General features: G+C 34.1%; 57 protein-coding genes. 41 read left to right on the plus strand and 16 right to left on the minus strand.

Translation table 11 applies throughout. The annotated features are described in order from the left end of the window. Positions 1 to 16: 16 nt before the first annotated feature. Positions 17 to 427, plus strand: coding sequence for a hypothetical protein (locus tag BD847_RS03275; protein ID WP_115886821.1), 411 nt, complete (start codon positions 17 to 19; stop codon positions 425 to 427). A gap of 109 nt (positions 428 to 536) precedes the next feature. Here BD847_RS03275 and BD847_RS03280 read toward each other — a convergent pair whose 3' ends face one another. Then, positions 537 to 731 carry a hypothetical protein gene (locus tag BD847_RS03280; RefSeq protein ID WP_115886822.1) on the minus strand — a complete coding sequence of 65 codons (195 nt, stop codon included), beginning with the start codon at positions 729 to 731 and terminating at the stop codon, positions 537 to 539. Positions 732 to 884: 153 nt separating this feature from the next. On the opposite strand from BD847_RS03280, the gene BD847_RS03285 reads away from it, so the two are divergent. From BD847_RS03285 to BD847_RS03300, 4 genes are all read left to right on the plus strand, one after another. Continuing rightward, positions 885 to 1,295: a hypothetical protein gene (locus tag BD847_RS03285; protein ID WP_115886823.1), complete on the plus strand. Its 411-nt coding sequence runs from the start codon at positions 885 to 887 to the stop codon at positions 1,293 to 1,295. Positions 1,296 to 1,429: 134 nt separating this feature from the next. After that, a complete protein-coding gene (locus BD847_RS03290; protein ID WP_147298492.1) occupies positions 1,430 to 1,675 on the plus strand; it encodes a hypothetical protein in 246 nt (81 codons plus the stop codon). Further along, the gene (locus BD847_RS03295; RefSeq protein WP_115886825.1) at positions 1,675 to 1,965 is read left to right on the plus strand and encodes a type II toxin-antitoxin system RelE/ParE family toxin; all 291 of its coding nucleotides are present in this window, start codon (positions 1,675 to 1,677) and stop codon (positions 1,963 to 1,965) included. Before BD847_RS03290 ends, BD847_RS03295 begins: the two co-directional genes overlap by 1 nt. Before the next feature lie 103 nt (positions 1,966 to 2,068). Beyond that, positions 2,069 to 2,959 (plus strand): carbon-nitrogen hydrolase, encoded by an 891-nt coding sequence (locus tag BD847_RS03300; protein WP_115886826.1) that lies wholly within the window; start codon positions 2,069 to 2,071, stop codon positions 2,957 to 2,959. Positions 2,960 to 3,276: 317 nt separating this feature from the next. Here BD847_RS03300 and BD847_RS03305 read toward each other — a convergent pair whose 3' ends face one another. Then, positions 3,277 to 4,539, minus strand: a complete 1,263-nt coding sequence (locus tag BD847_RS03305) for an OmpA family protein (protein WP_115886827.1) — start codon at positions 4,537 to 4,539, stop codon at positions 3,277 to 3,279. Between the two features lie 202 nt (positions 4,540 to 4,741). Then, positions 4,742 to 6,259 carry a choice-of-anchor I family protein gene (locus BD847_RS03310; protein WP_115886828.1) on the minus strand — a complete coding sequence of 506 codons (1,518 nt, stop codon included), beginning with the start codon at positions 6,257 to 6,259 and terminating at the stop codon, positions 4,742 to 4,744. A 187-nt stretch (positions 6,260 to 6,446) separates the two neighbouring features. Between BD847_RS03310 and BD847_RS03315 the strand changes: the two genes are divergently transcribed. After that, positions 6,447 to 7,487, plus strand: a complete 1,041-nt coding sequence (locus BD847_RS03315) for an agmatine deiminase family protein (RefSeq protein WP_115886829.1) — start codon at positions 6,447 to 6,449, stop codon at positions 7,485 to 7,487. Between the two features lie 312 nt (positions 7,488 to 7,799). Here BD847_RS03315 and fahA read toward each other — a convergent pair whose 3' ends face one another. After that, entirely contained in the window at positions 7,800 to 9,083 is a 1,284-nt protein-coding gene (gene fahA, locus BD847_RS03320) for a fumarylacetoacetase (protein ID WP_115886830.1), read from the minus strand. A gap of 108 nt (positions 9,084 to 9,191) precedes the next feature. Between fahA and glyA the strand changes: the two genes are divergently transcribed. The 4 genes from glyA to BD847_RS03340 all read left to right on the plus strand — a co-directional run bounded on the left by glyA (position 9,192) and on the right by BD847_RS03340 (position 12,974). Further along, a complete protein-coding gene (gene glyA / locus BD847_RS03325) occupies positions 9,192 to 10,466 on the plus strand; it encodes a serine hydroxymethyltransferase (protein ID WP_115887332.1) in 1,275 nt (424 codons plus the stop codon). Positions 10,467 to 10,604: 138 nt separating this feature from the next. Continuing rightward, a complete protein-coding gene (gene miaE / locus BD847_RS03330; protein ID WP_113678404.1) occupies positions 10,605 to 11,198 on the plus strand; it encodes a tRNA-(ms[2]io[6]A)-hydroxylase in 594 nt (197 codons plus the stop codon). Between the two features lie 232 nt (positions 11,199 to 11,430). After that, positions 11,431 to 12,471, plus strand: a complete 1,041-nt coding sequence (locus BD847_RS03335) for a GMP reductase (RefSeq protein WP_115886831.1) — start codon at positions 11,431 to 11,433, stop codon at positions 12,469 to 12,471. A gap of 2 nt (positions 12,472 to 12,473) precedes the next feature. Next, positions 12,474 to 12,974 (plus strand): GNAT family N-acetyltransferase, encoded by a 501-nt coding sequence (locus BD847_RS03340; protein WP_115886832.1) that lies wholly within the window; start codon positions 12,474 to 12,476, stop codon positions 12,972 to 12,974. On the opposite strand, the gene BD847_RS03345 is transcribed toward BD847_RS03340, so the two are convergent. Then, a complete protein-coding gene (locus BD847_RS03345) occupies positions 12,971 to 13,444 on the minus strand; it encodes a hypothetical protein (RefSeq protein ID WP_115886833.1) in 474 nt (157 codons plus the stop codon). The genes BD847_RS03340 and BD847_RS03345 overlap by 4 nt on opposite strands. A gap of 34 nt (positions 13,445 to 13,478) precedes the next feature. Then, the gene (locus BD847_RS03350) at positions 13,479 to 14,057 is read right to left on the minus strand and encodes a pentapeptide repeat-containing protein (RefSeq protein ID WP_115886834.1); all 579 of its coding nucleotides are present in this window, start codon (positions 14,055 to 14,057) and stop codon (positions 13,479 to 13,481) included. A gap of 217 nt (positions 14,058 to 14,274) precedes the next feature. Between BD847_RS03350 and BD847_RS03355 the strand changes: the two genes are divergently transcribed. From BD847_RS03355 to BD847_RS03375, 5 genes are all read left to right on the plus strand, one after another. Next, a complete protein-coding gene (locus BD847_RS03355) occupies positions 14,275 to 15,546 on the plus strand; it encodes a BamA/TamA family outer membrane protein (protein ID WP_115886835.1) in 1,272 nt (423 codons plus the stop codon). 144 nt (positions 15,547 to 15,690) lie between these two features. Further along, complete coding sequence (locus BD847_RS03360) at positions 15,691 to 16,365, plus strand: response regulator transcription factor (RefSeq protein ID WP_115886836.1); 675 nt, start codon at positions 15,691 to 15,693, stop codon at positions 16,363 to 16,365. A gap of 1 nt (position 16,366) precedes the next feature. Then, positions 16,367 to 17,770, plus strand: coding sequence for a HAMP domain-containing sensor histidine kinase (locus tag BD847_RS03365; RefSeq protein ID WP_115886838.1), 1,404 nt, complete (start codon positions 16,367 to 16,369; stop codon positions 17,768 to 17,770). A gap of 77 nt (positions 17,771 to 17,847) precedes the next feature. Further along, positions 17,848 to 18,570 carry an adenine nucleotide alpha hydrolase family protein gene (locus BD847_RS03370; protein ID WP_115886839.1) on the plus strand — a complete coding sequence of 241 codons (723 nt, stop codon included), beginning with the start codon at positions 17,848 to 17,850 and terminating at the stop codon, positions 18,568 to 18,570. A gap of 39 nt (positions 18,571 to 18,609) precedes the next feature. Then, positions 18,610 to 19,557, plus strand: coding sequence for a bestrophin family protein (locus BD847_RS03375; protein ID WP_115886841.1), 948 nt, complete (start codon positions 18,610 to 18,612; stop codon positions 19,555 to 19,557). Between the two features lie 276 nt (positions 19,558 to 19,833). On the opposite strand, the gene BD847_RS03380 is transcribed toward BD847_RS03375, so the two are convergent. Further along, positions 19,834 to 21,252, minus strand: coding sequence for an aminotransferase-like domain-containing protein (locus BD847_RS03380; RefSeq protein WP_115886843.1), 1,419 nt, complete (start codon positions 21,250 to 21,252; stop codon positions 19,834 to 19,836). Positions 21,253 to 21,352: 100 nt separating this feature from the next. On the opposite strand from BD847_RS03380, the gene BD847_RS03385 reads away from it, so the two are divergent. The 6 genes from BD847_RS03385 (at position 21,353) to BD847_RS03410 (ending at position 31,015) form a co-directional block, all read left to right on the plus strand. Next, positions 21,353 to 22,270 (plus strand): EamA family transporter, encoded by a 918-nt coding sequence (locus tag BD847_RS03385; protein WP_115886844.1) that lies wholly within the window; start codon positions 21,353 to 21,355, stop codon positions 22,268 to 22,270. Positions 22,271 to 22,599: 329 nt separating this feature from the next. Further along, entirely contained in the window at positions 22,600 to 24,861 is a 2,262-nt protein-coding gene (locus tag BD847_RS03390; protein ID WP_115886846.1) for an acyl-CoA dehydrogenase family protein, read from the plus strand. Between the two features lie 67 nt (positions 24,862 to 24,928). Then, positions 24,929 to 26,572, plus strand: coding sequence for a DUF6377 domain-containing protein (locus tag BD847_RS03395; RefSeq protein WP_115886848.1), 1,644 nt, complete (start codon positions 24,929 to 24,931; stop codon positions 26,570 to 26,572). Between the two features lie 207 nt (positions 26,573 to 26,779). Further along, positions 26,780 to 28,996, plus strand: coding sequence for a glycoside hydrolase family 3 C-terminal domain-containing protein (locus BD847_RS03400; RefSeq protein ID WP_115886850.1), 2,217 nt, complete (start codon positions 26,780 to 26,782; stop codon positions 28,994 to 28,996). Between the two features lie 129 nt (positions 28,997 to 29,125). Further along, on the plus strand, positions 29,126 to 29,770 hold the full coding sequence (locus BD847_RS03405) for a DUF1349 domain-containing protein (RefSeq protein WP_115886852.1): 645 nt from the start codon (positions 29,126 to 29,128) through the stop codon (positions 29,768 to 29,770). A gap of 105 nt (positions 29,771 to 29,875) precedes the next feature. Further along, positions 29,876 to 31,015, plus strand: coding sequence for an acyltransferase family protein (locus tag BD847_RS03410; protein ID WP_115886854.1), 1,140 nt, complete (start codon positions 29,876 to 29,878; stop codon positions 31,013 to 31,015). A gap of 194 nt (positions 31,016 to 31,209) precedes the next feature. On the opposite strand, the gene BD847_RS03415 is transcribed toward BD847_RS03410, so the two are convergent. Both BD847_RS03415 and BD847_RS03420 read right to left on the minus strand, forming a co-directional pair. Then, a complete protein-coding gene (locus tag BD847_RS03415) occupies positions 31,210 to 32,316 on the minus strand; it encodes an NADH:flavin oxidoreductase (protein WP_115886855.1) in 1,107 nt (368 codons plus the stop codon). A 7-nt stretch (positions 32,317 to 32,323) separates the two neighbouring features. Then, on the minus strand, positions 32,324 to 32,626 hold the full coding sequence (locus BD847_RS03420) for an ArsR/SmtB family transcription factor (RefSeq protein ID WP_115886857.1): 303 nt from the start codon (positions 32,624 to 32,626) through the stop codon (positions 32,324 to 32,326). A 159-nt stretch (positions 32,627 to 32,785) separates the two neighbouring features. On the opposite strand from BD847_RS03420, the gene BD847_RS03425 reads away from it, so the two are divergent. Then, a complete protein-coding gene (locus BD847_RS03425; RefSeq protein WP_115886859.1) occupies positions 32,786 to 33,280 on the plus strand; it encodes a TlpA family protein disulfide reductase in 495 nt (164 codons plus the stop codon). 30 nt (positions 33,281 to 33,310) lie between these two features. Continuing rightward, positions 33,311 to 33,784: a hypothetical protein gene (locus BD847_RS03430; protein WP_115886861.1), complete on the plus strand. Its 474-nt coding sequence runs from the start codon at positions 33,311 to 33,313 to the stop codon at positions 33,782 to 33,784. Between the two features lie 88 nt (positions 33,785 to 33,872). Here the strand turns inward: BD847_RS03430 and BD847_RS03435 are convergent, their stop codons facing one another. Next, complete coding sequence (locus BD847_RS03435) at positions 33,873 to 34,256, minus strand: hypothetical protein (RefSeq protein ID WP_115886863.1); 384 nt, start codon at positions 34,254 to 34,256, stop codon at positions 33,873 to 33,875. A 218-nt stretch (positions 34,257 to 34,474) separates the two neighbouring features. Here BD847_RS03435 and galA point away from each other — a divergent pair, with 218 nt between their 5' ends. The 5 genes from galA (at position 34,475) to BD847_RS03460 (ending at position 41,483) form a co-directional block, all read left to right on the plus strand. Next, entirely contained in the window at positions 34,475 to 37,297 is a 2,823-nt protein-coding gene (gene galA / locus BD847_RS03440; RefSeq protein WP_115886865.1) for a beta-galactosidase GalA, read from the plus strand. 223 nt (positions 37,298 to 37,520) lie between these two features. Further along, the gene (locus tag BD847_RS03445) at positions 37,521 to 38,390 is read left to right on the plus strand and encodes a helix-turn-helix domain-containing protein (protein WP_115886866.1); all 870 of its coding nucleotides are present in this window, start codon (positions 37,521 to 37,523) and stop codon (positions 38,388 to 38,390) included. 396 nt (positions 38,391 to 38,786) lie between these two features. Beyond that, a complete protein-coding gene (locus tag BD847_RS03450; protein ID WP_115886868.1) occupies positions 38,787 to 39,191 on the plus strand; it encodes a cupin domain-containing protein in 405 nt (134 codons plus the stop codon). Between the two features lie 127 nt (positions 39,192 to 39,318). Then, positions 39,319 to 40,371 (plus strand): NAD(P)-dependent alcohol dehydrogenase, encoded by a 1,053-nt coding sequence (locus tag BD847_RS03455; protein ID WP_115887333.1) that lies wholly within the window; start codon positions 39,319 to 39,321, stop codon positions 40,369 to 40,371. Positions 40,372 to 40,502: 131 nt separating this feature from the next. Beyond that, on the plus strand, positions 40,503 to 41,483 hold the full coding sequence (locus tag BD847_RS03460; protein ID WP_115886870.1) for an aldo/keto reductase: 981 nt from the start codon (positions 40,503 to 40,505) through the stop codon (positions 41,481 to 41,483). Positions 41,484 to 41,705: 222 nt separating this feature from the next. Here the strand turns inward: BD847_RS03460 and BD847_RS03465 are convergent, their stop codons facing one another. After that, the gene (locus BD847_RS03465) at positions 41,706 to 42,293 is read right to left on the minus strand and encodes a DUF4142 domain-containing protein (RefSeq protein ID WP_115886871.1); all 588 of its coding nucleotides are present in this window, start codon (positions 42,291 to 42,293) and stop codon (positions 41,706 to 41,708) included. Between the two features lie 211 nt (positions 42,294 to 42,504). Between BD847_RS03465 and BD847_RS03470 the strand changes: the two genes are divergently transcribed. From BD847_RS03470 to BD847_RS03495, 6 genes are all read left to right on the plus strand, one after another. Continuing rightward, complete coding sequence (locus BD847_RS03470; protein WP_115886873.1) at positions 42,505 to 42,780, plus strand: cbb3-type cytochrome c oxidase subunit 3; 276 nt, start codon at positions 42,505 to 42,507, stop codon at positions 42,778 to 42,780. A 50-nt stretch (positions 42,781 to 42,830) separates the two neighbouring features. Continuing rightward, positions 42,831 to 43,490 (plus strand): hypothetical protein, encoded by a 660-nt coding sequence (locus BD847_RS03475; protein ID WP_115886875.1) that lies wholly within the window; start codon positions 42,831 to 42,833, stop codon positions 43,488 to 43,490. 204 nt (positions 43,491 to 43,694) lie between these two features. Beyond that, positions 43,695 to 43,934: a DUF7218 family protein gene (locus BD847_RS03480; RefSeq protein ID WP_115886876.1), complete on the plus strand. Its 240-nt coding sequence runs from the start codon at positions 43,695 to 43,697 to the stop codon at positions 43,932 to 43,934. Between the two features lie 11 nt (positions 43,935 to 43,945). Then, positions 43,946 to 45,031: a DNA topoisomerase IB gene (locus BD847_RS03485; RefSeq protein ID WP_115886878.1), complete on the plus strand. Its 1,086-nt coding sequence runs from the start codon at positions 43,946 to 43,948 to the stop codon at positions 45,029 to 45,031. Positions 45,032 to 45,140: 109 nt separating this feature from the next. Next, positions 45,141 to 45,302, plus strand: coding sequence for a DUF1328 domain-containing protein (locus BD847_RS03490; protein WP_115886879.1), 162 nt, complete (start codon positions 45,141 to 45,143; stop codon positions 45,300 to 45,302). Between the two features lie 85 nt (positions 45,303 to 45,387). Continuing rightward, the gene (locus BD847_RS03495; protein WP_115886881.1) at positions 45,388 to 46,035 is read left to right on the plus strand and encodes a DUF5661 family protein; all 648 of its coding nucleotides are present in this window, start codon (positions 45,388 to 45,390) and stop codon (positions 46,033 to 46,035) included. A gap of 68 nt (positions 46,036 to 46,103) precedes the next feature. On the opposite strand, the gene BD847_RS20785 is transcribed toward BD847_RS03495, so the two are convergent. Further along, a complete protein-coding gene (locus BD847_RS20785; protein WP_167443813.1) occupies positions 46,104 to 46,643 on the minus strand; it encodes a hypothetical protein in 540 nt (179 codons plus the stop codon). Positions 46,644 to 46,832: 189 nt separating this feature from the next. On the opposite strand from BD847_RS20785, the gene BD847_RS03505 reads away from it, so the two are divergent. The 3 genes from BD847_RS03505 to BD847_RS03515 all read left to right on the plus strand — a co-directional run bounded on the left by BD847_RS03505 (position 46,833) and on the right by BD847_RS03515 (position 48,911). Then, positions 46,833 to 47,402 (plus strand): YciE/YciF ferroxidase family protein, encoded by a 570-nt coding sequence (locus tag BD847_RS03505; protein ID WP_115886883.1) that lies wholly within the window; start codon positions 46,833 to 46,835, stop codon positions 47,400 to 47,402. 67 nt (positions 47,403 to 47,469) lie between these two features. Next, on the plus strand, positions 47,470 to 48,201 hold the full coding sequence (locus BD847_RS03510) for a DNA-formamidopyrimidine glycosylase family protein (RefSeq protein WP_115886884.1): 732 nt from the start codon (positions 47,470 to 47,472) through the stop codon (positions 48,199 to 48,201). Further along, entirely contained in the window at positions 48,198 to 48,911 is a 714-nt protein-coding gene (locus BD847_RS03515) for a DUF72 domain-containing protein (protein ID WP_115886885.1), read from the plus strand. Before BD847_RS03510 ends, BD847_RS03515 begins: the two co-directional genes overlap by 4 nt. A 93-nt stretch (positions 48,912 to 49,004) precedes the next feature. Here BD847_RS03515 and BD847_RS03520 read toward each other — a convergent pair whose 3' ends face one another. Continuing rightward, complete coding sequence (locus tag BD847_RS03520; protein WP_115886886.1) at positions 49,005 to 49,508, minus strand: pyridoxamine 5'-phosphate oxidase family protein; 504 nt, start codon at positions 49,506 to 49,508, stop codon at positions 49,005 to 49,007. 200 nt (positions 49,509 to 49,708) lie between these two features. Here BD847_RS03520 and BD847_RS03525 point away from each other — a divergent pair, with 200 nt between their 5' ends. Further along, the gene (locus BD847_RS03525) at positions 49,709 to 50,152 is read left to right on the plus strand and encodes a response regulator (RefSeq protein ID WP_115886887.1); all 444 of its coding nucleotides are present in this window, start codon (positions 49,709 to 49,711) and stop codon (positions 50,150 to 50,152) included. Positions 50,153 to 50,199: 47 nt separating this feature from the next. Here BD847_RS03525 and BD847_RS03530 read toward each other — a convergent pair whose 3' ends face one another. Next, a complete protein-coding gene (locus tag BD847_RS03530) occupies positions 50,200 to 53,016 on the minus strand; it encodes a PAS domain S-box protein (protein WP_115886888.1) in 2,817 nt (938 codons plus the stop codon). Positions 53,017 to 53,241: 225 nt separating this feature from the next. Between BD847_RS03530 and BD847_RS03535 the strand changes: the two genes are divergently transcribed. The 3 genes from BD847_RS03535 to BD847_RS03545 all read left to right on the plus strand — a co-directional run bounded on the left by BD847_RS03535 (position 53,242) and on the right by BD847_RS03545 (position 56,238). Next, positions 53,242 to 53,580: a hypothetical protein gene (locus tag BD847_RS03535; RefSeq protein WP_115886889.1), complete on the plus strand. Its 339-nt coding sequence runs from the start codon at positions 53,242 to 53,244 to the stop codon at positions 53,578 to 53,580. Between the two features lie 442 nt (positions 53,581 to 54,022). Next, positions 54,023 to 54,850, plus strand: coding sequence for a hypothetical protein (locus BD847_RS03540; protein ID WP_115886890.1), 828 nt, complete (start codon positions 54,023 to 54,025; stop codon positions 54,848 to 54,850). Positions 54,851 to 55,011: 161 nt separating this feature from the next. After that, positions 55,012 to 56,238: a PQQ-dependent sugar dehydrogenase gene (locus BD847_RS03545; protein WP_115886891.1), complete on the plus strand. Its 1,227-nt coding sequence runs from the start codon at positions 55,012 to 55,014 to the stop codon at positions 56,236 to 56,238. Between the two features lie 62 nt (positions 56,239 to 56,300). Here the strand turns inward: BD847_RS03545 and BD847_RS03550 are convergent, their stop codons facing one another. Then, positions 56,301 to 56,549: a hypothetical protein gene (locus BD847_RS03550; protein ID WP_115886892.1), complete on the minus strand. Its 249-nt coding sequence runs from the start codon at positions 56,547 to 56,549 to the stop codon at positions 56,301 to 56,303. 333 nt (positions 56,550 to 56,882) lie between these two features. Further along, positions 56,883 to 57,476: a hypothetical protein gene (locus BD847_RS03555; protein WP_115886893.1), complete on the minus strand. Its 594-nt coding sequence runs from the start codon at positions 57,474 to 57,476 to the stop codon at positions 56,883 to 56,885. Positions 57,477 to 57,671: the final 195 nt, after the last annotated feature.

Consider the following 57,671-nt stretch of genomic DNA (forward strand, 5'->3'; position numbering starts at 1 on the left):
ACAAATAATTATTTTTATGAAAAAATTTAAATTGCAATCTCTTGCCGCTCTACTATTTATTGTAACCGTGTTAACTTCTTGCAGCAGCGATACCGATACTCCAAAAGACGACAACATCTATAAAAGCTCATTTGTAACAGAGGTTGTTGGACCAGTAACGGGAAATGTAAATCAGGAATTAAGTTATAGTGTTTCTTATCAGGTTGAAAATGGTTGCGGCCAGTTTCACCAAATGACAGATGTTAACTTTAATAAAGTAGATGGATATCAGGTAGAAGTAAAATATCCTCCTACATGTTCAATTAATGCTCCGGAAATTAAAAGAACAGTATATAAATTAACGGCTCCGGCAGCACCTGGAACTTATTATTTAAGATTTGCTAAATCTGACAGCGAATTTATCACAACAACTGTGGTTATCAAATAATTTGAAATAAAGTACTCTCTAACATTTGTTAGATAGAAAACACCAGTCATTTTTTGGCTGGTTTTTTTTTTTTTTTTTTTTTTTTTTTTTTAAAAAAAAAAAATTTTTTTTAAAAATTTTTTCTTTTTTTTTCTTTTTTTTTTTTTTTTTTTTTTTTTTTTTTTTTTTTTTTTTGAAGCAGAAAAATCATTTTCATAAGAACAGTTGTCCCGCTATCCACTATATCTTTTTTCTGTCTGTTTCCAGCCAGAAAAAAGGATGCCGTTCCTATCGGGGCTAAACCAGAAATTTTAGTTCTTTTCAAGAAAAATCAGCTGAAAATGTGATTTTTTTTGAGCTTATAAGTTTTTGGCTAATAGTTGGTTATGATTTATTGAGACAATTTAACATTTTGTAAAAGCAACCTTTGTCGTTATGCAGCATCTTCATAGTAATTAACAATTAATTATTATTTTATATGAAAAGTTTTAGATTAAAATCAGTTTTAGTAGTATTATTTTTATCAATAGGATTAGTATCATGTAGTAACGATGATGATGAGAAACCAGTTGAACCGACTTCAAACGTTGCTTTCGTTACCGAAATTAAAGGACCAGCAACAGGAAAGGTAAATGACGAATTAAGCTACGAAGTGACATTTTTAGTAAAGAATGCTTGCGGTGAATTCGACAAAATTTCTGAAACAAAAATTGGTGACGTAAGTGGTTTGCAGGTAGAAGCAAAATACCCTTCTGAAGTTTGTACAACTCAAGTTCCGGATCCTAAGAAAACAGTTTACAAATTCAAAGCTACAGCAAAAGGAACTTTCGAAATTAAATTCAAAAAATCAGAAACTGAATTCTTAATTCAGAAAGTTGTTATCGACTAATTAGCTGAGATATTTATTTAGGTTGAAAGCCATTTTGCAGAGGTTTATTTTTAAGCTGATGTAAAATGGTTTTCTTTTCTAACCAGAAATATGAACGAAATTTTCTATCTTTGAGAGGTCAAAATTATATGATTATGGGAGCTTTAGAGTTGAGAGAAAGTGTGCTAGAATATATTAATACAGCTGATGAACGTCTTTTAAAAGTTGTAAAAGCAGTTATTGAAAGTTATCAAGAAGAAGAAATAGTTGCATTTTCAGTAGAGGGAAAACCAATAACAAGAAGTGAATATAAAACTCAATTGGCAGATACTAAATTAGAAATTGAAAGAGGAGAATATACTTCACAAGAAGATTTAGAAATAGAATCTGAGAATTGGTAATGGATAAATCATTAAAAGTAGTATGGACGAATACTGCAAAGAATGAGCTAAAAACAATTTTTAGTTATTATAAAGAGAAATCGCTTCAAGGTGCTAATAATTTAAAAAATGAAATTCTAAAAGTCACTAAAGAAATACATTTTAGCGAACAATATCAAAGTGACGAAATTGAACCCGAATATAGAAGAATTATTGTAAGAGATTATAAAATATTATATTTGGTAAAGGACGAAATTTTATATATCTCTAAAATATTTTCGACAAAACGAGATTTTACAAAACAATTATAAAGAGAGCCTAAAGCTCTTTTTTTTATATCATATAGTTAAGTAAAATAAACTCGCTTTGCCATTCCTTTAAAAAATGTTATTTTTGCACTCTAAATTTTATGTCATGCCGAAAAGAAAATATAAAATATCGGTTATTCAGTTAAACCTGAATGATGTTGCCGAAAACAATCTGAAAAAATGTATTAGCTGGGTAAGAGATGCTGCAAGTCAGGGAGCGGAAGTAATCTTATTGCCTGAATTATATAGCAGTCATTATTTTTGCCAAAGCGAAGATGTAGATAATTTTGCATTAGCAGAACCACTTTATAGTACTTCATTTATTGCTTTCAGCGAATTGGCAAAAGAATTAGGAGTAGTGATTATCGTTCCTTTCTTCGAAAAGAGAATGGCAGGAATCTACCACAATAGTGCTTACATCATTGATACAGATGGTACAGAAGCTGGTTTATACCGTAAAATGCACATTCCGGACGATCCACATTTCTATGAAAAATTCTATTTTACCCCTGGAGATTTAGGTTTTCAGGCAATCGAAACTAAAAAAGGAACCGTAGGAACTTTAATCTGTTGGGATCAATGGTATCCGGAAGCAGCTCGTATTACAGCTTTAAAAGGTGCTGAAGTTGTGTTTTATCCAACAGCTATTGGATGGCATCCAAAAGAGAAAGAACAATACGGAGAAAATCAATATGGTGCATGGATGAACGTAATGAAAGGTCATGCGGTAGCAAATGGCGTTTTTGTTGCGGCTGCAAACCGAATTGGTCTTGAAAAATACCTTGAAGGAACGGAAGGAATTCAATTCTGGGGAGCTTCATTTATTGCTGGACCACAAGGTGAAATTTTAGCTCAGGCTTCGCACGATAAAGAAGAAATCTTAATCGCAGAAGTAGATTTAGATTTACAGGAAAATGTTCGTCAAAACTGGCCATTCTTTAGAGATAGAAGAATTGATGCTTTTGGAGATATCACAAAAAGAGCAATTGATAAATAATCCGATTGAAATTATATAAGAAAAGAGCTGTCTAAAAAAGACAGCTCTTTTTTTTCTAAGCTTCGGAGAAGCGAAATATTTATAGAAAAAGAATAATGTTTACAGTAGAAAGCTCCAGCGGAGCGATATGTTTTTTACAATCTAAGACATTTCGCTCCGCTGGAGCTTTTTAGTTGTTGTCTCAAATTTCTATAAATATTTTGCTCCGCTGGAGCTTTAAAATAAATATCCATTACTTAAAAAAAAATAGCAATAGCATAACAAAAAAGGCAGTTTCGATTTCGAAACTGCCTTTTTAAAATATATAGAACTAAGATTTATTTCACTTGGAAAGTAACTCTTCTCACGATTTGACGTGCTTCTTTAGAATTTTTGTTAACTGAAGTATCTTCTCCGTTAGCAATTACATTCAATCTCGAAGCGTCAATTCCGGCGTTTACTGCTACTTTTTTCACAGCTTCCGCTCTTTTTCTTGATAATTCAGTATTGTAGCTTGTTTTTCCAATTTCGTCAGCATAACCAATAATATCAGCTGATTTTCCTGGATTGTTTTTCAAGTATTTCACTAAGAAATCAACTCCGGATAAAGAAGCATTTGTAGGTTTAGCCGAATTAAAGTCAAAATAAACATTTACATAACCACTGTTGATTAGTTCTTCAACAGTATTGTTTGTCATATTTCCACTGCCTTTCTTTTCGTACGTTTTATCTAAGTAGCTTTCTAACTCATCTGGCACACCATTTTGATTCGTATCAATAGATTGACCTTTTGTGTTAACAGCAACTCCTGCAATACTATTTGGTTCTAAATCATATAAATCGGCAACACCGTCTTTATCTGTATCTAAAAGGCCAGATTCAATTAAGTCAACTCTTTGTTCCAATTCGCTGATTCTGTCTTCTTCGCCAACCCAGTCAGCATGTTTCTCATTTTTACCTAAGTAAAACGTTAAACCTACAGAAGCATTTAATAAAACGCCGTCAAATGAACCGGCAGTTGTAGTTCCCATTCCGTCAAAATTCCAGTTTTGTCTTCCGTTTACAATTCCGGTAAGGTCACCTGTCAAAGCAACTCTGTTGCTTAATTTTACTTGTCCGGTTAAACCTGCTATTCCGTGGGCCATATAATCTTGTCCGCCAAATCCAGTTTCAGTACTGATTTGTGCAACTCCAAAACCACCATGCGCCAAAAGACTAAATGTGTTTGTCCATGTTTCAAAATTTAATGCACGTCCAACATTTACAACTCCTTGCAAACTCGCTCTAACATAGCGGCTTTCAAAATCTGGAGTGTCTTTTTTTTCCTTAAATTGGTCGTAACCAACATCTAATTTCAGACCAAATTTTGGGTTAAACATATATCTAACACCTAAATCTCCGTGAAAGAAATTTAAGGATTCTGTTGCATAACCTGGAGTCATAGCTCTTGTTGGTTTGTTAACACCACCATTAAGTTCGATAGACCATTTGTTGTATTCGGCTTGATCAACAGCTGGTTTTGTAGAAGTAGTTGCCATATTTTGTGCGCCTGCGGCAAACGTAAGTAACAATAGGGATACGGAGGCTAGTTTCTTTTTCATGATATCATAAATTTAATTTCGTTATTATTTTAACTGAAGACAAATTTATAGGCTCAATTCTAGAATGTGTTCTATTTGCTCTTACATAATTTCCACGTTTTGGCTTTTTATTATGTAAAATCGTTAATAAAACTAAAATTTAAAGCACAAAAAAAGGACAAAATTTAAGTTTTGTCCTTTTCCCCTTTTACTAAAATAAAATCTATTTTAAGTCCGGCTGATATATTTTTACAGTTCCGTCACCTTCGCTGCTTACAACCAATAAACTTCTTTTGGTTGGGCTTTTAGAAGCAGGAATAAATAATATTCCTTCTGGTGCGTCTCCTGTTTTTACTGTTTGCAAATATTGAGGAGAATTAGGGTTGCTAACATCATATGTCATAAAAGCATCAGATCTTTCAAGACCTACAAACAAAATGTTCTGATTTCCCATTTTGGCTACAACTACTGCTTCAGGTTCAGAGCCTTTATCGTCGCTTCGTTTGTCATCGTAAGTTCCTAATTCATTGGTTTTCTTGTCAACATCATTTTTGCTGTCATAAACAATTTTTCCAGTGTTTCCGTTCCATATAGAAAAAGAACGAGCTCCAAAACTTACCATTTCGTCTAAATCTCCATCACCATCAGTATCTCCCATATCAGAAACAAGATTGAGTCTTCCAAGATTGGTTTCCAGTTTCAAAGTTGCAGCATCAGGAAATACAGTCGCATCAAGTTTCATGTCTTTCATTCGTTTGATGTCTGAATATGCGGCATATTCTCTGGCGTCACCTTCATTTGCAGTAATAAAATAAGGAATATTATTCGCAGAAAAATGGCTGATAGCATCAGGCATATACATACCTTTCACTTTCCACGGATTAAAAGCAATTTTATCATCTTTATCGCTTACATCAATTGCATTTTCTCCAGTATTATAATCTTTTAAACCTAAAGGATAAATAGCAGTAATCGTTTTTGAAGTCAAATCTACTTTTGCAACACCATTATTTTCTTGTAAAGTTACCCATGCAGTTTTCGAATCATCAGAGATAGTAATGTATTCTGGTTCGATATCCTGAGCAAAACTTTTTGCGTATTTCGAAACTCTGAATCCGTCTTTTATCAACGTAGCTGCTTGATTTGCAAATGAACTGAAATCTAAAGTTGTTACGGTATACGTACTTGTTTCAATAATTGAAATTGTTCCGTTTGGATCTTGAGAATAATCCGTATTTGGTTCTCCTTCATTGGCAGTCATGATAAATTTTCCGTCTGGAGAAAAAGTAATCATATCAGGCAAAGCACCAACAGAAACTTGTTTTATTAAGCTGTAATCTGATGTATTGAAAACTACTACTTTTCCGTTTCCTTGCTTGTTAACGGTTGATTCTAAAGCAACAGCCAGTTTTCCATCAAATACTGAAACACTGTTTGCAGCACCCTCGTAAGTTGCTAAATCAATTTTCCCAATTTTAGTTGGCTTTGTAGGATCAGCAATATCAATAATATCAATTTGGTTTACACCGCTGTTATTTACGGTGAAAAGTCTTTTTGTTTTTTCGCAATAAGCAGAGATTTCGGCCGCTGCTTCACCGCCAATGGTTATAGAACCAATTTCTTTAAAGGTTCCCGGGTTTTCGTTTACAGTAACTTCTGCTTCACCATTTGAGTTTTCGTCATTATTACAGCTTGCCATGATGAAAAGGGCTGCTAATAATGAGATTGATAATTTTTTCATTTGTTAGTTTTTAGTTTTGGTAAAAGTAATTAGAGCGTTCAAGTCAAATATTAAGCAGGTATTATTTAATCTTTAACTTAATTTTTGGAAGATAATTTCTGTGAAATACCAGACGATTTTTATTCAGATGTTTTATAATCCTAACGAATGCTTATCTTTGTACACTTTCAAAAAATAGAACCTATTTATGTCAACAAATAATAGAAGATTTCCAGCAGAATGGGAAAAACAACAAGGAATCGTGTTATGTTTTCCACATAATGGCAACGACTGGCCAGGAAAATACGAAGCGGTTCAATGGGCTTTTGTAGAATTTATTAAAAAAGTAGCCACTTTTGAAACTGTTTTTTTGGTCGTAGCCGATGAAAAACTGAAAGAAAAAGTTGCTGATATGCTTGAAAGAGCCCGAGTTAATATTGATAATGTTTCTTATATCGTTCACAAAACCAACAGAAGTTGGATGCGTGATTCTGGACCAATTATCGTCAAAAATGGTTCAAAAAGAGAAGCTTTGAATTTTAACTTCAACGGTTGGGCGAAATATAAAAACTATCAATTAGATAAATTTGTTCCAGGCAAAGTAGCAGATTTTATTGATGTTCCTTTAACACAAGTTATGTATAAAGGAAAGCCGGTAATAGTAGAAGGCGGAGCAATTGACGTAAACGGAAAAGGTACTTTATTGACTTCTGAAGAATGTTTGATGCATCCAACTATTCAGGTTCGTAATCAAGGTTTTACAAAAGAAGATTATGAAGCCGTTTTTAAAGAATATCTTGGTGTCACAAACGTAATTTGGCTTGGAGATGGAATAGAAGGTGATGATACACACGGTCATATAGACGATTTATGCCGATTCGTAAATGAAGATACTATTGTAACCATTGTAGAAACCGATAAAAACGATTCAAATTACAAACCTTTGCAGGATAATTTGAAACGTCTTCAAAATGCAAAATTAGAAAACGGAAATTCGCCTGTTATTGTAGCATTACCAATGCCAAAACGTGTTGATTTTGAAGATTTGAGATTACCAGCAAGTTATGCTAACTTCTTAATCTTGAACAACTGCGTTTTAGTGCCAACATTCAACGACAGTAACGATCGCGTAGCTTTAAATATACTAGCAGAATGTTTTCCAGACAGAGAAGTAATCGGTATAAGCTGTATTGATTTCATCTGGGGATTCGGAACTTTGCATTGCTTAAGCCAGCAAATTCCTGCTTAATTTTTTATTGCCACTAAGTCACAAAGGCACTAAGTTTTTTATGCGTTTGTCAGGCTGAGCGAAGTCGAAGCCCCGCAAAGTGTAGAAAAGTTAAAAGTAATATTTGTTATTTCGACGTAAGGAGAAATCTCCACAAGTTGCTCTGTTCCGAAAAGCAAATCTTTGAGGAGTTTCTCGTGGAGATTTCTCCTTACGTCGAAATGACAAAAAATGAGATAAATCTTTTCGAGATGAATATAAAAACATAAAAAAACCTTGGCTCTCACCAAGGTTTTTTACTTTCTATATCTCTTCAGATGCTACATCTGCTCTTCATTGTCTTACAAATGGCGGTAAAAGTTGACTTGCAACTTCTCCAAATCCGATTCTAACTTCATTGCTTTCGCAGAAACCGCGAATAATTACGGTATCATTATCTTCAATAAACTTACGTTCACTTCCATCTTTTAATGTAAGCGGATTTTTTCCTCCCCAGGTTAATTCCAACATAGAACCAAAACTGTCCGGAGTTGGACCTGAAATAGTTCCTGAACCCATCATGTCACCAGAATTTACACGACATCCATTTGATGTATGATGTGCCAATTGCTGTGCCATTGACCAGTATAAATATTTGAAATTTGATTTTGAAACAACAGTTTCTTCTTGATTTTCAGGTTGAATTGAAACTTCTAAATGAATATCAAAAGCTTTTTTTCCTTTTGTTTGTAAATAAGGAAGCGGTGACGGGTCTTGTTTAGGTCCTTTTGTTCTAAAAGGCTCCAAAGCATCCATAGTTACAATCCACGGAGAAATTGACGTAGCAAAGTTTTTTGCTAAGAATGGTCCAAGAGGCACATATTCCCATTTTTGAATATCGCGCGCACTCCAGTCATTCAATAAAACCATTCCGAAAATATAATCTTCTGCTTCATAAGTTGGGATATTTTCTCCCATAATATTTGCATCAGTAGTAATAAAAGCGGTTTCAAGCTCAAAATCTACTAAACGAGAAGGTCCAAAAACAGGATAATCTCCGCCAGCAGGCATTGTTTGTCCCATTGGTCTGTGAACCGGAATTCCAGACGGAACAATTGTAGAGCTTCTTCCGTGATATCCAACCGGAATATGCAACCAGTTTGGAAGAAGCGCATTTTCTGGGTCGCGGAACATTTTACCTACGTTTGTAGCGTGTTCTTTGCTTGAATAAAAATCAGTATAATCGCCAATTAAAACAGGCAATTGCATCTCGACATCGTCAATGTTAAAAATAACAATATCGCGGTCTTTTGTTGAATCTCTAAGCTGTGGATTAGTTTCGTCGAAGATATCTGCAATGCGATTTCGAACTAAGCGCCATGTTTTTTTTCCGTCGGAAATAAAATCATTTAGCGTGTCCTGCATAAACATATCATCAGTTAAATCTATTCCTTCAAAGTAGTTTAATTGTTGTAAAGCCCCTAAATCTATGGCATAATCGCCAATTCTTGTTCCTACAGTAACGACATTTTCTTTGGTAAGAAATACACCGAAAGGGATATTCTGAATAGGGAAGTCACTATTTTGCGGTACTTCTAACCATGATTTTCTTTTGGTATCGTTGGCGGTTATTGGCATGTGAATGTTAATTATTTGTTGAAAAATTACATGTCAAATATATCATAATCTAACAGGATGACAAACGTTTTTTTGTATTTTTGCATCAAATTAACGAAAAACGAAAAAATGCAACGCGACGAACAAATTTTTGATCTTATCCAAGAGGAAAAAGAAAGACAAATTCACGGATTAGAGCTTATTGCTTCTGAAAACTTTGTAAGTGATGAAGTAATGCAGGCAGCTGGTTCTGTTTTAACGAATAAATATGCTGAAGGTTATCCTGGCAAAAGATATTACGGAGGCTGCGAAGTAGTTGACGTTATTGAGCAAATTGCTATTGACAGAGCTAAAGAATTATTTGGTGCTGAATACGCAAACGTACAGCCACACTCAGGTTCTCAGGCAAATACAGCTGTGTACCACGCATGTTTGAACCCTGGCGATACTATTTTAGGTTTCGATTTATCTCACGGTGGTCACTTGACACACGGTTCTCCTGTAAACTTTTCAGGACGTTTATACCGTCCGGTTTTTTACGGTGTAGATGCTGAAACTGGCCGTTTAGATTATGATAAAATCCAGGAAATCGCAACTAAAGAACAACCAAAATTAATCATCGCTGGAGCTTCGGCTTATTCTCGCGATATGGATTTTGCTCGTTTCAGACAAATTGCTGATAGTGTAGGAGCAATCTTATTTGCTGATATTTCTCACCCAGCTGGTCTTATTGCAAAAGGATTATTAAGTGATCCAATTCCACATTGTCATATTGTTTCTACAACAACTCACAAAACATTAAGAGGACCACGTGGTGGTTTGATTTTAATGGGGAAAGATTTCGAAAACCCACAAGGTTTAAAAACTCCAAAAGGAGAAATCAGAATGATGTCTTCATTATTAGACTTAGCTGTTTTCCCTGGAAATCAAGGTGGACCTTTAATGCACATTATTGCTGCTAAAGCGGTAGCTTTTGGTGAAGCGCTTAAAGATGAGTTCTTTACTTACGCAATGCAATTACAAAAAAATGCAAATGCAATGGCAGATGCTTTCGTAAAAAGAGGTTACAACATCATCTCTGGCGGAACTGATAACCACATGATGCTTATTGACTTAAGAAATAAAAACATTTCTGGTAAAGAGGCTGAAAATGCATTAGTAAAAGCTGAAATCACAGTAAACAAAAACATGGTTCCTTTTGACGATAAATCTCCATTTATCACGTCTGGAATTCGTGTTGGAACAGCTGCAATCACAACTCGTGGTTTAGTTGAAAAAGATATGGAAACTATCGTAGCTTTAATCGATAAAGTTCTTACGGATCATACAAACGAAGACATTATTGAAGAAGTTGCTGAAGAAGTAAACGAATTAATGAGCGAAAGACCGATTTTTGCATATTAATTAGTTTAAAGTTTAAGGTTTCAAGTTTAAAGTTTTGTAATGCGAAAATAAACGTATTACGAAACTTTAAACTTTTTTCGTTTAGAATGGAAAACTTTAAACTTGAAACAAAACAAACCTGAAACAAAAAACAAAACTATGGGCGTACTAAGATTACAATTGCCAACCGACCCAAGATGGGTAAATATTGTTGAGAAAAACATTGAAGAAATCTTGACAGATCATGCTTGGTGCGAGCAGAAAGCGGCAACAAATGCGATTACAATTATTACCAATAACTCAGAGCATCAAGATTTAGTTCAGGATTTATTGGCTTTAGCCAAAGAAGAAATCGATCATTTTGAGCAGGTTCACAATATCATCATTAAACGCGGATTGAAATTAGGACGCGAGCGTAAAGATGATTACGTAAACGAACTATATCAATACATGAAAAGAAGCGGCGACGGAAGCCGTGTTTCTGGTCTTGTAGAAAGATTATTATTCTCGGCAATGATAGAAGCCAGAAGCTGTGAGCGTTTCAAAGTGCTTTCTGAAAATATAAAAGATGAAGAATTGGCTGTTTTCTATAGAGAGTTAATGGAAAGCGAAGCTGGACATTACACGACTTTCATTACTTACGCACGTAAATACGGTAAAGGAATCGACGTTGAAAAACGTTGGAGAGAATGGCTGGAATTTGAAGAATCAATCATTACCAATTACGGAAAAGGAGAAACGATTCACGGGTAGTTTTTTTAGTGTTTAGTTTTTTAGTGATCAGTCGCAGTCGCAGTTTTCAGTTTTTTCTTTGTGAAACTTTGTGAATCTTTGTGAAATTTAAAAAAAATCCGTTTTAATCCGCGTTTTCGCGTTAGTGAATCAGTTTAATCTGCGTCGCAATTTATACGATTAGATTTAATCTAAAATTTTCAATCTAAAGTCTAAAATTCCTTACATTTGAGAGTAACCAAAATCTCGAACGATGAGAATAGAAATGGACCTAAAATTAGGTTTTAAAGATGTAATGTTTAGACCAAAACGATCAACGCTAAAAAGTAGATCTGAAGTTTCATTAGAGCAAAATTTTAAGTTTTTGCATAGCACAGCATCGTGGACAGGAATTCCAATTATGGGAGCCAATATGGACACAGTTGGAACTTTTGAAATGGCTCAGGTTTTGGCAAAAGAAAAGCTTTTTACGGCCATTCATAAACATTATACCTTAGAAGAATGGAATAGCTTTCTTCAAAATGCAACTCCAGATTTCTACGATTATATTGCGGTCAGCACAGGAACGGGAAAAGAAGATTTCGAAAAGATTGAAAAAATAATCACTTCAAATCCTTCACTAAAATTTATCTGCATTGACGTTGCAAATGGTTATTCAGAACATTTTGTTCAGTTTTTAAAGAAAACCCGCAAACAATATCCTGATAAAATAATAATTGCCGGAAACGTAGTTACTGGAGAAATGACCGAAGAGCTTTTATTAGCTGGAGCTGATATCGTAAAAGTCGGGATTGGACCAGGTTCTGTGTGCACAACTCGTGTAAAGACTGGCGTGGGTTATCCGCAACTTTCTGCCATTATAGAATGTGCCGATGCTGCTCATGGTTTGGGAGGACATATCATCAGTGATGGTGGTTGTACAACTCCCGGCGATGTTGCCAAAGCTTTCGGAGCCGGAGCTGATTTTGTAATGTTGGGCGGAATGCTCGCCGGACATACTGAAAGCGGAGGTGAACTAATCGAAGTAAAAGGAGAAAAATTCAAACAATTTTACGGAATGAGTTCCAAAACCGCAATGGATAAACATTCCGGCGGTGTTGCAGAATATCGCGCAAGCGAAGGAAAAACAGTTCAGGTTCCTTTTAAAGGAGATGTAATTCACACTGTTTTAGATATTTTAGGCGGAATTAGAAGTACTTGCACTTATGTGGGAGCCTCAAGATTAAAAGAATTGACTAAACGAACGACTTTCATCCGCGTAAGCGAGCAGGAAAATCAAGTTTTTAAAAAATAAATATGATTAAGATTACCGAAGCATTTGTTGAAGATATTGCTAAAATTCAAGAAATTGCACACATAACTTGGCCAATAACATATGGCGAAATTTTGACTACAGAACAATTAGATTATATGTTGGATCTTATTTATTCTGATGAAGCTTTATCAAAACAAATTCAGGATAAAGAACAATTGTTTTATTTGATTTCAGATTCAGAATCAGTAATTGGTTTTATCGGAATTGAACACAATTATAAAAATGAAGCGATAACTAAAATCCATAAAATCTACCTTTTACCGGAAACGCAAGGGAAAGGTTATGGTAAAATTGTTTTTGAATCTATTGAAAAACTGGCTTTAGAGAATAATTCAGAACAACTTTTGTTAAATGTTAACCGATTTAATACTGCTTTAAATTTCTATAAAAAGCTTGGTTTTGATATTAAAGAAACGGTCGATATTGAAATTGGAAATGGATATTTAATGGAAGATTATGTGATGGGTAAAAAGCTAGTTTAGCCAAGAGTATTTACACGGAAATCAAAGAAAGTCTTATTGGTTAAATTATATTTTATATTCCAATAATAACTGCCGCCATCTGAAATATATTGGCATACAGTTTTCCATTTGTCTTCTTTGTTTTTGTTAAAAAAAGGTTGGTTTTCATTTTCTCTCCATAGAAAATTTATATAAATAATCTTTTCGCCTTTGTCGTTAAAAAAGCCAATATATTGTCTATTATAGTTGTTTAAGTTTTTATGTATTAATGGTTTGAATTTATTAGTGTTTATGATTTCAATATTCTCATTTAATGAAATTTCTAGTTCAGTGACTTCATCTGAAGTCGGAGTAAAACGTTTCAGATTATCGAAAAGATAGCAATCACAATCCTTTGGAAATATTACTCCTTTATCATCAAATAAAATTGTTTTTTGGGAATAAGTTATTAGATGGACAATTAAAAAAAAGAATATAGTTAGTTTTTTCATTTCGCTTTATCTTAAAATCTTAATTAAATTTTACTCAACTCACAAGTACATCATACTTAAACAACAAACCTTTCACTTCCTTCAAAGAAAAAACAGCTTTCTTCAATTTAGTTTTGGATGGATCAATAGTATAATTATAACTCGTTTTAAAATCAGCCTTGTTGGCGATGGCTTTGTCGAATTCTGAACGATACAAATCGCAATTATAAAAAACAACACTAGTGAGATCTGCCGCCATAAAATCTACTGCTATTAAACTACAATTGGTAAAAATTGTTCCTTTAAGTTTTAAAGTATAAAACTTCGAAAAATCCAATATACAATCATTAAATTCTATTTCGAAAATTAATTTGTCGCACATGGCAAAATTAACTTCTTTGATCTCGCATCGGTTAAATCTTGCGGTTCTGAAAGCTACATAATTTATTTTGGCTTCGTTAAAGATACAATCATTAAAAACGCAGTCGATAAAGGTGACAGCAAGAAAAGTGCAGGCAGAGAAATTACAATTATTAAAGACACAGCATTCAAAGTCTTTAAAATTAAGATCTTCTTTTGCGTAAATCGTTTTATTGTATTTTTTGTCAAGAAAATATTCGCTTTCTTTTTTCAATTTAGTAACTCGTTTTTTAAGAGTGAAAAGGTACTAATTTGTGACAAAATAGAAAGTGAAAAATGTTAATCATTTTAAAATGCTATTTATGTGTATGAAAGAAAGTTACGATTTCTTTTCGTCTTATCTTTTTTAGGATATTAAGCTAATATCTTGAAAATTAGCTATATATTTACAATGGAATTGATTATTGTTTCTAAAAAATTAAAGCTTGCAAATGGTAAAATTTTTAAAAAATAATTATTTTCAGAAGAAATATAAAATCTTAGGATTTTTGCTTTTTATTCAATTTAGTCTGACCGCACAAACAGCTATAGATAGCTCGAAGATTTGTCCTCCCAAAACAATATTAGAAATCTTTAAAAAAAGAGATTCAATTTACGTTGTAAAACCCATTAAAAACAGTTTTTTTCTTGTAATTCCGGCCATTGGCTCGCAGCCTGCAACAGGATTTTTCTTTGGTGGTGTGGCACAATATACTTTTAAAGGAAAAGAAAAAGCTGATAAATACTCCATTGCCAATTTAGGAATCACTTATACAACTAAAAAACAGTGGTTGGTAAACGTCAAGAACAATATTTTGCTAAAAAACAATAAGATATTTTTGAGTGGCGATTATCGGTTATATATATTTTCGCAGCCCAATTATGGTTTAGGTACTGATATTATTCCACCTCGTCGAGATCAGGTTCCTGGTTTCAGCATCGATTCGATTGCGCAGCCAATGGATTATAATTATTTTAAATTTCACCAAGCAGCTTCTTTTGAAGTACGAAAGAATTTTTATGTTGGTGGAGGAATAAATATCGATTGGTATTCGAGTATTGTAGATAAAGATCTTGACGTTGCTAACGGGAAATTTACCTATCATTACGACTACAACCAAAAATATGGATTTAATGACAAAGAATATTTTCTGAACGGAATGAGCCTTAATTTGGTTTATGATTCCAGAGATAATCAGGTGAACGCTACGCATGGCTGGTTTGCTAATATAAATTATCGTTTTAATCCAGTTTTGTTTGACAATCAGGAAGTAAGTAATGTTCTTTATGCTGAATACCGAAATTTCATTCCGGTTTCGGCAAAAGATCCCCGATATATTTTGGCGCTTTGGACGTATGGGCAATTTGTAACTAAAGGTAAAGTGCCGTATCTCAATTTGCCAGCCATAGGCTGGGATCAGCGAAGCAGGAGTGGAGAAGGATATACGCAAGGATTGTTCAGAGGAACTAATTTGGTTTATCTCGCAACCGAATTCAGATTTCCTTTAAGCTGTAATCAAATGTTTAGCGGAACGGTTTTTACCAATTTTGTAACAACAAGTAACCCTGATACAAACACAAAATTATTTCATGCCATTCAGCCCGCTGCGGGAGTTGGTTTGCGAATTTTAATAGACAAAGCAACGAGAACCAACCTAATTGTCGATTATGCGTGGGGTAATAATTCAAAAGGATTTTACTTAAATGCAGGAGAAACTTTCTAATTACAGCAGATTCTTTCTGAAAAATAGAAGACTCATTTTTTTCTGCTCATAAAACGTTATTGTTCATAATAAAATCATAATTCTGATGATTTACAACATTATTTCTGAACTCAATCCTTATTTTTGTTGTATAACCACGATTAAATGAAATTACTTATAGTCGAAGATGAACCAAATCTTCTTTCCATTTTGCGTAAAGGATTTGCTGAAAACAATAATGAAGTAAGCGTAGCACTCGATGGCAAAACGGCTCTCGAGATGATTCATAATTATAATTTTGATGTAATTGTATTGGACGTTATGCTTCCGGACATTAACGGAATCGAAATTTGCAGAAGATTGCGCGCGAGCAAAAATTTTGTTCCAATCTTGCTTTTGACTGCTTTGGGAACTTCAGAAAATATTGTAACCGGACTTAATGCCGGTGCCGACGACTATTTGGTTAAGCCTTTTAAATTTGGAGAACTTGATGCAAGGGTAAATGCATTAAACAGAAGAGCAAATCAGGAAACTGAAAAAATTGATACGATACAAATTGGCGATTTAGAAATAAATGGCAAGGCAAAAACAGTAAAAAGAGATAATGAAACTATTGTTTTGACTGCCAAAGAGTTTAAATTACTGTATTATCTGGCTAAGAATACGGGACGTATTGTTTCTAGAGATCAGATTTTGGACAATGTGTGGGACATCAATTTTGATATGAATACCAATGTTGTAGATGTTTATATTACCTATTTAAGAAAAAAAGTAGATAAACCGTTTAAAACTAAACTGATTCATACCATGAAAGGTTTAGGATATGTGATAAAACCTTAAAATGGATATAAGAAAAAGAATAACTTATACATATGTAGCGCTTTCTACTTTTAGTACTTTATTACTGTGCCTTATAGTACTTATTTTATTTAAAGAAAATAACCGCTATCATTTCCTGAAGCGATTAGAAGACCGCGCAAAAATTGTTGCGTCAATTCATTTTCAAAAAGATCCTGAAAAAAGTAAATATTATAGTAATCTTAAAAGAAATGGACTCGAAGAGCTCATCGAAGAAGAAGAATATGTACTTAAAATAAACAGTGCTAATAGTTTTGATTATAATACAAACCTAAATCTTCCTAATTCATTTTATTCTAATATCCTGGAAACAGGAAAAGATTATTTTGAGACAAACAGTAAATATTATTTAGGTCAGGTTTTTACAGAACACAATCAAAAATACATTGTAATTGTTGGTGCGAGAGACCGTAGAGGAAAAACAACTACTATTTATATTGTAAAAATTTTGCTTTTTGGCGGAATCGGATTTGTGATTCTGGCGTTTTTATTGGGACGTTTTTTAGCAAAAAAAGTAATTAATCCTGTAGCAAGAATTACAAAAGAAGTTAATAGAATTAGTGCTTCAAACCTTCATAACAGATTGCCCGAAGTTAAAAACTCAGATGAAATTTCAGATCTTACGGCTACTTTCAATGATATGCTCGATCGTCTGGAAACTTCATTTGAAATACAGGCAAATTTCATCAATAACGCTTCTCATGAATTAAAAACTCCAATTACGACAATTATTGCCGAGTCGGAAATTATGCTTTTGAAGGAACGTGAAGTTGCTGAATATGTGCAATCGTTAGAAAATATTTACAGTCAGGCATCACGATTAGGAAATTTGACCGAAAGTTTATTAAAGCTTACGCAAACAGGTTATGATGGTAATAAACAGGTTTTGGATATTGCCAGAATTGATGAGTTATTATTGGATGTAAAATCAGATTTAGACAAAATATATCCGGATAATCGTGTGAGTATTAAACTTAATTTTGCTCCAAAGGATTCTAATTTGCTTTTAATTCCCTGCAACAAGCCACTTTTAGAATTAGCGATTAATAATATTATTACAAATGGTGTAAAGTATTCTGATAACAATGAGGTTTTTGTAACGCTGTCTGCCAATCAGGACGCTATTAAAATTGCAATAAACGATATCGGAATCGGAATTCCTCCAGAGGATATTCCGCATTTATATGAACCTTTTTTCAGAGGTAAAATTGCAGCCAAATATATTGGTTACGGTTTAGGTCTTCCGTTGGCGTCAAAAATCATTCGTATGCATGATGGTGAAATCCAGGTTCAGTCCGAACAGAATAAAGGGACCATTGTGACTATTATTTTTGCAAAAGCCAAAATTAAGAAGAACAACATTAAAAAATCTAATGTTGAATCTTAGAAAATTCTAATTTAAGATTAAGACCCCTCTAATTTTGGAGGGGTTATTTTGTATGTATAAACTAAAAGATTATACATATGAAAAATTTCCTTATACCGACGACTTTAAAAGATGATACAATTGCAGCAGTAAAATCGGCAATTACACAATCTAAAAATACAGACTGCGAAATCATATTAATGATGGTTTCAGAAACTCCAGATGCTTTTTCATCGTCTAACTTCTTACGTGAAATGCGTACTGGGCTAACCAAAAGTCAGGAAGAAGTTTTAGAAACTTGCAGATATATGATTGATCATACAAAAAACTGCAAAATTACAATTCACAATCAATACGGACTTTCATCTCCAATTTTCAGAAGAATTATCGAACACTTTTCTGTAAAACTAGTCGTTCTGACGTATTCTTATAAACAGGAAACAAAACGTATTCATCAGTATTTGGTTCAATTGGCCGGAAATCAAAAATGTCCAATTCTTCATTTAGGAAACGAGCAGTTAAAAGAAGATTTTTCAAAAGCACTTTATATCGAAAACAGCAACGCAAATATGCATGTTAAAGACGTTCAGCAGTTTTTGAATGATAATTTCTCCTATGAAATCGTCAGCCAAACAGCTAAAACAGATGAAAACTACGATGAGATAGCGCCTTACTTATCTGAAGCAATTTCTAAATACGAAATTGATTTGCTTGTAGAAACAAGAAAAGGGGAGAAAATTAAATTCAAAAAGAATAAAAAAGAAAGCATAAACGAAAAACTGGGACTTCCGGTTCTTTCACTTTATGAAGAAATGGTATAAAGCCATTCGTAGCTAAATTTTAATTTTAAAACCGAAAGTATGTTATTAAAGAAAAGAGTTCCAATGAAGTACGTTCTCGGGAAAGTTAAAGTTGAAATCGTGTTGGTATTGGTTTACACGATTTTATTTGAAATTTTTCACCATTATTTTATCAATTTACCTGTAGATATTCCTATTGCTATTCCAACCATGATTGGTACCATTATATCGCTATTATTGGCCTTCAAATCAAATCAGGCTTATGACAGATGGTGGGAAGCGAGGATTGTTTGGGGTGCGATTGTAAACGATTCGAGAACATTAATTCGTCAGGTATTGACGTTTTATAAAGATCCGGATTTTTCTGTTGAAGCTAGTGAATTCAAAGAAAATTTCGCAAAAAGGCAAATTGCCTGGTGTTATAGTTTAGGTAATGCACTTCGAAATAAAGATGCAATAAAGCCTATTAAAGATTTGGTAAGCGATGAAGAATTGCGTTATATAAAAAATCATCAAAACATTCCAAATGCAATTCTGATGCTGCATGCGCGCGATCTTAGAAATGCAAAAAATGATAAGAAAATCAATATGTACCAACAGGTAGAAATTGATAATACCTTATCAAGATTATGCGACGAAATGGGAAAATGTGAGCGAATTAAAAACACAATATTTCCAACAACATATAGTATGTATATCCGATTAACATTGTGTTTATTCGTTTTACTGCTTCCGTTTGGATTGACAAGTGTTTTAAGTTGGTTTGCGATTCCATTAATTACAGCTATTTCGACTGCTTTTTTCTTAATAGAAAGAATGGCAATTCATTTGCAGGATCCGTTTGAGAATCGCCCAACAGATACGCCAATGACCACTATTGCAAATACAATCGAAAAAAATCTGAAGCAAATGCTGAACGAATATCAAAGCGAATTTGATATTATAAAAGAGTTTGATTTAAAAGATGAACCTAAGAAAGTCGAAAGCGACGCTTATTTCGTTCTATAAATTGATTTTTGGTTTCTTATATTTGTTAATTGACAACGCCTTTACGGGCGTTATTTTTTATTATAAAACCCCGCTGGCTGTAATTCTTGTTTTTATCTAACACATAGAAACATAGTCCCGAAGCTTCGGGATTATGTAAAAAAAGAATACAAAAAGAAACTAGTTTCTAACACATAGCTAACTATGTTTATTTTAAATAAGTGAAACGCCTTTTTCGAATGTCATTTGTCTATGTATCTATGTGTTAAAATAATTTGTACTCAATGGGTTATAAAACTATTTGGTGGCTAATTTTCCTAAAGTTTGAATAGATTGTCTCAATTCATTACTCCACGGAAGTCCGAAACTTAGGCGCATACAATTTGAAAACTGATCTTGAAACGAAAAGATTCGGCCCGGCGCAATACTAATATTGTGCTGCATTGCCAAATGATAAAATGCCGCAGTATCGACGCTTTTGTCTAATTCTACCCAAAGAAAAAAACCGCCTTGTGGCTGACTTACCTTTGTTCCCGCCGGAAATGATTCTAAAACTGTATTGATATAATTATTACAATTATGATTTAGAATCTGACGTATTTTTCTAAGATGATTTTCATAACGTCCATTTTTAAGAAAATCGCCCACGACTTCATGTGTAATCGTAGGTGAGGAGAGCGAATGATAAATTTTATTACGCAAAATTTGTTTTTTAAACTTTCCGGGCGAAACCCAGCCTACGCGATATCCGGGTGAAAGTGTTTTAGAAACCGAGCTACAGCAAAGTACAATGCCGCTTTCATCATAGGTTTTGCAATTTGTTGGTCGGCTGGAGCCAAAGTATAAATCGCCGTGAATATCATCTTCAATCAGCGGAATATTATAAAATTCCATCAATCTTACGACTTCAATTTTGTGTTCAGCCGGCATCATACTTCCGGAAGGATTACTGAAATTGCTCATCAACAGGCAAAGTTTTACTTTTTTAGAAGCAAGTGCTTTTTTCAATGCCTCCAGTTCAATTCCGGTAGTCATATTGGTAGGCAATTCCATTATATACAAACCCAATGATTTGGCAAGTTGCAAGATGCCGAAATAAGCGGGACTTTCTGTAATAATGGTATCTCCGGGTTTTGTAAGCGTCATTAAACAATGCGAAATAGCACTTGTGCAGCCCGGCATTGTAATGATATCTTCTTCCGTAAGAGATCCGCCCCAGGTAAACGACCACCTTGCAATTTCTCTTCTCAGATTCAGATTGCCTTTAACCTGATCGTAACTCGTTCCACTATTGGGCAATGAACGCATCGCCTGAATCATTCCTTTATTTAATTTCGCTATAGGCAGCAACTCATTTGATGGAAAACCCAACGAAAGCATCGTAATATTTTTGTCCGTCATATTGCCGTACACCTGATCAATTAAATCTTCGCGATCTATGTTTGCGCCTTTTAAAATTGGACTGCTCGGAGAAGGTTCCGTAATTATTCGTGCAGAGGTGTTGCTTACATAATAACCTGATTGTGGTCTGGATTCAATAAGCGATCGGCTTTCTACTTCATAATATGCTTTGCTCACGGTGCTCATACTGTAACCCGTTTCAGCGCATACTTCACGAATTGACGGAAGTTTATCTCCAACACTTAAAACACCCGATTTTATTTGTTTTTCGATCCTGTCCGCAAACTGAAGATAGAGGTAATTTGAATTTTTCATAAAAAAAAACTGTTATGGTGCAATTTACAAAAACTGTATCTGTATTGCTATTTTATTTTTTAGAAATTTGTTTCACCAAGAAAATTAAAAACGAAACACTGTGAAAACAACAAAATATTACATCGCTGCAATTACCTGTTTTATTATTTGGGGCTTTTTCAGTTTAGTTCTAAAACCTATCCATGACTACGCTTCTCTGGATATTTTGTTCTATCGTGTTTTCAGTTGCAGTGTTTTAATGTTGCTAATTTCTTTTACTTTCAGAAGAAAAAAAGTCAAAGAAACAATCGAAACTTTTAAGGCTTTACCAAAAGCAGAAAAAAGAAAAAGTACTTTGCTGAATATCGGCGGAAGCGTTTTTCTAATGGCGAACTGGTTTACTTTTATTTATGTAATGAACCATGTAAGCGTAAAAGCGACTTCTTTGGCCTATTTGGTTTGTCCCATCTTAACCACTTTATTGGCTTACTTTATTTTGAGTGAAAAATTAAGCAAAACACAATGGATTGCGGTTGGGCTAAGTATTTCGGGTTGTATTTTATTGTCGTACGCTAATATTATGGATATGTTTTTTAGTATCATTATTGGTTTTACGTATGCATCTTATCTTGTGAGCCAGCGTATTAATAAAGGTTTTGATAAATTTATCATTCTAACCTTTCATATTACTTTGGCAGCTTTGTTTTTACTGCCTTTTTATCCGGCATACAGTGGGGAAGTGCCAACAGAATTTAAGTTCTATTTCTGCATTGAAACAATTGCTATTTTGTTTACCATTTTTCCGTTATTTCTTAATTTATATGCGCTTTCCGGAATTAATTCTTCGACAGTCGGAATGCTTTTAAATATCAACCCAATGATTGCTTTTCTATTGGCTATGTTTTTTTACAAAGAACAATTTGGAATTATACAAATTGTAGCGTACGGAATCGTTTTTCTGGCCGTTTTGGTTTTTAACTCACATCACATATTTGCCATAAAGCAAAAATATATCCTGTCACCTAAAGATTCTCAATAAGTTGGTTTTGCATTTTTTATTGGTTTAAAGGGTAAAATTACGAGAATCTTAACAGGGTTTTAAAACAGGAATGAGTATTTTTCATTCCTGTTTTTTTATGCAGTAAATTGAATCTTTATAGCGACAGATTTCACAGATTAAAAGGATTATATGGTAATGCATAAAAATTAGCCACAAATTACACGAATTTTCACGAATTTGATTTAGTTTAAAAAGAAAGAAATTTGTGAAAATTCGTGTAATTCGTGGCAAGAAAAAATCCTTTTAATCTGTGAATCCCGATAGCTATCGGGAGTGGCAAAAATTAATTAAAAACCGAATCCTTTTATATGAAAAATTCCAAACTCCAAGCCTTTATTCCGTTATTTTATTTAGTGTGGTCTGATGATCTTTTAACTCAAAAAGAATTTACAACGATTCAGGAATTTATCAATAATTTAATTTGGCTTTCGCCCGAAGAAAAACAGCAGCTTCTTTCAAAAGTTGATATTTCAAATCCGCCTTCGCGAAATGAACTCTCACAATGGAAATTAGATATAGAATCGCACATTCAGGATAAAACTACTATCAAATCCATTTTTGATATTGCTGTTGCGTTGTCAGATAAAGATTTGGATATAAAATCACTAGAATCAGATTTTACAAAACTCGAGAACAATCTTGGTTTTTTAGGCGAAGAAGCCATTCAGAATTTTAAAACAAAAACGGGTTCGTTTACTGCAAATTCGCAAACGACAAGCAATTTTGATATCCAAAAAATAACAGAATTCCTTGACGGAAAAGAAGCTCCAATCATCAAAAGAGTCAAATCGATTATTTCCAGACCTGAATTTGCTTACGAAACTTCTACAGATATTAATGTTTTTCGCCAAACGGTTTACAATTGGTGTAAAATTCTGGCCGATGAAAACTTAGGAAATATGGCGTATCCGAAAGAATACGGTGGAGGAGGAAATGTAGAAGATTATTTCGCAATCATGGAAACGCTGAGTTATCACGATTTAAGTTTGGTGATTAAATTTGGTGTACAATTCGGACTTTGGGGAATGAGCGTTCAGTCTTTAGGAACTGAAAAACATTATGCTAAATATCTAAAAGATATTGGTTCTCTAAAACTTCCCGGCTGTTTTGCCATGACCGAAACCCATCACGGATCTAACGTAAAAGGATTGGAAACAACGGCAACATACAATCATAACGAGCAGACTTTTACCATTCATACGCCAAATAAAAATGCTCAAAAAGAATATATAGGAAACGCTGCCGTTCATGGTCAAATGGCAACTGTTTTTGCTAAACTTATTATTAACGACCACGATTATGGCGTAAATGCCTTTGTTGTACCATTGCGTCATCCTGACGGAAATGTTCTAAAAGGCGTTACTATCGGTGATTGTGGACATAAAATGGGATTAAACGGCGTTGACAACGGAACAATAAGTTTCGATAACGTTGTGATTCCGAAAGAAAATATGCTGGATCGTTTCGCCTCTGTAAATGAAAAGGGAGAATTCGAAAGCCCGATTCCGAGTGATAATCGTCGTTTTTTCACGATGTTGGGTACTTTGGTGGGAGGAAGAATCGGGATTCCGCGATCTGCTTTGGCTGCAGCCAAATCTGGATTAACAATTGCCATTCGCTATAGCGATCAAAGAAGACAATTTGGCCCTGAAGGCGGATCAGAAGTTCCAATTTTAAATTACAGAATGCATCAACGTAGATTACTACCGAATCTAGCCAAAACTTACGCGGTACATTTTGGACTTCAATATCTAACCAAAAGATTCCTGAACAGAACCGAAAGTGAAATGCAGGAAATAGAAGCCTTGGCCGCCGGAATGAAATCGTATTCAACCTGGAGCACGAGAGATATTCTTCAGGAATGCCGTGAAGCTTGTGGCGGAAAAGGATATTTGTCTGAAAACAGAATCGATGCTTTAAAAAACGATACCGAAATATATACCACTTTTGAGGGCGATAACACTGTTTTGATGCAGTTAGTAGCCAAAAACCGCTTAGCTGAATTCAGAAAGTCTTTTGGAGAAATGGGTGCCGCGGGAATTATAAATTATGTGTATGAAAATGCTAAAACGGCTCTTGCCGAGAAAAACCCAATAGCAACCCGAAGAACGGATGAAGAACATCTTCTTGATCAGGAATTTCATCTTCAGGCATTTGTTCATCGCGAAAAAACAATTCTGGCATCGGCAGCAAAACGTATCAAAAAACTAATTGATAACGGTTTGGAAGCTTATGACGCTTTTAATGTTGTACAACATCAAATGATCGATGTGGCTCAGGCGTATTTGGAGCGCATTATTTTAGAACAGTTTCAGGAAGCCTTAAAAGCAATTGAAGATGAAAATTCAAAACAAATTTTAACGAAGTTGTATCAGTTATTTGCGCTTTTGCAATTAGAAAAAAACAAAGGCTGGTATCTTGAAGATGGTTATATGGAAGCCGCAAAAACAAAAGCAATTCGAAAAATAGTTAATCAGTTGTGTTGGGATATCAGACCGGATGCAGTTGCGTTGGTCAATGCATTTGATATTCCGGAAAGTTGCCTTTCTGCACCAATCGCAAGACAATAGATAATAGGTCGAGTGTGATTATTTAAACACTTTGTTATATTTGTAATTCCTTTTTATAAAAATCAGCTTGAAAAAGTATTTAATCGCTTTAGTAGTCATTTGTGGAAATTTTTCGGTCTTTGCGACGGAAAGCACAGATGATATTTTGATGAAATTGAATTTAGCTTTACAAAACAAAGCGCATTACGTTTATTTAAAAGAAGAGCGAATTTCAAACTTCAAAAAAATAAAATCTGAGCATTTAACTCCTGAACAAGAATACAATTACAATAAAACATTGTTTGCAGAATATCAGAAATTCAATTCGGATTCGGCTATTTTGTATGTCAAAAAGAACCTGAAAATAGCCAATCAGCTTCAAAACGATGAATTATTGAATTTAGCGCAGATTCAATTAGTAAATTTATATTCTTCTTCAGGAAAATACCGCGAAGCCGAAGCAATTTTAAAAGGGATCGATAAACGAAAACTCTCAACAACGCTTTTATCGGATTATTATGTGGCGTATCGCGAGTTTTTCGAGCATTATGCCGCCAATAGTTATGATGTTAAATACATACAGCAAATCCGAAAATACAGGGATTCACTTTTAGGTGTATTAGATCCGAATACTTTAAGCTTTAAAATCAATAAAATTCAGCAGGGAATTTCGCAAAAAAAATACGACAGCGCCCAAAAAGAGTTGCTCAATCTCCTAAAAGGAATAAAACAGGATAATCCGCAATATGCGATGATTACGTATTTATTGGGAGATATCTTTGAGCATACAAAGCAGCTCGAATTGCGAAAAAAATATTTTGCGCTTTCAGCAACAGCTGACATTCAAAATGCCAATAAAGACAACGCTTCACTGCAAGAACTAGCATTGGTTTTTTATGAAATAGGAAATGTCGACATGGCGTATAAACTCACGCAATCGGCTATTGAGGATGCTATTTATTGTAATGTACAGTTTCGGACTTTATTAATGTCGGAAGTGTATTCTATTATCAATACCGTTTATTTGGAAAAAGAGGCCAAAAGGAAAACCGAGTTACAGCTTTATTTGTTATGTATCAGTTTGTTGTCTGTTTTTTTAATCGCAGCGGTAATTTACGTGTACAAGCAAATGAAAAAAGTTTCCAGAATTCGTGGAGAACTTTATGAAACAAGCCAAAAACTAGCAGAACTGAATCATGATATTACCGAAACCAATTTGCAACTTCAGGAACGAAACGGACAATTATCAGAATCCAACCATATTAAGGAAGAATATATCGCTCATTTTTTCAGTCTTTGTTCAACTTACATCAATAAGCTGGAAAATTATCGTCTCATCTTAAACAAAAAAGCCACTGCAAAGCAATTTGAAGAGATTTCTAAAATACTACGATCTACAACTTTAGTCGATACTGAATTAGAAGAACTTTACAAGAATTTTGACATCATTTTCCTGAACCTCTATCCAACCTTTGTCAAGGATTTTAATGAATTGCTAATTAAAGACGAGCAAATAATTTTGAAACAGGGAGAATTATTGAATACCGAACTTCGAATTTTTGCTTTAATTCGTTTAGGAATTACGGACAGCGTAAAAATCGCAGCCTTTCTGCGATACTCTTTAAGCACAATTTATAATTATCGAACACGAGCTAGAAACAAAGCGGCAGTTTCGAGAAATGATTTTGAAGAAATGGTGATGAAAATTGGAATAATTGCATTGAAAATGTAACAATGTCTTTTAAAATCACTACTTTTTTATGCTTTAAATAAATTGTAATTTATTGATTTTTAATAAATTAAGTTTTTAATTCACTACTTTTTCTACTTTAAAATTCCATCGCAAACTATAACGTTTTAGTTTTACAATATTATTAAAGATGATATTGGTGTGCCATTCAATCTTTAATTAATTTGAATGCTTAAATACTTATTAGTTATGTTTAAAAACGTTAAAACAATTGTTGTTTTAGTATTATTGAGTTCATTTGGACTAAAGGCTCAAAATAAAGTTCCGGTTTATCTGGATGACAAAAAGCCAATTGAAGAGCGTGTCGAAGATGCGCTTTCGCGAATGACAACCTCAGAAAAAATTGCCATGATTCATGCGCAATCCAAATTCAGTTCGCCGGGTGTGCCGCGTTTAGGAATTCCGGAAAACTGGATGACAGACGGACCACACGGAATTCGTACAGAAGTAAAATGGGACGAATGGGATCAGGCCGGATGGACAAATGATTCTTGTATCGCTTTCCCGGCTCTTACAGCGCTTTCTGCAACATGGAACAAAGAAATGGCTTCTTTGTATGGGAAATCTATTGGGGAAGAAGCACGTTACCGTAATAAAAACGTATTGTTAGGACCAGGCGTAAATATTTACAGAAGCCCATTAAACGGACGTAACTTCGAATATATGGGAGAAGATCCGTTTTTAACTTCAAAAATGGTTGTTCCTTATATAAAAGGCGTTCAGTCGATTGGAGTTGCGGCTTGCGTGAAACATTTTGCATTAAACAATCAGGAAACTAATCGTAATTCTGTAAACGTAATTGTAGACGATCGTGCTCTTTATGAAATCTATCTGCCTGCGTTTAAAGCAGCTGTTCAGGAAGGCGATGCATGGGCAATTATGGGTTCTTACAACCAATATAAAGGGCAGCAATGTTGTCATAATGAATTTTTGCTTAACGATATTCTCCGCGGAGAATGGGGTTTTAAAGGTGTTGTAATCTCAGATTGGGGAGGAGTTCATGATACAAAACAATCTATTTTTAATGGTTTGGACATGGAATTTGGATCTTGGACAAACGGACTTTCCTGGGGAACAAGCAATGCCTATGACAATTATTATTTGGCAAAACCTTATTCTGAAATGATTAGAAAAGGTGAAGTTGGAACAAAAGAATTAGATGAAAAAGTGCGTCGTATTTTACGTTTATCTTTCCTGACCAATATGGATAAAAATCGTCCTTTTGGTTCTTTCGGAACAAAAGAACACGCCGATGCAGGTCGTAAAATCGCCGAAGAAGGAATTGTATTACTTCAGAACAACAACAATATTTTGCCAATAAACCTTTCTAAAACTAAGAAAATCGCTGTAATTGGTGAGAATGCAATTAAAATGATGACTGTTGGTGGAGGAAGTTCTTCATTAAAAGCAAGATATGAAATTACACCACTTGAAGGATTGAAAGCCCGAATTGGGAATCAGGCTGAAATAGTATATGCTCGTGGTTATGTTGGTGATCCAACAAGTAATTACAATGGAGTTGTGGCTAAAGTAAGTCTGGAAGACAAACGTTCTCCTGCCGAATTAAGTGCTGAGGCATTAAAAATTGCAAAAGATGCTGATATTGTTCTTTTTATTGGAGGATTGAACAAAAGTGATAATCAGGATGCAGAAGGAAATGATCGTAAAGAATTGAATTTGCCGTATGGTCAGGATAAATTAATAAGCGATTTAGTCAAAGTAAATAAAAACGTTGTTTTTGTAAATATCTCAGGAAATGCAGTTGCAATGCCTTGGATAAAAGAAGTTCCGGGAATTGTTCAGGGATGGTTTTTAGGTACAGAAGCCGGAAATGCATTGGCTGCTATTTTGGTTGGAGATGTTAATCCGTCAGGAAAATTATCATTTACTTTTCCTGTAAAATTATCAGATAACGGCGCTCATGCTTTAGGGGAATTTCCTGGTGGCGATGAAGTGAAGTACAACGAAGGAATCTATGTTGGCTACCGTTGGGCTGATAAACAAAAAGTTAAGCCTTTGTTCGCTTTTGGTCACGGATTGAGTTACACCACTTTCGAATATGGAAAAATAACAGCAGATAAAAAGCAAATGACGGCGAGTGATAAAATTACATTTTCTGTAAAAGTCAAAAATACTGGAAATAGAGAAGGATCAGAGATTGTTCAGCTTTATATCTCCGATTTAAAATCTTCTTTGCCTCGTCCTATTAAAGAATTAAAGGATTTTGAGAAAATTTCGCTTAAAGCGGGTGAAGAAAAAACGGTATCGTTTACTATCGATAAAGTTGCTCTAAGTTTCTTTGATGACAAAAAACACGAATGGGTTGCCGAGCCTGGAGATTTTGAAGCAATCATTGGAGCATCTTCGGTAAACATCAAATCTAAAGTGAATTTTTCACTTAAATAAATTTCATTAATTTTCTAAATTGGTTGGTTGTAGAGCTGCAAGTGAAATATTTGCAGCTTTGCTTTTTAAAAATTAGATATAAAATACCTTTTTTTATATCTTGTGATTCATAATTTTATAAATTCCAGAATGAAAAAAATACTACTTTTTGCAGCACTTTTCTTATTTCAAACACTTTCAGCACAGAGTCTTAGTAAAATGCAATGGTTTAATGAACCTGAAAAATGGGAAATTAAAAACAATGCATTAATAATGAATGTAACACCAAATAGCGATTACTGGAGAATTTCGCACTACGGATTTACAGTTGATGATGCGCCTTTTTATTATGCAAATTATGGCGACGAGTTCGAAGCAAAAGTAAAACTGACCGGAAATTACATCGCCCGTTTCGATCAAATGGGATTAATGATTCGCATCGACGAGAAAAATTATATCAAAACCGGAGTCGAATTTGTAGACGGAAAATTTAACGTCAGTACAGTAGTAACACACGATAAAAGCGACTGGAGCGTAACAACACTAGAGAAAGCGCCACCTTTTATCTGGATCAAGGCAGTTCGCCGTTTAGACGCAATTGAGGTCTTTTACTCTTTTGATGACAAAAATTATATCATGACCAGAAATGCGCCTTTGCAGGATAATACCCCTGTGATGGTGGGTTTAATGGCTGCTTCTCCTGACGGAAATGGCTTTGAGGCTAAATTCGAAAACTTTTCTGTAAAGCACTTACCGGATCAGCGAAGAGCAGAATGGCTTAAAAATCATCAATAAATAAAATTAGATAATTAGAAAATGTCTTGAACACTGCATATTCTAAAAACGATTTTATCTTTCAAAAAAATATTAATCTAACCTAAATAACCACAAAAAAAAATCATGAGTTCAATTTCTACTGATATTAAACCTAAAAAACATTATGAAATTCTAGACGGTTTGCGTGGAGTAGCGGCTATTATTGTTGTTGCTTTTCACATTTTAGAAGCATTTAACGGAGGAAGCCGATTTAAACAGATTATAAATCACGGTTATCTGGCTGTTGATTTCTTTTTCCTTTTATCCGGATTTGTTGTCGCTTACGCGTATGACGATCGCTGGACGAAAATGACGCAATGGGAATTCTACAAACGCCGATTGATACGTTTACAACCCATGGTGATTATGGGAATGATTATAGGAGCCATTTTTTACTATTTTCAGGCTTCAGACAATTTGTTTCCAATGATTGCCAATATGGAAGTTTGGAAAGTAATTGTTACCATGATAGTTGGATTTACATTATTGCCTATTCCGCCTTCTTTAGAAATTAGAGGCTGGGGCGAAATGCATCCTTTAGATGGTCCGGCTTGGTCGCTTTTCTTCGAATATATTGCTAATATTTTATATGCTTTGGTATTTCGAAAATTTTCAAACAAAGTAATGTCGGTATTTGTTTTGATATTCGCGGGAATGCTGATTAATTATACCGTTTTTGGACCAAAAGGCGATGTAATTGGAGGTTGGTCTTTAAATTTCGAACAAATAAATATTGGATTTACACGTTTGTTATATCCATTTTTTGCTGGAGTTTTGCTATGTCGTTTAGGGAAATTAATCCAAATTAAAGGCGCTTTTTGGGTTTGTAGTTTATTAATTACTATAGTTCTAGCGATGCCGAGAATAGGTGACGAAAACAGTTTGTGGATGAACGGTTTATATGAGTCATTTTGTATCATTTTGATTTTTCCACTTATTGTTGCAATTGGAGCAGGAGGAGTAATAAAAAATCCGCTTTCGCTGAAAATTTGCAAAGGTTTGGGAGACATTTCATACCCAATTTACATTACACACTATCCATTAATTTACTGGTATACGGCTTGGGTTGTCGACAATAAAGTTTCGTTACAAGACGGATATCTTATAGGAATTGGTGTTTTAATAGCAAGTATTACTATTGCGTATTTATGCTTAAAACTATATGATGAACCAGTTAGAAACTGGCTTCAAAGTAAATTTCAAAGAAGAAAGGAAGTAGCATAGTTTCAAAGGGACAAAGGTGCAGAGGTTGCAAAGAGACAAAGGGACAAAGTGGCAAAGGCAAATCCTACATCTCATAAAAAAAGGGATGAAACACCAAGTTTCATCCCTTTTTTATGTTTATAAAGTTTAAGTTTTTCAGAGAAAAAAACTTTGTCCCTTTGTCTCTTTGTCCCTCTGAACCTTAAAAAAAAAACTTATTCCAAAACCAATTGTCCTAAAGCTTCTTTACTAAAGCCTTTCAAGTCATCAGTTTTGCCTGCTTTAATTTTAGCTACCCAGTTAGGATCAGATAAAAGAGGTCTTCCAACGGCAACCAAATCAAAATCACCTCTGTCGAAACGTCTGTTTAATTCATCTAAAGAAGTTGGCTCAGAACTTTCTCCGGCAAATGCACCAAAGAAATCGCTAGAAAGTCCAACAGAACCCACTGTAATTGTTGGCGCTCCGGTAACTTTTTTAGCCCATCCTGCAAAGTTTAGATCAGAATCTTCAAATTCGGGTTCCCAGAAACGACGTTGTGAAGCATGTATAATATCAACTCCGGCATCAACAAGAGGCGTAAGCCAAGCTTCTAATTCTGCTGGGTTTTTAGCCAGTTTATAATTGTAATCAGAAGGTTTAAATTGAGAAAAACGCATGATAACAGCAAAGTCATTTCCAACTTGCTTTCTAACTTCTTTTATCACCTCAATTGCAAAACGATTACGTTCCGGCAATGTTTTTCCGCCATAAATATCCTCACGTAAATTGGTTTCAGCTCTAAAGAACTGATCGATTAAATAACCGTGCGCTCCGTGGATTTCGACTGTGTCAAAACCTAATTTTTTCGCATCAGCGGCAGCTTTTCCAAAAGCCAGAATGGTATCTTCAATATCTTTTTCAGTCATGGCAACTCCATTTCTAAAATCAGGACGGTTTAATCCAGACGGACCTTCAAAAGGAACAGGAGGAACCCATCCAGAATGATGATTGTCCATAATTCCCATATGCCAGATTTGCGGTCCCATTTTTCCGCCGGCAGTATGAACCTCGTTAATCACTTTTTGCCATCCTTTTAAAGATTCTTCGCCGTAAAAATGAGGTACATTAGCATCATTAGATGAGGAAGGTCTGTCAATTACAGTTCCTTCAGATAATATTAAGCCAACTTCGCCTTCAGCTCTTTTTTGATAATAAGCTGCGACTTCATCAGTTGGTACTCCGTTTGGAGAAAAAGAGCGCGTCATTGGCGCCATTACGATTCGGTTTTTCAGGTTTAACGATTTTAAGTTAAATCCTGAAAATAGGTTGTTTGTACTCATAGTAATTTTACAAATTAGATTGAATTAATTTACTGAGTGCTTCAAAGGCACCTTCGTTGCGTTTATAATAAGTCCATTGTCCAACGCGTTTGGCTTCGATGAAACCGGCACGTTGTAAAATAGATAAATATTCAGATACTGTAGATTGGGTCAAACCGGCTTTTGCCTGGATTTGTCCTACGCATACTCCATGTTCAAATCCGCCATGTTCTAGTTGGCCAGGAAAGTTTATTTCGGGTTCTTTCAACCATTCCAGCATTTGCAATCTGGACTTGTTGGATAATGCTTTAAAAATTTCTAAATGTTCCATGGTGCAAATATATCGACTTTTCCCGATATGTCAATTAAGGAATCATTTATTTAGGATAATTTTGTGATGGAGAAGATGAAATGATGAGGAATTTAGGAAAGAAAAATTATATTTGTGAGATTAAAAAACGCCCCTCAAATCAACAAAACGTAATCAATTATGAAAAAAATATTACTTATTCTAGGCTTCTTATGTTGTGTAATAACCAGTACAAAAGCGCAAGTTGTTGGCGTTGATGTTGGAGATATCGCTCCTGAGATTGATCTTCCAAATACAAAAGGAGAAAATATTTCACTTTCCTCATTAAGAGGTTCTTTGGTATTGGTTGATTTTTGGGCTTCTTGGTGCGGACCTTGCATTAAAGAACAGCCAACATTATTAAAACTGCACAATACTTACCCAGAAAAATTATCAATTTACAGTATATCTATGGATACTAAAAAGCCTTTATGGGCTACTGCAATTGCGAAAGGGAAATTACCTTGGACAAATGTAAGTGACTTAAAATATTGGCAGTCTCCAGTTGTAGCAGATTATATGTTGCAGTCCGTTCCGTTAAATTTTTTAATTGATAAAAACGGAATTATTCTGGCGAAAAATATTCACGGAAAAGCTTTGGAGGATATGATAAAAGGTTTGTTGGATCAAAAATAAAAATGAGCTTTTATAATACTTTAAAGTAAAATGAGATCAAAACTCAGTGTAACAGAATTCAGAGCGAGATTAAAAAACAATACAGAAATTGGTTCTGTAAAAGTAAAATTAAGTTCGTTTAGAATATTCCCCAGATTTGGAGGATCAAAGCCTTTTTATGGTCATTTTGATGATACTGATTTTCGTTTAACGCTGAATTCAGAGCTATCGCCAACCATTTTTGTTATAAAAGGAAAATATAAAAGTGTTGATAGCGCACTTAAATTAGATTACATAGTTGAAGCCAATAGTAAATTTCAGTCGATTTGGGTGGAATATTCTCCAATAGTTTTGATTGTCGCAATTAATTTATTCTTTCTGTTTTTTGGAAAAGGTTTACGAAAAGCTTCGACAATTGTTAACCTGTTTTTGCTTTTTATGGCTTTTTATTCCCGATGGAAAGCGAATAGAAGAAAGAAAAAATTAGAGCAGAAATTTCTAAAAATTTTTGAGATTATCAAATAAGTTGAGAAATTCAAAATTGGCAACCTGAAAACTAAAACAAAAAAAAGCCCAAATCGTTAGAAATGGGCTTTTTTGTTTTTAAAATTGTTTATTCGTTTTCTGTATTTGCCTTTTTTACACCGCCAAAACTCGTTTTCATCATTTCCCTGATTTGAAACTGTGTTTTATTTCGCGTAACATTTTTCCATTCGTCAAAATCATAAATATGAATATTGTCCGCATACGGATTGGTTACAAAAAAAAGTCTTGATATAGAGAATTTGTAATACTTTAATTCATGCGAAATGTGGCGGTCAGGAACAACAATAAGAATCGTATCCCAATCCAGAAAATTTTTAGGAACATCCTCTCTTTCAGTTAGTCCAAGAGATTCAAAAAAGGCAAGTATCTTTTGGTCATTATTTTTATCGATCTTTTCATCGATACGTTTAATGACGCTTAGAAGCTTTTTTTCATCTTTAATAACACTCATATAATCTTTGCTTTTTTTAAATTTTAGTATAAAATTACATCAAAAGAAAATTATTTTAAAAAGTATAGCCAATAGAATGATTCTAAATTTTAATAACCAATTTTTTATCAGTTTTAATGAAGTTATTGTAAACGTTTTGATAAAATACTATTAACTTAAACGGGTTTTAAAACTTAATTTTAGCATTTTGTTTTTCTAACTATCCAAACCACATTTTTATGAATTTTTCTTCTAAGAAAGTATTTATTCTATTTTTTGTTTCTGTTGTCTCAAGTCTGGCTTTCGCCCAAAGCAAATCAGACAGAGAGCTTATTTTAATTGATAAAGACTGGCGTTTTTCATTTGGCCATTTATTTGATACCGAAAAAGATTTCGGACATGCAACGGGTTATTTTTCGTATTTAACAAAAACAGGTTTTGGAGATGGTCCTGCCGCTAAAGACTTTGATGATCGTGCCTGGCGAAAACTCGATTTGCCTCATGATTGGGCTGTTGAACAGGATTTTAGCGAAAGCGGAAGTTATAGTCACGGATTTAAAATGGCAGGAAAAGGCTTTCCGGAGAAAAGTATTGGTTGGTACCGAAAAAAAATCACTATTCCGGAAACGGATAAAAACAAAATTATTTCGTTGAAATTCGACGGTGTTTTTAGAAACTCAAAGGTATTTTTTAACGGTTATTATCTCGGAACAGAAGAAAGCGGATATAACGGATTTGAATATGATGTTACGGCTTATGTGAATTATGGCGGTGAAAATACAATTGTAGTTCGCGCCGATGCTTCAATGGAAGAAGGCTGGTTTTATGAAGGCGCGGGGATTTACAGACACGTCTATCTGCAAAAAACAAATCCGGTTCATGTTGCTTTGAACGGAACGTATGTAACTTCTGAAATTAAAGACAATAATGCAGAAGTAACGGCAGAAGTAACTCTTATAAACAAAGGAAATTATAAAGGTTCAATAGAAATTTTTCAGACGGTTTTTGATGCTTCAAACAAGCAAATTACGACAGTCTCTGAAAATGTTTCAGCTCCCGAATTTTATAAAACAAATACTAAAGCTTTAAAACTAACTATTAAAAATCCGCTTTTGTGGGATATTGATTCGCCAAATTTATATCGTTTGGTTACGGAATTGAAACAAAATGGAAAAACGATTGATTATTATGAAACACCATTCGGAATCAGAACTATAAAATTTGATCCGGAAAATGGCTTTTTTCTAAACGGAAAACCTTTAAAATTAAAAGGAACCAATAATCATCAGGATCACGCCGGAATTGGAACTGCGTTACCAGATGAACTTCAGTATTACCGAATTCAGAAACTAAAAGAAATGGGCTCGAATGCCTATCGTTGCTCGCATCATCCGCCAACGCCTGAATTGTTGGAAGCCTGCGACAAACTCGGAATGTTAGTTATTGACGAAACCCGTTTAATGGGAATCAACGATTATCATTTGAATGATTTGGAACGAATGATGAAACGCGACCGAAATCATCCGAGTATTTTCTGTTGGTCGGTTGGAAATGAAGAATGGAATATCGAAGGAAATATCGTTGGTGAACGCATTACAAATGTGATGCAGGATTTTGCAAAAAGCATTGATGCTACTAGACCAGTAACAGTCGGTATCAGCAGCGGATTTAAAAGCGGAATTTCGTCTGTTGTTGAAATTATGGGTTACAATTATCTTGGAAATGGTGATATCGACGCGCATCGAAATGAATTCAAACAACAATCAGGAATGGGAACGGAGGAAGGCTCGACTTTTGCAACCCGCGGAATCTATTTTACAGATGATGCCAAACACTATAAAAGTGCCTACGACAAAAAACCACGCCCAACTTTTTATAGCATTGAAGAAGGTTGGAAGTTTTATGCCGAAAGACCTTATTTAGCAGGAATGTTTATCTGGACCGGATTTGATTATCGTGGCGAACCAACTCCTTATGGCTGGCCATCGGTGACTTCGTATTTTGGAATGATGGATGTTTGCGGTTTCCCGAAAGACAATGTGTTTTACTTAAAATCATGGTGGGGAAGCAAACCGGTACTCCACATTATGCCGCATTGGAACTGGAGCGGATTGGAAGGCAAAGAAATTGATGTTTGGGTGCAATCTAATTGTGATGAAGTGGAGCTTTTCTTAAACAAAAAAAGTTTAGGCAAAAAGAAAATGGTTTTGAACAGTCATTTAGAATGGAAAGTAAACTATACTCCAGGAACTTTGGAAGCTGTTGGCTATAAAAACGGGAAAAAAGTTTTGACCGAAGTTCAGAAAACGACGGGTAAGGCAGAAAATGTAAAATTATCAATAGATAAGGAAAATGTTTTGAAAGGAAAAGTTTCTGTAATTACGGTTGAAGTTATAGATAAAAACGGTTTACAGATTCCGACTGCAAATGACGAAATTACGTTTTCTATAAAAGGCGGAAAAATTTTAGGCGTAGGAAACGGCGATCCGACTTCATTGGAAAAAGATCAGTTTATTGACGATCTTGAATTGGTTAAAATAACGAATTTTAAAGAACAGAAAAGAACCGATGCAACTTTGCCTCAACAATTATCAAATTATCCTGAAAATGAATGGAAAATTGCATTTAGCGACCGCGATTACAAAAATCAGGCACCGTCTTATATTTACAGAGGAGAATTTGATTTAAAAAATAATACTACGGCTAATGTTGTGAGTTTCTTTTATAAAAAAATAGGGGCAGCAGTAGCAATTTTTGTAAATGGAAAGAAGATTGAGGCAAGTACTGAAGATTCGCAAAAGTATGTTTTGAATCCTGTGGTTTTAAAGGAAGGAAAAAACACAATTCACATAATTGCAACACCATTGCAAAAAGTAAAAGACTGGGATGTCATGAATACAGACCCTGGCATTATTCAGGTAAGTACGCCTGCTGAGCAATGGAAAAGAAAGCTTTTTAATGGTTACGCTCAAATAATCATTCAAAAAGAAGAAAATGCAAATGAAGTTGTTTTATCCGCTTCTGCGAAAGGACTGCGTGCAGGAAGTTTAAATATAAAATAGTTTCCCGCAGATTTTGCAGATCTGCAGATTATCAGTGGTCGTACTTATTGATACATCTATAAATAATAAATCTGCTAATCTGCAAAATCTGCGAGAAAAAATAACTTTGCGTCTTAGCGACTTTGCGAGATTATTTCGTCGACTTAAAAACTTAGTGAATCGTCGCGGTTAAACCTGAAACAAAATAAACTTAAATATTGTTTGATTTTCATAACTTTGCAAAATGAATAATCAGACAGAAACTCAGAATTGCGATTTTACTTCAGATTTAAAGCTGAAAGGTTTTAAAGTATATCAAATAAACGGAGATCAAAGTAAAATTCCCGTTTACAGCCGTAGGGATTTTTATAAAATCTGTATCAATACCAGTAAAAGTATCATACAATACGCTGACCGCGGAATAGAAACCGACGGAACAATTCTGTTTTTCGGCAATCCGATTATTCCATACTCGTGGGAAACCATTTCTGGTGAATACGAAGGTTATGCCTGTGTTTTTACAGAAGAATTTCTAAAAGCAAAAGACCGCTCAGAAACACTTCATGAATCGCCTTTATTTAAAATAGGAGGAACGCCAATTTTTTCTTTAAACGCTGAACAAAAGCTGTTTATAGATTCTTTGTTTCAAAAAATGATCAAAGAATACGAAACAGATTATGTTTTTAAAGACGATTTAATGCGCAGTTATGTCAATTTGATTATTCATGAATCAATGAAAATGCAGCCTTCGGAAAATTTCTTTAAACATAAAAATGCCTCTGCACGAATTACTTCTTTGTTTTTAGAATTATTAGAAAGACAATTTCCGATAGAAACTAAAAACGAACCTTTAGCATTAAAAACACCGCAAGATTACGCGCAAAGCCTTGCTGTGCATGTAAACCACTTAAATCGTTCGGTAAAAGAAGTTACAGGAAAACCAACAACAGCGCATATTACGGAAAGAATTATCAATGAGGCAAAAGCTTTGTTGCATCATACTGATTGGAGTATTTCGGATATTGGTTATTCACTTGGATTTGAATATCCGAGTTATTTTAATAATTATTTTAAAAGACTTACTGGGACAGTTCCAAAATCTCTTCGCATGTAAATTGTTTCAATTTCATAATTTTTTGTTTGAATATTGTTATTTTTCAGAAGCATTGTTGCTCTAATTTTGCCTCTGAAATTACAGTATTAATCATTTATCAGTTTTTAATAAACTAAATAACACTTCATAAAGCGCCTTCTAGCTTTCTCAAAATTTAGTTTCCTGATTCTGATAATTCCAAAACACGAAAATTATGAAAGCACCAGTTAATTTAAATAATCAATCAATTTTCTACTAAAGAAAATTTAACGCCTTCAAATTATTTTACAGGGAATCCTGAAGGTAAATCTATTTTTATTTTTTATTAGTTTCTAATCAGAAAAAGGTTAGTAAATTGTTAATAATCAATAATGTAGTAATTTTAAATACAATCAAACTCAAAAAATAAGTAAATTTATGTCAACAAATTATTCAACAGTTATTGAAGAAGGAAAAGTCCCGAATACATTTATGACAGGCGACGTTTCTTATAAAAAACAAACCAGCAATATTCATCCTGAAAACACTGTAATAAAAGAAGTTACGTTTGAAGCTTGCGCTAGAAGCAACTGGCACATTAATGCAGGGCTGCAAATGCTTATTGCAAAAGAAGGAGCAGGATATTATCAGGAAAGAGGAAGTGCTGTGAGAAGACTTCAAAAAGATGAAGTGGTTACTATTTTGCCTGGAGTAGAGCATTGGTACGGAGCAACTCCTTTTGACAAGTTCTCTTACGTTGCGATTATCACAGAAGTCGACAAAGGCCACGGAATCTGGCTTGACAAAGTAACCGATGGAGAGTATTTTCTTTTAAGTTACTAAGATTCTAAGTTTCTAAGATGCTGAGATTCTAAGTTTTTTAACCTGAAACCTGAAACTTGAAACTTGAAACTTGAAACAAAAAACAAAAAACAAAAAACAAAAAACTAAAAAACAACAATATAAAACTATGGAAACAAAAGACATCAAAGCCTTTGGTACAGAAGCTGCCGAAGCACCGTTGAAAGCATTAGATATTAAAAGAAGAGCTGTACAGGCGCACGATGTAGAAATCGAAATTTTGTATTGCGGAATTTGCCATTCTGATTTGCATTCTGCACGAAATGAGTGGCACGGAACCATGTATCCAATTGTTCCCGGACATGAAATTGTAGGGCGCGTAACCAAAGTTGGAGATCATGTAAAAAACTTTAAAGTAGGACAATTAGCCGGTGTAGGTTGTATGGTTGATTCTTGCAGAGAATGTGATCATTGTAAAAGTGATTTAGAGCAATATTGTGACGAAGGAAGTATATTGACATTCAATTCGCCTGACAAACATTTGGGAGGACATACTTTTGGTGGCTATTCGCAAAGCATTGTAGTCGACGAAAATTATGTATTGCATATTTCAGATAAACTGGATCTTGCTGGAGTTGCACCTTTGCTTTGTGCAGGAATAACAACGTATTCTCCTTTAAGACACTGGAAAGTTGGTCCTGGACAAAAAGTTGGAATTGTTGGAATTGGTGGTTTAGGACATATGGGAATCAAATTAGCAAAAGCTATGGGTGCTCATGTGGTAGTTTTTACAACATCGGTATCAAAATTTGATGCAGCCAAAGAACTTGGAGCAGACGAAGTAGTTTTGTCTACAGATTCGGAACAAATGGCTAAGCATGCCAAAAGTCTAAACTTTATTTTAGACTGCGTTTCGGCAGAACATAACATTGATTCGTATTTAAATTTACTAAAAGTTGACGGAACATTAACGCTTGTTGGTGCACCAATGGAACCGCTTCCTGTAACATCTTTCAGTCTTTTATTAGGAAGAAGAAGTTTCGCCGGATCTGCCATCGGAGGAATTGCAGAAACTCAGGAAATGCTTGATTTCTGTGCAGAACATAATATTACTGCAGATATCGAATTAATTGGAGTAAACGAAGTAAACGACGCCTACGAAAGATTACTAAAAGGAGATATTAAATACCGTTTTGTGATTGATATGGCTTCTTTAAAATAAGTTGCTAAGTTTCTAAGATTCTAAGTTTCTAAGATACTAAGACGTTAAGAAAACTTAGTGTCTTAGTATCTTACAAGCTTAAAAAAAAACTTAGAATCTTAGAATCTCAGCATCTCAGAAACTTTAAAAAAATGACACGTAAACTAGGAAATAGTGGTCTTGAAGTCTCAGCATTGGGACTTGGCTGCATGGGAATGAGTTTTGGATACGGTCCTGCTCATGACAAAAACGAAATGATAAGTCTTTTGCGTTCCGCTTATGAAAAAGGGATAACTTTTCTTGATACTGCCGAATGTTATGGACCATTTTTGAACGAAGAATTGTTGGGAGAAGCTCTTGCGCCTTTTCGCGATAAAGTGGTAATTGCAACAAAATTTGGCTTTTTAGAAGGTGATTCTAAAAAGGGATTGGACAGCCGTCCGGAATGGATTCGTAAAAGTATTGAAGGCTCATTAAAAAGACTGAATACAGATGTGATTGATCTCTATTATCAGCATCGCGTAGACCCAAATGTCCCTATAGAGGATGTTGCTGGAACTATAAAAGATTTGATTCAGGAAGGAAAAGTGAAACATTTTGGGCTTTCAGAAGCTGGAGTAGAAAGTATTCGTCGTGCGCATGCTGTTCAGCCTGTGACGGCATTGCAAAGCGAATATTCACTATGGTGGAGAACTCCTGAAGAAGAGATTTTTCCAACTTTAGAAGAACTGGGAATTGGATTTGTGCCTTTCAGTCCGCTTGGAAGAGGTTTTCTTACTGCAAAAATCGATGAAAACACACAATTTGACAGCACCGATTTTAGAAATTCATTGCCACGTTTTGCTCCAGAAGCCAGAAAAGCAAATCAGGCTTTTATTGAATTATTAGGAAAAATGGCTGCCGACAGAGGCGCTACAAATGCCCAAATTGCATTAGCATGGAACATAGCCCAAAAACCATGGATTGTACCAATTCCGGGAACAACGAAACTACATCGCTTGGAAGAAAATCTTGGCGCATTAGACTTAAAATTTTCTGCGCAAGATTTAGCTGAAATCGATGAAGCCGCTTCAAAAATAACCATCGAAGGGGCAAGATATCCGGAACATCTGCAAAAGATAGCTGGTAAATAGAAAAGATTCTGAGACACTAAGTTTCTGAGTTACTAAGAAAAAAAACTTAGAAACTTAGTATCTCAGCATCTTAGCAACTTAAAAAAGAAAACCCCTCAAGCAATTCAACTCTTGAGGGGTTTTTGGCAAAGATTTGGGGTTCTTAGATGCTTAATAGCTCAGTATCTTAGAATCTCAGAATCTTAGCGTCTTAAAAATAAATAATAACCAATTAAATTTATTTTACTTTTTGTCCAGATTTTGTTTCAATAATTTGGCGTGTTCCAAATGCGCTGTTAAACCTGCAATATTGTTTGAGGCCCAAGTTTTTACATCTTGATCTACGGCATCTTTAGTCGCATCTTGAAGTTTTTTAATCGCTTTTTCGTGTCCGTCGATCATCATATCGGCGAATTTTTTATCGAAATCAAGGCCTGTTTTTTCATTTAGTTTATTGTATTCTTCCTGACCTTCTTCTGTTAAAGAAGTTGGTAAAGTAAAGTTTTTAGCTTTCGCTAAAGCGCTAACCTCTGAAGCCGATTTGGTATGCTCATCAACAAGCATTTTACCAAATTTTTTCACTTCCGGATTGGTGCTTTTTTGTTGTGCCAGTTTTCCAATTTCGATTTCAGCCAAATTAATTTCAGCCTGATCCACTAAAAATTCAGAATCATCTTCTTTACTGTCAATTGAATCGAATTTTGCTTCGTTGGCATCTTCAGCAACTTCTTTTGGATCTTCTTGTTTTGTTTCGTTTTTACAAGATTGAAGGAACAAAATAATAAGTCCCGCTCCCAAAATTGCTTTACTGGCTAATAGTATCTTTTTCATGATTTTAATTGTTTGAATGTTATGATGTAAAATTATTCAGGAAGTAGGAGGAATGTATTACAGGATTTTTGGAGATTGTTATATGATTTGGATGAAAATAAACGATTAATGTGGTTTTACGTAAAACAATTTCATAATAAATTGCCATATTTGTTTCGGCTACAGCCAAATTGATAGTTGTTTTTAATCGTATTTAACTTAGTAGCATTGTATGAAAATCTTCAGAAAAATCTCAGGATGCATCTTGATTGTCCTTGCGTCAATATTTTCGTTCTCAACCGTTCTAGCGCTTGCTAAAGCAATTTTGGTTGATTGCGTAAGGGAGATAAATAATAATACAGCACAAGGTATTGGTTATTTGTTTGGAACCTTGATTATGGGGACTTTATTTGTTTTATTAATTATATACATGTTTAAGTCAGGATTTCGTTTGGTTAGAACTAAACCAGTAGTTCAAGATTCAATTGATGATATTGGGGTTTTGTAATAATTTGCATAAGATAACTTTAATTAAAAGAATAAACATTTATAAAAATTATGACTGAAAAATTTACCTTAACAGGTGGTGCAAGAATTGGAAGGGCAAATGCAACTTATCCTTTTGCTGATTTATATGTTGATAAAGATGTTTTAAAAATAAACGCCTCAATTGTAGGGAATTTAGTTTTTCAGCCAAAAGATATAATCGAATTAAAAGAGTATAAATCGATTCCGTTAATTGGCAATGGGGTAAAAGTAATACACCGAATTGAAAACTATAGTAAAGAAGTTGTATTCTGGACATTTAAGGATCCGAGATTTGTACTCAACGAAATCAAAAAAACTGGTTTTTTAAATAATGTAAATAGTAATTTAAGTGATGCTGATTTAGAGATTATGAAAAGACAAAATCAAGGTGGTTTTCCAATAAAAAAGCCTGTTGTTGTAGTTTCTGTGATTGTTTGGAATTTACTCCTTTTATCGGCATTTATTCCTGCTTTTTTAAATCCGGATCCTAAAGGTTTTCATTTCGGAATCGGAGTCAATATTGCACTTGCTTTACTTTTCCTGACTTCAGTTTTAATACTAGTTTCAAAGAGTTTTAGAAAATTAATTTTAAAGGAAGGAGTAGAATTCCAAGATATAAAGAAGTTTATATATTTTATTATTTTACTTAGTGGAATGCTGTTTCTATCATTTGGATTAGCTCGTTTCTAATAATATCGATTTAAAATTATACCATCCCAATTCCAAAAGAATTGGGATTTTTTTTGTTTAAGACTTTCCGACTTTCGGCTTTATGACTTTCGACTTAATTATGAAAGTTAAACCCAAAATTATATAACAGAAAAATCTGTCTTTTCGATGAACTTTGAATTACCATACAACATAAATCATTAATCTAATATTATATTAAATGTCATGCCCAATCCAAGAATTAAAAACGAAAAGCAGTATCAGGCTCTTGTTGAGAAAGGATACAGCAAAGAGAAATCGGCACGAATTGCCAACACACCAGATGCAGGAGAAAAAGGGGGGAAAGCTCGCCCTTATGAAGAATGGACAAAAGAAGATCTACTGAAACAAGCCGTAAAAGTAGGGATTAAAGGGCGTTCATATATGAACAAAAAAGCCTTGATAAATTCTTTAAGAAACAATTAAAATCTAAAGAAATGCCAGTAAAAGTCGCTCAGCAAAAGATAATGAATCAATTAATTAAGTCACCGCATTTGGTACTTGATAAATTGGATTTGGTTTATGTCAGCAATCAAAAATTGCCAATTGAAAGATGCGAAAGCGAAGATGGTTTTATTTATAAAAAAAACGGACGCTGCATTAAACAAAAAAGCGAATTAAAACGCTTCAGCAGTTTGGTTTTGCCGCCGGCTTGGGAAAACGTCAGGATTTCAGATTTGGCAAACGGACATTTGCAGGCCGTTGGCTTAGATGTAAAAAACAGAAAGCAATATCGTTATCATCCAAAATGGAATCAAATCCGTAATCAGACTAAATTTTATAAAATCGCCGAATTTGGACAAAAACTGCCTTCAATAAGGAAAATGGTCGATCAGGATTTAGAAGAGAAGGAATGGTCTAAAAACAAGGTTATAGCGCTTGTTATTCGGTTAATGGAAGAAACGCACATCCGAATTGGAAATGAAAAGTATGCTAAAGACAATAAATCCTACGGACTTTCGACTTTGCGTAAACGCCATATTAACATCAATAGAAATTCGCTTCGGTTTGAATTTGTTGGAAAAAAAGGAAAACAACACACCATTACAACCCGAAACAAGCAATTAATAAAATTAGTCAGCCGATGCGAAGAAATTCCGGGTTGGGAAGTTTTTAAATATTACGATAATAATGGCGAAAAAAAAGTTCTGGACAGTCATATGGTCAACGAATATCTGCATGAACTTTCAGGAGAGCATTTTAGCGCCAAAGACTTTAGAACCTGGGCGGCTTCAATCGTATTTTTTGAAAATCTGATGGAAATAGGAACTACAACCGATGAAAAAGAGATCAAAAAGAATATCTTAACAGCATACGACGCCACGGCCGAAGCACTTGGAAACACAAGAAACGTCTGCAAGAATTATTACGTTCATCCTTTGCTGGTTTCGACTTACGAAGATGGCTCGATTCAGCATTATTTTGATAAAGTCAAAAAAAGCAGAAGTACCAAAAAGTACTTTTCGAGATCAGAAAGTGCTTTTGCGGAATTGATAGAAAATTACACTGTAAATTTATTGTAATTAGTTAATTTATAGAGTTATAAATAGAATATTTAGAGTTAATACATCTCGTTAAAAAGTGTGAAATTTGAGTAACAAACAAATCATTATTAATTAAAAATCACTTATTATGTTACGTTGGACAGTCATATTTATTATTTTGGCAATAGTTGCCGGAATATTTGGTTTTGGTGGAATTGCCGCTGGAGCCGCTAGTATAGCAAAAGTTTTATTTTTTATCTTCTTAGTGTTATTTGTTATTTCGCTTATCAGCGGAAGAAGAAGCGTGTAATACTGGAAATCAGTAAAATAAGAACGGATTAAAACGACACATCTATTTCGGTACATGTGTCGTTTACTTTTAAAAATATTTTATCATGGGAACAAAAAGCGGTGCTTATCAGGATGTTTACATCAAAAGAGAAAACGAAATGGTAAGTTTGAAGAATGATGTGACAGATTTTTGCGAAAAATATATCAAACCTGTCCATCCTAAAAATTGGGATTGGAGTGTTCGTGACTTCGAAAATCCTAAAAATGATCCAACAATAGCCGAAGCAAGAGCAGTTGCTAATGTGGTTTATAAAGATTTAATGGATAGTAAACAGACTGAAGTCGATCTTTCGACAATGAATAATGTTGAAGCAATTAAAGCGTATTTAAACCCAAAAAGCAAACACGCGGAATTTAATATGGAAGAGTTTGCTTTTGCGTTAAAAGTCGAACTGGAACACGGAAAAATTAAAGATGTGAATGTCACTAATAATCATCCGTTTTTAACGGCAATGATTGCACTTGCGCATATGACGGAAAGTTTGACTTATTATAAACGATTGAAAGTCATGGAAGCAGAAGGGGAAATTTATGAGATTATGCGTAAAATCGAAAGCTCAGATAAAGGAAAAGAAGAATGGTATAAAGAATTGGGAAAAGCTGAAATTGAATTAAGCGAAGCCCGAACTGGTTTAGTAGAACGATTGCAAAAGATGGATGACATTCCAACTTTGGAAAAAATTGGCGATTAGGATTTATGATCTAAAAGCAAAAACCGTTAAGAATTAGCTCTTAACGGTTTTTTTTTTTTTCTCTCAAATTAAAATTTTCTAGGATCTTCTTTAGGATAATTTTCATCGTCTTCTTCCTGGACGTCATCTTCAATGTAATCGTTATTTTCATCATCTTCATCATCATCGTCGTCGATATCGTCTAATGCATCTTCAGTTTCAGTGAAATCATTTTCAAAAGTATCCTCAGGATTGTTGAATTCGTCATTTTCCTCTTCAAGATCTTCTTCAAGATCTTCTTCAAGATCTTCTTCTACATATTCATCTTCGTCTTCAAGTTCAATTTCGTAGTTATCATCATTATCGTCGTCCAAATCATTTTCATTGTGGAAATCGTCGTTTAAATCATCCAGATCGTCTTCGTAACCAATTGCTCCTTCATCAGGATTTGGTTTATTCGGATTATGCCCGTTTCTTATCGTATAACCGCGATCAGCAATTTCCTGATTGTTATTGTCGGTTTCTTTCATGTCGTTCAATTCGTACAATTCTTCATTCATTACCTTATTTCGGTCTTGCAGGCCTTGATTGCCTCCAAAAGTGCTGTTTTTTTTATCTGTAGTATTCATGATGTTGAATTTTAAAAGTTTTTATAATACAAATCTAGCGTGTAAAGCCACAGAATTGCTTATAGGATTTTATAATGTAATTGTATAATTAACAGATGTTTAGATTAGAATCTTATTTTGAAATAGTATAACAATTTCAGTGCTTAGGATGGTAATTTTAAAAAATATTAATCATATAAAACTCATATCATGAAAAGTACAGATAACAAAGAAAAGACAGCAAAGCCAACAGTGAAAAGAGGCGTTACAAAACCAAAATCAAATGCTGCAGCAGGTTTGACCGAATTGTTTGAAGATAGCCTAAAAGATTTGTATTGGGCAGAAAAAGCACTGACCAAAGCGCTTCCTATTATGGCGAGAAATGCTACTTCGGAAGAATTAATTGATGCAATTAATAATCATTTGGTAGAAACGGAAGAGCATGTTACAAGATTAGAAAAAGTCTTCGATTTGATTGGTAAAAAAGCAATTACAAAAAAATGCGATGCAATGGAAGGACTTATCGAAGAAGGAAAAGGAATTCTGGAAGAAACAGAAATTGGAGTTGTAAGAGATGCCGGAATTATTGCCGCAAGTCAGAAGATTGAGCATTATGAAATTGCAACTTACGGAACTTTAAGACAGTTTGCAGAAACTCTTGGATTAGAAGAAGTTGCTTCTATATTGGAATTAACGCTTGATGAAGAAAAAGGCGCCGATAAATTATTGACAGAAGTTGCTGTAAACGCTATAAATCTTGAAGCTGCAGAAGCAGAGTAAGAAACACAAAAAAACGCAAAGTGCAGTTCTCATAACTGCACTTTTTTTATAATTAAAAACGAAAATTATGCCCGAAGGTCCATCAATATTGATTTTAAAAGAAGAGGTTCAACAGTTTAGCGGTAAAAAAGTAATTAATGTTTCAGGAAATGCCAGTATTAATTTAGAACGTTTAAAAGACAAAAAGATACTTTCTTTCAAAACCTGGGGAAAACATTTTTTAATTTGTTTTGAAGAGTTTACTGTAAAGATTCATATGCTAATGTTTGGAACTTACCGAATTAACGAACAAAAAGAAATTGCACCAAGGTTGCATTTAGAGTTTTCGAACGGAGAAATCAACTTTTATACGTGTTCGGTTAAATTTTTGGAAGGGCCAATTGGTCAATATTATGATTGGAGTGTAGATGTGCTAAATGAAAACTGGAATCCGCGAAAGGCAAAAGAAAGTCTGGATAAATTGCCTAACGAAAAAATATGCGATGCTATTCTGGATCAGAATATATTTTCGGGAGTAGGGAATATTATAAAAAATGAAGTTTTGTATCGTTGCTTTGTTCATCCGGAATCAGAAGTCGGGAAAATTCCATCAGAAAAAATAGACGAGTTAATTGCCGAATGCTCAATTTATAGTTTTGAATTTTTGTATTGGAAAAAGAAATTCGAATTAAAGAAACATTGGCTGGCGTATTCAAAAAAGGAATGCCTCAGATGTAATTTGCCTTTCATCAGAAAGAATACGGGTAAGCTAAATCGTCGCAGTTTTTTCTGTTCTAACTGTCAACAGCTTCATATATGAAAAATAAAATTTTAATAGGATGTTCCAGTTTTAATAATAAGCTTTGGAAGGGGATTTTCTATCCAGACACTTTGTCAGGTAAGGATATGTTTTCGTTTTATTACCAGTACTTTAAGACGTATGAGTTCAACGGAAGCTTTTATAGGTTTCCGACTGTCAAAGTCTTTGAAAATTGGTGCAATAAAACGCCTGAAGATTTTATATTTTCGGTAAAAGCGCCAAAAGAAATCACCCACATTAGCAAATTTTTGAATTGTGAAACACGTATAAATGAATTTTATAAAGTGTGTAAATTGGGTTTTAAAGAAAAATTAGGCTGTGTATTATTTCAGTTCCCACCCAGTTTTTCTTTTTCTGAAGAACGTCTTGAGCTTATAATTCGAAATTTGGATTTAAATTTCAAGAATGTTGTTGAATTCCGACATGAAAGCTGGTGGAATGAAAGAGTTTGGGCAGCGTTTTTAAAAAATAATATTACGTTTTGCAGTGTAAGTCATCCGCAATTGCCACAAACAATATTTAAGGATTTTCCACTTGTTTATATTCGAATGCATGGTATTCCAAAACTATTTTATTCTAGTTATTCATCTAAAGAATTACTTCAGATAAAACACGAAATAGCTTCAAAATCAGGTTTTATCTATTTTAATAATACTGCAAGCGAAGCTGGGATTCTGAATGCGTTGGAGATGAAAAGGATTATTTTATAAATACAAAATCCACAAAGATTTACGTAAAGAATAGAAAAAATCAATCTTTGAAAACGCCTTGTAAATCTTTGCGGATTTTTTTGTTAAATGAATTTATTGCAATTGCAAACTTCCTTCAATTCCGTCATCCATGGTTTTTCCTGTTACCAATGCTGCGGTCATTTTGGCTATTGCAACCATTTTGCCATTTTTATTGTTCCAGTAGTAGCCATCTTCTGGTATAACTTTTATAACGCTTAAATTCGGATCATCGATTCCGCCTGGCATCCAAACTTTCACAATTGGGTCGTATAAATCTTTGATGATTTCTCTTTCGTACACTATTGTTGCAGTTCCGTGTAAGGTCAAAAACTTATCGTGTGGTTCTGAAAAGAAGAGTTCGACTTGCGGATTCAGTGTAATTTCGGCATTTTGGCTACTGTTTCTGTCGGATAAAAACCAAAGCTGACCTAAATCATCTATTTTCTGAACAGACATTGGTCGTGATTGCAGTCGGTCGCTGTTATAAGTACAAAACATGCAGGTTTTTATGTTTTCTGCTAGCTCTTTAATCTTGTTTATAGCTAGTTCTTCGGTTAAGTTTTTATGATCTCCCATGACTTTGTGATTTATTTTGTTGTAATGTATTGATTTAAATATGTTTACAAAATTGGGATTTATAAGACGGAAAAGATTATAGAATTAAATTTTTAAATTATGACATTTCAATTTTTTAGTATTTTGTCAGAATTTTGCCTGTTTTATGATGTGTGAAATTATTTTTTTATCTTTACAGAAACTCCCTAGCCCTTTCTTATATGAACGATTTATTAATATTTTATACAGATGATGATGACGACGATTTAAGTCTTTTTTCGGATGCCGTAGATTCGTTATCAAAAGATATAATTCTGCAGACATTTTCTGGGGGAGAAAAACTTTTGACTGCAATTTCTCAGTCTCCACCAAAGCCAAACATGATTTTTCTGGATTTGAATATGCCGGGAAAAAATGGATTTGATGTTTTAAAAGAATTGAAAGGCTCAGAAGAAAATAATGAAATACCAATTATTATTTTTTCAACCTCAAATGAACCGAGTATTATAGAAAAATGTATGGCTTTAGGAGCTAATTATTTTATAACCAAACCCGTTCTTATGAAGGATATTATAAGGGCTATTGGGCATTCTCTTAGTATAAACTGGAAAGAATTTATCCCTGATAGAAAAACTTTTGTTTATAAAGCACAATTACAAGTGTAATGATATAAAAAAGACCAAACTGATTTTAAAGGAGTTTGGTCTTTTTTTTATAATTCAGGTAAATAAATTTTAAACGTTGCACCTTGATTTTTCTCGCTGTTTGCCTTAATTATGCCTTTATGATTTTCTACGATCTTTTTTACAATAGCCAGTCCAATTCCGGTTCCATGAAATTCATTTTCCGTGTTTAGACGTTGAAAAACTTCAAAAATCCGGTCTTTATATTCATTATCAAAGCCAATTCCATTATCGGTAATTCGTAAACAAAAGTAAATTTTATCTGGATAATCTACCTTAAAGTTCAATTTGTGCCCAATCACTCTTCTGGCTTTAATTTGAATTTGAGGCGGGACATTTGCTCGTGAAAACTTAAGTGCATTTCCAATTAAATTGTGCAGTAATTGTCTAAATTGAAATGGCATTACAGTTCCTTCGCCTAAAGGATGGAGGTTTATTATTGCATTTTTTTCTTCAATACGATCTGAAAAATCCATAATAACTTCTTCTGCAATTTCATCTAAACTTGTTTTTACAAAAGTTCGTTCAGCTGAATTGGTTCTCGAATAGGTTAGGAGATCTTGTATTAGTGCCTGCATTCTTTTGGCCGAAAATTCGATACGTTCCAAATATGTTTTGGCTTTCGCCGAAATATTTTGCTCGTCGAGATCAGTTAGACGGCTGGCAAAAGTCTGTATTTTTCGAAGCGGTTCCTGCAAATCATGACTCGAAATATAAGCAAACGACTGCAGTTCAATATTCATATTTATTAAGTCTTTGTTTTTGCTTTCAAGTTCTTCGGTGCGCTCCAAAACTTGTCTCTCTAATTCATTTGTAGAATCTTTTTGTGATTGAATATCAGAGCTAGTACCAACCCACATTTGAATATTTCCTTTAGCATCTTTTTGCGGAATCGCATGACTATATTGCCATCTGTATTGGCCATCATGACGCAGAAAACGATGTTCAAGTACAAATTCTTTTCCTGTTTTTATTGATTCCATCCAGCTGTTTATATTCTTCTCCCGGTCATCAGGATGAACAACCTGAAGCCATCCGTTTTCCTGAACATTTAATTTGGTTAAGCCAGTATAATTGTATAGTGACTGGTTAAAATAATTTAGATTTCCCATTGCATCGCTTGTCCATACAAATTGCTGCATGGAGTCGGCTAGAAGTCTGAATTTTTGTTCACTTTTCCTTAAAATTTCCTGATTATTTTTTTCGTCTGTAATATCCATTATGGTACCCAGCATTTTAATAGGATTTTTTAATTCGTTAAAAAACATTTTGCCATGAACCCTTATCCATGCAATAGTATTATCCGGTCTGATGACTCTGGCTTCGTACTTGTAAATGCTTGTTTTAAGCGCTTTTTTATAGGCTTTTTCGACTAAAGGAAAATCTTCAGGGTGTATTTGTTTTAGAATTTCGGCACGAGCCACTTTTTTGCTTTTTTGAAAACCGAAAAGTCCCGGTAAATTGGCTGAGTAAATTAATTCCTGAGTAGAAATATTTAAGTCCCAGGTTACAATTTCGGCAATCTCAGAAGCCAGACGCACACGCTCTTCAGCATCTTCAACTTTTTTTCTGGCTTCGACTTTATCGGTAACATTGTTGACATTGATCATTACAGCCGAAATTTCTCCATTTGGCTCAAACAAAGGCGTATATTGATAATCGAGATAAAATTTTTCGAGTTTGTTGTTAATATCGATATAAGCAACCGATTCATTTTCCCGAATTGTTTTTCCTTTTTTCAGTACATCATTCAGTAATTTAGGATACTTCTGATTTAATAATTCAGGAAAAACTTCTAATGCCGGTTTACCAATAGTTTCACTTTCTGTTTTTTGCCAGATATCACGGAGCATTGTCGTATTGGCTAGTTCGATAATGTAGTTCTCTTTTTTAAAAATGGCCATCGCCATTGGTGATTGCATTACCAAATTTCGGAATGCTTTTTCTCGTTCTGCCAAAAGGTGTCTGGCTTTTACAGATTCTGTAACATCATTTGCAATAGCAACAATTCCTGAAATAGTTCCGTCAGGTTCTTTTACCGCTTCATAAACTACATTGATAAAAGTATTGACAATTTTGCCATTTCGGGTTAGTGTTACCGGAAGTTCATTAGCAGAAAAGCGTTCACCGGTTAGAAATACATTCATTAGCATTTCTTCGAGGCCTTTACCTGCAGCCTCAGGTAATGATTCAAAAATAGGTTTATGAAGTACTTCGTGTTCTTGGCGCTCCCAAATTTCAAGCATTAACTTGTTTGCAATTTCGACAACGAAATTCTTTCTACTAAAAATACACATTGCATTTGGTGTCTGAAGCAGATTGTTTCGATAACGTTCATTACTTTCTTCAAGTGTTCTGCGAATCTTTACTTTATCTGTAGTTTCAGTACAAACAACAAGAACACCAGTTATTTTTCCGTCATCATTGATAACCGGACTATAACTGAATGTCCAGTAAACATCTTCCAGTTGACCGTTTCTGTATATGGGCACCAGCTGGTCTTCATGCCACGTGGCTTCACCATTGGTTAAAACCTGATTGATTAGCGGGCCTATAAAATCCCAAATTTCGGGCCAGTAGTCAGCGCCCTTTTGACCAAGTATTTCTGGGTGTTTTCCGTTATTTCCGAGACTTGGACGATAAGCGTCATTGTAAAAACATATATGTTCAGGTCCCCAAAATAAAAACATTGGGAATTTTGAGTTTAATAGAATTCCTAAAGTAGTGCGCAAACTTTGAGGCCAATTTTCGACCGGGCCAACAACGGTTGAACTCCAATCTTTGGCGCGTGTGAGAGCTCCCATTTCACCGCCGTTTGCCAGAAAATCGTAATTTGTATTCGTCATTAAAATTTGTTTTTCCTTTAGAATGAAACAATAATTTTCTGTATTAAATGTAGTGTTTTTTGGAATGTTTTTCCTTTAAAAAATAAAATTAATAAAAATTATTCTGAGCAAAAAAGACCTTTTTTGAATGAGCTAACATTTAAATCTATTGAGTTAATTTTATTAAGTTTCATTGATGAAATTTGAAATTATTAACGAAGAAGTTTATTCTAATGTAATTTGATCATGAAAAAAGAACAAAAACACGAAACCGACTATATAAAAAAATATCAGGATGAAGGCTATACAACCAATTACTTATTTGAAAATGGATGCCTGATAGATTCCGAATCTAAATACGCATATCAGCCTGATGAAATTTACATTGTTGCGCATCATCGTTACGAAGGAATGAGCAATCCTGATGATATGTCGATATTATACGTAATTGAAACAAAAGATCTAAAAAAAGGAACACATTTGATAGGTTATGGGCCAACAGCAGATTTAGAAGAGGCAGAGTTTTTTAAAGATATTCCTAAAAAGAACTACTCAAAAAATGCCGACATCAATGAACTTACATAAAATAAAATAGATAGGTATTTTTATTTTGCTGAGGAGCAGTCGTTTCAGATTTATCTGAGGCGGCTGTTTTTTTTTTTTTTTGAAGGCTCAGAGGTTCAGAGGAACAAAGGTTCAAAGTTTTTTTCTGATTGAAAAATTGTGGACATTAAATGTTTTGCTTCTGTTTTTAAAATAATTGAATGAAACCTCTAAGCCATTTGTTACTTTGAACCTTTTCAGCCTTTGAAATCTATTTAAAATCAAAGCAGAGAAGCCTTTGTCACTTTGTCCCTCTGTCCCTTTGTCCCTCAGAAATAAAAATTATGAAATATCTGACTGAAATTGTATAAGAGTTTGATTTACAATATGTACGAAATTTGGGTTATACAAAATGAGATAAAATATATTTTTTCATTTCCAGTATAATAGTAGTAATAACCAGTCTTTTTTAACCACAACCAAAATGAAAAAACTTTACATAAATACAGGAGGATTTGATGCCGTTTTTAACGATTTGAAAGATAGTTTCAGTGGAGAATTGACGGCGGACCATAATGATTACAATTTACAGATAAAATCAAAATGGACAAAAGGATCGATTAAAGGAACCCGTTTCGATGATCAGATACTGTTTATGCATTTCGATTTGATATTTCATCAGGATGTAAGCCTAAGTATAGAATCTTTTCAATCGGCACCCGTGTTTTTTGTGTATTGCGAAAGCGGAAACATAACACATACTTTTGGCGCCAATAGCGAAAAAAAGAATCTTAAAAAGAGCCAAACAGCTATTTTGAGCAATTCCTCTGTTATCAACAGTGTTTTATATTTTGAAAGCCATAAACGAATCCAGTTTACATTACTTGGTATGCCAACGATTCCGCACATTAAAAATAAGGATGAAGAATTGAGTTCACTTGTCAAAAAACGTTTTACAAATGATACTGGAAATTATATTTATGTTGGAAAAGAAAACACCAAAATTGCTGAGAAACTTCAGGAGTTTAAAGCCGTTCCACAAAAGGGAACTGTTACCAACTTAGTCAAAAAAAGCATTTTAAAAGATATATTGCATTTAGAAATCGCGCACCATAGCTATAACTATTTGTCGACATTTGATCCTGTTGTGGCAATTGCCCATAAGAAAATTGCAGAAATCAAAAAACTGAGAGATTTAAATTTCTCCGAAATTTTGACCAATATGGTATTAGCATCCCGCAATTATCTGCCTAAAGTTTCAAAATTAAAATATCATTTTCCTTTTAAACCCTATCAAAAATTAGCTAGCTAGTAAGCCATACATAAACTACTATCCAAAAAACAGCTTTGAAGCTGTTTTTTTTTATTTAAATGTGAAATTATATAAGTAATTATTAAAATTATATAATGTGTTTTAAATTGAATTTGAGATATTTATAACTTCCAAATTTTATATAACTTAAATTTTCGATTATGAAATACCTTACTAGCCTTGCCATAATTTCGAGTGCCGTATTATCATTTGGCAGTTGTTCTAATGATAAAGACAACCCAATCGATCCTGGCACTAAAACAGATCCGGTAGAAACAAATGCACCTAATTCGTCTTATAAACCGGCTTTTGAAGGTCAAACCCGAATAAATGGGGTAAAAACAAATACAGAAATTCAATTTGCAGTGCTAACCAGCGCGTTGTCAAATCCGTGGGGAATAAAAAGTCTTCCGGACGGAAGATTATTGGTAACTCAAAAATCCGGAACTTTTCGTATTGTTACAACGGCCGGAGTAGTTAGCGCACCTATTACTGGTGCACCAGCGGTAAACGCAGCAGGACAGGGCGGATTGTTAGGATTATGCCTAGATCCCGATTTTACTTCGAACCGAATGATTTATTGGGTTTACGCAGAGTCTACTACAGGTGGAAATAATACCGCTGTAGCGAAAGGTAGACTATCAAATGATGAAAAAACAATAGAAGCTGCGACGGTCATTTATCGCGCGAAACCTACTAATCCGAGTGAATTGCATTATGGAGGACGTATTCTTTTTGATAAAACCGGAAATCTTATAGTGAGCACGGGAGAACGATCTGTTTTAGAAACGCGACCTTTGGCGCAATCGGTAACGTCTGGACTAGGTAAAGTAATTAGAATCACCAAAGATGGTCAAGCGGCTTCTGGAAATCCGACTTTTAGTGGAGCAGGAGCATTGCCAGAATTGTATTCGATTGGGCATAGAAATCCGCAAGGATTGGCACTTCATCCGGTAACGGGAGAAGTTTGGCTTAGCGAACATGGCCCACGAGGTGGTGATGAAATAAACCGAATTCAGGCTGGAGCAAATTATGGCTGGCCAACAATTACATATGGAATTGAATACAGTGGAGAGAAAGTTGGAGCAGGAATTCAGCAGCAAAGCGGAATGGAACAGTCTGTTTATTATTGGGATCCTGTTGTTTCGCCAAGTGGAATTACATTTTACACCGGAAACCGTGTTCCAGAATGGGAAAATAATCTATTTGCCGGCGCTTTAAGCGGAATGCATATTGTACGTCTCGCTATAGAAAACAATAAAGTTGTGGGAGAAGAAAGATTGCTTGCCGGTGAAGGTCAAAGATTCAGGGATATTACGCAAGGAAATGACGGCGCACTTTATGCTGTAACAGACGGAGGAAGACTTTACAAAATTGACAAGAAATAGTTCTAAATAATAATTATAAAAATGCTGCTTTTGAAATCCTGTTTCAAAAGCAGTTTTTTTATTTATAAAACCGTGCAATGTTCTATGATATTTTGAACACTTCGAATAAAAGTATCTGTGTTTTTTATTTCATTTTTGATATAAATGTCATATTCAGATAAATTAAATTGTTCTACCATATCCTTTTTAAGGTATTTGATCATTGATTCCAGCGTTCGCATATCAACTTCATTTTGTTTGTTTAATTCGCGCTGTTTGCTTTGAAGGTAGGCTAATGTACTTTTTAATCTTTGAATTTTTAATTTATCCACAATTGATGATTATTAATAATTAGAATTATAAAAAGATGCTACTCCGTTAAAAAGATTATTTTGCTGAATCTGTCTTTAAAGTAAAATCTTGGATACTTACGAAGAATTGGAGAACTCAGTTTTGCATTATTTTGAATTTTTAGAGAATTATTATCCGTTTTTAGGTTAACTTTCAGATTATGTGTTTTTTACGATTTTAAAAAAAGTAAAATATTTTTTTAGATATGATTATAAAATGAAAAATCCCATTTCGATTAAAAAAATGGGATTTATTTATTCGTTTTGTTTCGGCGTTAAGCCAAAAAATCAATATTTATGATTTTCGAAAAGGCTTTATTCTTTATACAAAATAATAGCAGCTTTATATCCCGTACCAACGTTCCATTGACTGGATGTAATCACTTTTCCTTTATCATCATAAACTTCAAATTCGGCAGTATTTGGTGAAGCAAAACCTTCATTTATGGCTTCAAAATCAATTTTGTTTCTGCCATCAGTTAATTTTATTTTGAATTCCTTAAAATCTCCGTTCAATGTTACTTCAGGTTCAACCAATTGATCATTTAGATATATTTTAATCTTATCTCCGTCGACAAAGGCCGCATCACGAAAACGTATTGTCGAAACAAAAGCTTTCGTCTTGAAACCACCTAAATATTGATTTCTTCTGTAAAAAATTCCTGGAACATTGGCATCCTTTTTATATAAATTAGGATTGCTGAATAACTCTTCCGGATTGATTTGCAAAGGATCTGGCGCTGCAACAGGCGCAGGCGGATCAATTTTAGGAGCAATTTCTTTTGGCGGAATTACTTCTTTTTGCTCGGCATTTTTTGCCGGAATAGGCTTGAATTTTTTATCCAGTTCATTCTGGGCAGATACTTGTACCGAAATACTTATAATGATTATAAACGCTAATTTTTTCATGTTCACTTCGTGGATTTTATTTTGTTATTCGCTTAGATAGCTATCTTATATAACACGCAGTTAAGTGAAATTATTGTCTATTGTTGTAAAAAAGTGAAGAAGCTAAGTTGATTTTAAAAGAATGAAGATCAATATAAACTGTAGATTTTATAGCGTTATATCTTGATTATCGTCTTATTTTCTCATTGTTTAAAA

This window comes from Flavobacterium cutihirudinis (genome assembly GCF_003385895.1).
GTDB classification, from domain to species: Bacteria; Bacteroidota; Bacteroidia; order Flavobacteriales; family Flavobacteriaceae; genus Flavobacterium; species Flavobacterium cutihirudinis.

What these genes read in the sequence shown, in the direction of transcription:
- BD847_RS03525 (WP_115886887.1), top strand. Translation starts at nt 49,709, where the DNA reads ATGAACGATTTATTAATATTTTATACAGATGATGATGACGACGATTTA.
- BD847_RS03370 (WP_115886839.1), top strand. Translation starts at nt 17,848, where the DNA reads ATGAAAAATTTCCTTATACCGACGACTTTAAAAGATGATACAATTGCA.
- BD847_RS03305 (WP_115886827.1), bottom strand. Translation starts at nt 4,539, where the DNA reads ATGAAAAAGAAACTAGCCTCCGTATCCCTATTGTTACTTACGTTTGCC.
- BD847_RS03380 (WP_115886843.1), bottom strand. Translation starts at nt 21,252, where the DNA reads ATGAAAAATTCAAATTACCTCTATCTTCAGTTTGCGGACAGGATCGAA.
- glyA (WP_115887332.1), top strand. Translation starts at nt 9,192, where the DNA reads ATGCAACGCGACGAACAAATTTTTGATCTTATCCAAGAGGAAAAAGAA.
- fahA (WP_115886830.1), bottom strand. Translation starts at nt 9,083, where the DNA reads ATGCCAATAACCGCCAACGATACCAAAAGAAAATCATGGTTAGAAGTA.
- BD847_RS03470 (WP_115886873.1), top strand. Translation starts at nt 42,505, where the DNA reads ATGAAAATCTTCAGAAAAATCTCAGGATGCATCTTGATTGTCCTTGCG.
- BD847_RS03475 (WP_115886875.1), top strand. Translation starts at nt 42,831, where the DNA reads ATGACTGAAAAATTTACCTTAACAGGTGGTGCAAGAATTGGAAGGGCA.
- BD847_RS03410 (WP_115886854.1), top strand. Translation starts at nt 29,876, where the DNA reads ATGAGTTCAATTTCTACTGATATTAAACCTAAAAAACATTATGAAATT.
- BD847_RS03545 (WP_115886891.1), top strand. Translation starts at nt 55,012, where the DNA reads ATGAAATACCTTACTAGCCTTGCCATAATTTCGAGTGCCGTATTATCA.
- BD847_RS20785 (WP_167443813.1), bottom strand. Translation starts at nt 46,643, where the DNA reads ATGAATACTACAGATAAAAAAAACAGCACTTTTGGAGGCAATCAAGGC.
- BD847_RS03480 (WP_115886876.1), top strand. Translation starts at nt 43,695, where the DNA reads ATGCCCAATCCAAGAATTAAAAACGAAAAGCAGTATCAGGCTCTTGTT.
- BD847_RS03405 (WP_115886852.1), top strand. Translation starts at nt 29,126, where the DNA reads ATGAAAAAAATACTACTTTTTGCAGCACTTTTCTTATTTCAAACACTT.
- BD847_RS03340 (WP_115886832.1), top strand. Translation starts at nt 12,474, where the DNA reads ATGATTAAGATTACCGAAGCATTTGTTGAAGATATTGCTAAAATTCAA.
- BD847_RS03515 (WP_115886885.1), top strand. Translation starts at nt 48,198, where the DNA reads ATGAAAAATAAAATTTTAATAGGATGTTCCAGTTTTAATAATAAGCTT.
- BD847_RS03520 (WP_115886886.1), bottom strand. Translation starts at nt 49,508, where the DNA reads ATGGGAGATCATAAAAACTTAACCGAAGAACTAGCTATAAACAAGATT.
- BD847_RS03485 (WP_115886878.1), top strand. Translation starts at nt 43,946, where the DNA reads ATGCCAGTAAAAGTCGCTCAGCAAAAGATAATGAATCAATTAATTAAG.
- BD847_RS03425 (WP_115886859.1), top strand. Translation starts at nt 32,786, where the DNA reads ATGAAAAAAATATTACTTATTCTAGGCTTCTTATGTTGTGTAATAACC.
- BD847_RS03415 (WP_115886855.1), bottom strand. Translation starts at nt 32,316, where the DNA reads ATGAGTACAAACAACCTATTTTCAGGATTTAACTTAAAATCGTTAAAC.
- BD847_RS03535 (WP_115886889.1), top strand. Translation starts at nt 53,242, where the DNA reads ATGAAAAAAGAACAAAAACACGAAACCGACTATATAAAAAAATATCAG.
- BD847_RS03310 (WP_115886828.1), bottom strand. Translation starts at nt 6,259, where the DNA reads ATGAAAAAATTATCAATCTCATTATTAGCAGCCCTTTTCATCATGGCA.
- BD847_RS03510 (WP_115886884.1), top strand. Translation starts at nt 47,470, where the DNA reads ATGCCCGAAGGTCCATCAATATTGATTTTAAAAGAAGAGGTTCAACAG.
- BD847_RS03445 (WP_115886866.1), top strand. Translation starts at nt 37,521, where the DNA reads ATGAATAATCAGACAGAAACTCAGAATTGCGATTTTACTTCAGATTTA.
- BD847_RS03530 (WP_115886888.1), bottom strand. Translation starts at nt 53,016, where the DNA reads ATGACGAATACAAATTACGATTTTCTGGCAAACGGCGGTGAAATGGGA.
- BD847_RS03360 (WP_115886836.1), top strand. Translation starts at nt 15,691, where the DNA reads ATGAAATTACTTATAGTCGAAGATGAACCAAATCTTCTTTCCATTTTG.
- BD847_RS03420 (WP_115886857.1), bottom strand. Translation starts at nt 32,626, where the DNA reads ATGGAACATTTAGAAATTTTTAAAGCATTATCCAACAAGTCCAGATTG.
- BD847_RS03335 (WP_115886831.1), top strand. Translation starts at nt 11,431, where the DNA reads ATGAGAATAGAAATGGACCTAAAATTAGGTTTTAAAGATGTAATGTTT.
- BD847_RS03365 (WP_115886838.1), top strand. Translation starts at nt 16,367, where the DNA reads ATGGATATAAGAAAAAGAATAACTTATACATATGTAGCGCTTTCTACT.
- BD847_RS03430 (WP_115886861.1), top strand. Translation starts at nt 33,311, where the DNA reads ATGAGATCAAAACTCAGTGTAACAGAATTCAGAGCGAGATTAAAAAAC.
- BD847_RS03435 (WP_115886863.1), bottom strand. Translation starts at nt 34,256, where the DNA reads ATGAGTGTTATTAAAGATGAAAAAAAGCTTCTAAGCGTCATTAAACGT.
- BD847_RS03555 (WP_115886893.1), bottom strand. Translation starts at nt 57,476, where the DNA reads ATGAAAAAATTAGCGTTTATAATCATTATAAGTATTTCGGTACAAGTA.
- BD847_RS03285 (WP_115886823.1), top strand. Translation starts at nt 885, where the DNA reads ATGAAAAGTTTTAGATTAAAATCAGTTTTAGTAGTATTATTTTTATCA.
- BD847_RS03315 (WP_115886829.1), top strand. Translation starts at nt 6,447, where the DNA reads ATGTCAACAAATAATAGAAGATTTCCAGCAGAATGGGAAAAACAACAA.
- BD847_RS03465 (WP_115886871.1), bottom strand. Translation starts at nt 42,293, where the DNA reads ATGAAAAAGATACTATTAGCCAGTAAAGCAATTTTGGGAGCGGGACTT.
- BD847_RS03345 (WP_115886833.1), bottom strand. Translation starts at nt 13,444, where the DNA reads ATGAAAAAACTAACTATATTCTTTTTTTTAATTGTCCATCTAATAACT.
- BD847_RS03290 (WP_147298492.1), top strand. Translation starts at nt 1,430, where the DNA reads ATGGGAGCTTTAGAGTTGAGAGAAAGTGTGCTAGAATATATTAATACA.
- BD847_RS03355 (WP_115886835.1), top strand. Translation starts at nt 14,275, where the DNA reads ATGGTAAAATTTTTAAAAAATAATTATTTTCAGAAGAAATATAAAATC.
- BD847_RS03460 (WP_115886870.1), top strand. Translation starts at nt 40,503, where the DNA reads ATGACACGTAAACTAGGAAATAGTGGTCTTGAAGTCTCAGCATTGGGA.
- BD847_RS03505 (WP_115886883.1), top strand. Translation starts at nt 46,833, where the DNA reads ATGAAAAGTACAGATAACAAAGAAAAGACAGCAAAGCCAACAGTGAAA.
- galA (WP_115886865.1), top strand. Translation starts at nt 34,475, where the DNA reads ATGAATTTTTCTTCTAAGAAAGTATTTATTCTATTTTTTGTTTCTGTT.
- BD847_RS03300 (WP_115886826.1), top strand. Translation starts at nt 2,069, where the DNA reads ATGCCGAAAAGAAAATATAAAATATCGGTTATTCAGTTAAACCTGAAT.
- BD847_RS03400 (WP_115886850.1), top strand. Translation starts at nt 26,780, where the DNA reads ATGTTTAAAAACGTTAAAACAATTGTTGTTTTAGTATTATTGAGTTCA.
- BD847_RS03275 (WP_115886821.1), top strand. Translation starts at nt 17, where the DNA reads ATGAAAAAATTTAAATTGCAATCTCTTGCCGCTCTACTATTTATTGTA.
- BD847_RS03450 (WP_115886868.1), top strand. Translation starts at nt 38,787, where the DNA reads ATGTCAACAAATTATTCAACAGTTATTGAAGAAGGAAAAGTCCCGAAT.
- miaE (WP_113678404.1), top strand. Translation starts at nt 10,605, where the DNA reads ATGGGCGTACTAAGATTACAATTGCCAACCGACCCAAGATGGGTAAAT.
- BD847_RS03495 (WP_115886881.1), top strand. Translation starts at nt 45,388, where the DNA reads ATGGGAACAAAAAGCGGTGCTTATCAGGATGTTTACATCAAAAGAGAA.
- BD847_RS03390 (WP_115886846.1), top strand. Translation starts at nt 22,600, where the DNA reads ATGAAAAATTCCAAACTCCAAGCCTTTATTCCGTTATTTTATTTAGTG.
- BD847_RS03375 (WP_115886841.1), top strand. Translation starts at nt 18,610, where the DNA reads ATGTTATTAAAGAAAAGAGTTCCAATGAAGTACGTTCTCGGGAAAGTT.
- BD847_RS03455 (WP_115887333.1), top strand. Translation starts at nt 39,319, where the DNA reads ATGGAAACAAAAGACATCAAAGCCTTTGGTACAGAAGCTGCCGAAGCA.
- BD847_RS03490 (WP_115886879.1), top strand. Translation starts at nt 45,141, where the DNA reads ATGTTACGTTGGACAGTCATATTTATTATTTTGGCAATAGTTGCCGGA.
- BD847_RS03540 (WP_115886890.1), top strand. Translation starts at nt 54,023, where the DNA reads ATGAAAAAACTTTACATAAATACAGGAGGATTTGATGCCGTTTTTAAC.
- BD847_RS03295 (WP_115886825.1), top strand. Translation starts at nt 1,675, where the DNA reads ATGGATAAATCATTAAAAGTAGTATGGACGAATACTGCAAAGAATGAG.